47 protein-coding genes (2 of these 47 only partly in view) are annotated in these 57,671 nt (G+C 37.5%); 23 read left to right on the forward strand and 24 right to left on the reverse strand.

What is annotated here, in order from left to right; all coding sequences use genetic code 11:
• A protein-coding gene (locus tag RBH95_RS09230) for a DUF3037 domain-containing protein (RefSeq protein WP_307899299.1) crosses the window boundary here: on the forward strand, positions 1–334 show its 3' portion. The gene continues 50 nt to the left of window position 1, outside the view; 334 of the gene's 384 nt are visible here — the last part of the coding sequence; its start codon lies beyond the left edge, outside the window; it ends in the stop codon at positions 332–334.
• Positions 335–356: 22 nt separating this feature from the next.
• The gene (locus RBH95_RS09235) at positions 357–947 is read left to right on the forward strand and encodes a hypothetical protein (protein WP_307899300.1); all 591 of its coding nucleotides are present in this window, start codon (positions 357–359) and stop codon (positions 945–947) included.
• 97 nt (positions 948–1,044) lie between these two features.
• Here RBH95_RS09235 and RBH95_RS09240 read toward each other — a convergent pair whose 3' ends face one another.
• Entirely contained in the window at positions 1,045–2,100 is a 1,056-nt protein-coding gene (locus RBH95_RS09240) for an NAD(P)-dependent alcohol dehydrogenase (protein ID WP_307899301.1), read from the reverse strand.
• Between the two features lie 231 nt (positions 2,101–2,331).
• On the opposite strand from RBH95_RS09240, the gene RBH95_RS09245 reads away from it, so the two are divergent.
• Entirely contained in the window at positions 2,332–2,760 is a 429-nt protein-coding gene (locus RBH95_RS09245) for a peptidylprolyl isomerase (protein ID WP_307899302.1), read from the forward strand.
• Between the two features lie 96 nt (positions 2,761–2,856).
• Here RBH95_RS09245 and RBH95_RS09250 read toward each other — a convergent pair whose 3' ends face one another.
• The 3 genes from RBH95_RS09250 to RBH95_RS09260 all read right to left on the reverse strand — a co-directional run bounded on the left by RBH95_RS09250 (position 2,857) and on the right by RBH95_RS09260 (position 5,611).
• On the reverse strand, positions 2,857–3,480 hold the full coding sequence (locus RBH95_RS09250; protein ID WP_307899303.1) for a hypothetical protein: 624 nt from the start codon (positions 3,478–3,480) through the stop codon (positions 2,857–2,859).
• Between the two features lie 296 nt (positions 3,481–3,776).
• Positions 3,777–4,886 (reverse strand): alkene reductase, encoded by a 1,110-nt coding sequence (locus RBH95_RS09255; protein ID WP_307899304.1) that lies wholly within the window; start codon positions 4,884–4,886, stop codon positions 3,777–3,779.
• 92 nt (positions 4,887–4,978) lie between these two features.
• Positions 4,979–5,611: a nitroreductase family protein gene (locus RBH95_RS09260; protein WP_307899305.1), complete on the reverse strand. Its 633-nt coding sequence runs from the start codon at positions 5,609–5,611 to the stop codon at positions 4,979–4,981.
• A gap of 118 nt (positions 5,612–5,729) precedes the next feature.
• Here RBH95_RS09260 and RBH95_RS09265 point away from each other — a divergent pair, with 118 nt between their 5' ends.
• Entirely contained in the window at positions 5,730–6,122 is a 393-nt protein-coding gene (locus RBH95_RS09265; protein WP_307899306.1) for a helix-turn-helix domain-containing protein, read from the forward strand.
• 13 nt (positions 6,123–6,135) lie between these two features.
• Here the strand turns inward: RBH95_RS09265 and RBH95_RS09270 are convergent, their stop codons facing one another.
• Genes RBH95_RS09270 through RBH95_RS09280 form a run of 3 tightly spaced genes read right to left on the reverse strand, consistent with a single transcriptional unit; the run spans position 6,136 to position 8,934 of the window.
• A complete protein-coding gene (locus RBH95_RS09270; RefSeq protein WP_307899307.1) occupies positions 6,136–7,002 on the reverse strand; it encodes a DMT family transporter in 867 nt (288 codons plus the stop codon).
• Between the two features lie 16 nt (positions 7,003–7,018).
• Positions 7,019–8,047, reverse strand: a complete 1,029-nt coding sequence (locus RBH95_RS09275) for an agmatine/peptidylarginine deiminase (protein WP_307899308.1) — start codon at positions 8,045–8,047, stop codon at positions 7,019–7,021.
• Positions 8,047–8,934 carry a carbon-nitrogen hydrolase gene (locus RBH95_RS09280; RefSeq protein ID WP_307899309.1) on the reverse strand — a complete coding sequence of 296 codons (888 nt, stop codon included), beginning with the start codon at positions 8,932–8,934 and terminating at the stop codon, positions 8,047–8,049. Before RBH95_RS09280 ends, RBH95_RS09275 begins: the two co-directional genes overlap by 1 nt.
• A 313-nt stretch (positions 8,935–9,247) precedes the next feature.
• Between RBH95_RS09280 and RBH95_RS09285 the strand changes: the two genes are divergently transcribed.
• Positions 9,248–9,520 carry a hypothetical protein gene (locus RBH95_RS09285; RefSeq protein ID WP_307899310.1) on the forward strand — a complete coding sequence of 91 codons (273 nt, stop codon included), beginning with the start codon at positions 9,248–9,250 and terminating at the stop codon, positions 9,518–9,520.
• Between the two features lie 83 nt (positions 9,521–9,603).
• Here the strand turns inward: RBH95_RS09285 and RBH95_RS09290 are convergent, their stop codons facing one another.
• The 5 genes from RBH95_RS09290 to RBH95_RS09310 all read right to left on the reverse strand — a co-directional run bounded on the left by RBH95_RS09290 (position 9,604) and on the right by RBH95_RS09310 (position 16,585).
• Entirely contained in the window at positions 9,604–10,656 is a 1,053-nt protein-coding gene (locus RBH95_RS09290; RefSeq protein ID WP_307899311.1) for an NAD(P)-dependent alcohol dehydrogenase, read from the reverse strand.
• Positions 10,657–10,764: 108 nt separating this feature from the next.
• Entirely contained in the window at positions 10,765–11,280 is a 516-nt protein-coding gene (locus RBH95_RS09295; RefSeq protein ID WP_307899312.1) for a Pycsar system effector family protein, read from the reverse strand.
• A complete protein-coding gene (locus tag RBH95_RS09300) occupies positions 11,261–13,126 on the reverse strand; it encodes an adenylate/guanylate cyclase domain-containing protein (protein ID WP_307899313.1) in 1,866 nt (621 codons plus the stop codon). The genes RBH95_RS09295 and RBH95_RS09300 overlap by 20 nt, the downstream gene beginning before the upstream one ends.
• Positions 13,127–13,132: 6 nt before the next feature.
• Positions 13,133–13,594, reverse strand: coding sequence for a hypothetical protein (locus RBH95_RS09305; RefSeq protein ID WP_307899314.1), 462 nt, complete (start codon positions 13,592–13,594; stop codon positions 13,133–13,135).
• A 216-nt stretch (positions 13,595–13,810) separates the two neighbouring features.
• Entirely contained in the window at positions 13,811–16,585 is a 2,775-nt protein-coding gene (locus tag RBH95_RS09310) for a S9 family peptidase (protein ID WP_307899315.1), read from the reverse strand.
• A gap of 310 nt (positions 16,586–16,895) precedes the next feature.
• Here RBH95_RS09310 and RBH95_RS09315 point away from each other — a divergent pair, with 310 nt between their 5' ends.
• The 4 genes from RBH95_RS09315 (at position 16,896) to RBH95_RS09330 (ending at position 26,650) form a co-directional block, all read left to right on the forward strand.
• Positions 16,896–18,704 (forward strand): LysM peptidoglycan-binding domain-containing protein, encoded by a 1,809-nt coding sequence (locus RBH95_RS09315; RefSeq protein ID WP_307899316.1) that lies wholly within the window; start codon positions 16,896–16,898, stop codon positions 18,702–18,704.
• 114 nt (positions 18,705–18,818) lie between these two features.
• Entirely contained in the window at positions 18,819–23,816 is a 4,998-nt protein-coding gene (locus RBH95_RS09320) for a gliding motility-associated C-terminal domain-containing protein (protein ID WP_307899317.1), read from the forward strand.
• 18 nt (positions 23,817–23,834) lie between these two features.
• Positions 23,835–24,773, forward strand: coding sequence for a type IX secretion system membrane protein PorP/SprF (locus tag RBH95_RS09325; protein WP_307899318.1), 939 nt, complete (start codon positions 23,835–23,837; stop codon positions 24,771–24,773).
• Positions 24,774–24,784: 11 nt separating this feature from the next.
• Complete coding sequence (locus RBH95_RS09330) at positions 24,785–26,650, forward strand: OmpA family protein (RefSeq protein ID WP_307899319.1); 1,866 nt, start codon at positions 24,785–24,787, stop codon at positions 26,648–26,650.
• A 118-nt stretch (positions 26,651–26,768) separates the two neighbouring features.
• On the opposite strand, the gene RBH95_RS09335 is transcribed toward RBH95_RS09330, so the two are convergent.
• The 4 genes from RBH95_RS09335 to RBH95_RS09350 all read right to left on the reverse strand — a co-directional run bounded on the left by RBH95_RS09335 (position 26,769) and on the right by RBH95_RS09350 (position 32,227).
• Positions 26,769–27,686: an EamA family transporter gene (locus RBH95_RS09335; RefSeq protein WP_307899320.1), complete on the reverse strand. Its 918-nt coding sequence runs from the start codon at positions 27,684–27,686 to the stop codon at positions 26,769–26,771.
• Positions 27,687–27,760: 74 nt separating this feature from the next.
• Positions 27,761–29,143 (reverse strand): FAD-binding oxidoreductase, encoded by a 1,383-nt coding sequence (locus tag RBH95_RS09340; RefSeq protein WP_307899321.1) that lies wholly within the window; start codon positions 29,141–29,143, stop codon positions 27,761–27,763.
• 122 nt (positions 29,144–29,265) lie between these two features.
• Positions 29,266–30,345: a nickel-binding protein gene (locus tag RBH95_RS09345; RefSeq protein WP_307899322.1), complete on the reverse strand. Its 1,080-nt coding sequence runs from the start codon at positions 30,343–30,345 to the stop codon at positions 29,266–29,268.
• Between the two features lie 325 nt (positions 30,346–30,670).
• On the reverse strand, positions 30,671–32,227 hold the full coding sequence (locus RBH95_RS09350) for a DEAD/DEAH box helicase (protein WP_307899323.1): 1,557 nt from the start codon (positions 32,225–32,227) through the stop codon (positions 30,671–30,673).
• Between the two features lie 339 nt (positions 32,228–32,566).
• On the opposite strand from RBH95_RS09350, the gene RBH95_RS09355 reads away from it, so the two are divergent.
• The 4 genes from RBH95_RS09355 to RBH95_RS09370 all read left to right on the forward strand — a co-directional run bounded on the left by RBH95_RS09355 (position 32,567) and on the right by RBH95_RS09370 (position 38,526).
• Positions 32,567–33,376 carry a DUF1853 family protein gene (locus RBH95_RS09355; protein ID WP_307899324.1) on the forward strand — a complete coding sequence of 270 codons (810 nt, stop codon included), beginning with the start codon at positions 32,567–32,569 and terminating at the stop codon, positions 33,374–33,376.
• 85 nt (positions 33,377–33,461) lie between these two features.
• Positions 33,462–35,555: a DNA helicase RecQ gene (gene recQ, locus RBH95_RS09360; RefSeq protein ID WP_307899325.1), complete on the forward strand. Its 2,094-nt coding sequence runs from the start codon at positions 33,462–33,464 to the stop codon at positions 35,553–35,555.
• 105 nt (positions 35,556–35,660) lie between these two features.
• Positions 35,661–37,952: a type IA DNA topoisomerase gene (locus RBH95_RS09365; protein ID WP_307899326.1), complete on the forward strand. Its 2,292-nt coding sequence runs from the start codon at positions 35,661–35,663 to the stop codon at positions 37,950–37,952.
• Positions 37,939–38,526, forward strand: coding sequence for a pseudouridine synthase (locus RBH95_RS09370; RefSeq protein ID WP_307899327.1), 588 nt, complete (start codon positions 37,939–37,941; stop codon positions 38,524–38,526). The genes RBH95_RS09365 and RBH95_RS09370 overlap by 14 nt, the downstream gene beginning before the upstream one ends.
• Positions 38,527–38,536: 10 nt before the next feature.
• Here the strand turns inward: RBH95_RS09370 and RBH95_RS09375 are convergent, their stop codons facing one another.
• The 3 genes from RBH95_RS09375 to RBH95_RS09385 all read right to left on the reverse strand — a co-directional run bounded on the left by RBH95_RS09375 (position 38,537) and on the right by RBH95_RS09385 (position 41,454).
• The gene (locus RBH95_RS09375; protein ID WP_307899328.1) at positions 38,537–39,232 is read right to left on the reverse strand and encodes a hypothetical protein; all 696 of its coding nucleotides are present in this window, start codon (positions 39,230–39,232) and stop codon (positions 38,537–38,539) included.
• 95 nt (positions 39,233–39,327) lie between these two features.
• Entirely contained in the window at positions 39,328–40,851 is a 1,524-nt protein-coding gene (locus tag RBH95_RS09380; RefSeq protein WP_307899329.1) for a DEAD/DEAH box helicase, read from the reverse strand.
• A gap of 123 nt (positions 40,852–40,974) precedes the next feature.
• Entirely contained in the window at positions 40,975–41,454 is a 480-nt protein-coding gene (locus RBH95_RS09385) for an Hsp20/alpha crystallin family protein (RefSeq protein WP_307899330.1), read from the reverse strand.
• A gap of 627 nt (positions 41,455–42,081) precedes the next feature.
• Here RBH95_RS09385 and RBH95_RS09390 point away from each other — a divergent pair.
• Positions 42,082–42,642 carry a biopolymer transporter ExbD gene (locus RBH95_RS09390; protein ID WP_307899331.1) on the forward strand — a complete coding sequence of 187 codons (561 nt, stop codon included), beginning with the start codon at positions 42,082–42,084 and terminating at the stop codon, positions 42,640–42,642.
• On the opposite strand, the gene RBH95_RS09395 is transcribed toward RBH95_RS09390, so the two are convergent.
• A complete protein-coding gene (locus RBH95_RS09395; RefSeq protein WP_307899332.1) occupies positions 42,587–43,066 on the reverse strand; it encodes a 3D domain-containing protein in 480 nt (159 codons plus the stop codon). The two genes, RBH95_RS09390 and RBH95_RS09395, sit on opposite strands and share 56 nt — an antisense overlap.
• A 31-nt stretch (positions 43,067–43,097) precedes the next feature.
• A complete protein-coding gene (locus tag RBH95_RS09400) occupies positions 43,098–45,098 on the reverse strand; it encodes a dehydrogenase E1 component subunit alpha/beta (RefSeq protein ID WP_307899333.1) in 2,001 nt (666 codons plus the stop codon).
• A gap of 150 nt (positions 45,099–45,248) precedes the next feature.
• Between RBH95_RS09400 and RBH95_RS09405 the strand changes: the two genes are divergently transcribed.
• Genes RBH95_RS09405 through RBH95_RS09425 form a run of 5 tightly spaced genes read left to right on the forward strand, consistent with a single transcriptional unit; the run spans position 45,249 to position 49,201 of the window.
• A complete protein-coding gene (locus RBH95_RS09405; RefSeq protein WP_307899334.1) occupies positions 45,249–46,199 on the forward strand; it encodes an isopenicillin N synthase family oxygenase in 951 nt (316 codons plus the stop codon).
• Between the two features lie 7 nt (positions 46,200–46,206).
• Positions 46,207–46,536, forward strand: coding sequence for a translation initiation factor (locus RBH95_RS09410; protein WP_307899335.1), 330 nt, complete (start codon positions 46,207–46,209; stop codon positions 46,534–46,536).
• Positions 46,537–46,540: 4 nt separating this feature from the next.
• Positions 46,541–47,476, forward strand: coding sequence for a DUF1835 domain-containing protein (locus RBH95_RS09415; protein WP_307899336.1), 936 nt, complete (start codon positions 46,541–46,543; stop codon positions 47,474–47,476).
• Positions 47,466–48,341 (forward strand): nucleoside phosphorylase, encoded by an 876-nt coding sequence (locus RBH95_RS09420; RefSeq protein ID WP_307899337.1) that lies wholly within the window; start codon positions 47,466–47,468, stop codon positions 48,339–48,341. Before RBH95_RS09415 ends, RBH95_RS09420 begins: the two co-directional genes overlap by 11 nt.
• A 2-nt stretch (positions 48,342–48,343) precedes the next feature.
• Positions 48,344–49,201 (forward strand): substrate-binding domain-containing protein, encoded by an 858-nt coding sequence (locus RBH95_RS09425; RefSeq protein ID WP_307899338.1) that lies wholly within the window; start codon positions 48,344–48,346, stop codon positions 49,199–49,201.
• 222 nt (positions 49,202–49,423) lie between these two features.
• Here RBH95_RS09425 and ung read toward each other — a convergent pair whose 3' ends face one another.
• Positions 49,424–50,089: a uracil-DNA glycosylase gene (ung, locus tag RBH95_RS09430; protein WP_307899339.1), complete on the reverse strand. Its 666-nt coding sequence runs from the start codon at positions 50,087–50,089 to the stop codon at positions 49,424–49,426.
• 32 nt (positions 50,090–50,121) lie between these two features.
• Entirely contained in the window at positions 50,122–51,099 is a 978-nt protein-coding gene (locus tag RBH95_RS09435) for an alpha/beta fold hydrolase (RefSeq protein ID WP_307899340.1), read from the reverse strand.
• 158 nt (positions 51,100–51,257) lie between these two features.
• Between RBH95_RS09435 and RBH95_RS09440 the strand changes: the two genes are divergently transcribed.
• From RBH95_RS09440 to RBH95_RS09455, 4 genes are all read left to right on the forward strand, one after another.
• Positions 51,258–53,426 carry a DNA mismatch repair protein MutS gene (locus RBH95_RS09440; protein WP_307899341.1) on the forward strand — a complete coding sequence of 723 codons (2,169 nt, stop codon included), beginning with the start codon at positions 51,258–51,260 and terminating at the stop codon, positions 53,424–53,426.
• Complete coding sequence (locus RBH95_RS09445; RefSeq protein WP_307899342.1) at positions 53,423–53,839, forward strand: thiol-disulfide oxidoreductase DCC family protein; 417 nt, start codon at positions 53,423–53,425, stop codon at positions 53,837–53,839. The genes RBH95_RS09440 and RBH95_RS09445 overlap by 4 nt, the downstream gene beginning before the upstream one ends.
• A gap of 141 nt (positions 53,840–53,980) precedes the next feature.
• Positions 53,981–54,652, forward strand: coding sequence for a hypothetical protein (locus RBH95_RS09450; RefSeq protein WP_307899343.1), 672 nt, complete (start codon positions 53,981–53,983; stop codon positions 54,650–54,652).
• 402 nt (positions 54,653–55,054) lie between these two features.
• The gene (locus tag RBH95_RS09455) at positions 55,055–57,205 is read left to right on the forward strand and encodes a DUF4139 domain-containing protein (RefSeq protein ID WP_307899344.1); all 2,151 of its coding nucleotides are present in this window, start codon (positions 55,055–55,057) and stop codon (positions 57,203–57,205) included.
• Between the two features lie 180 nt (positions 57,206–57,385).
• Here RBH95_RS09455 and RBH95_RS09460 read toward each other — a convergent pair whose 3' ends face one another.
• A protein-coding gene (locus tag RBH95_RS09460) for a sulfurtransferase (protein ID WP_307899345.1) crosses the window boundary here: on the reverse strand, positions 57,386–57,671 show its 3' portion. Its footprint extends 548 nt past the window's final position; 286 of the gene's 834 nt are visible here — the last part of the coding sequence; its start codon lies off the right edge, out of view; its stop codon occupies positions 57,386–57,388.

Here is a 57,671-nt window from a genome sequence, read left to right on the forward strand (position 1 = left end):
AGTGGAACGTGAAGAATTTATAAATGTAGGCATTGTCTTGTATGCCAAACAACACAACAGTATTCACCTGCACTATCATGTAGACCAAGCTCGTATTGCAGCTTTTAGTCCAGAAGCGGATATAGAAGCTTTAAATGCGCATTTGGAATCATTTAAACGCATTGCAGCGGGCGACAAAACCTGTGGTTTGATAGCCCAAATGGATACCGCTTCCAGATTTAGATGGCTGACCGCTGTGCGCAGTTCAGTCATTCAAACCTCTAGACCTCACCCTGGTTTTAGTACGAACTTGGAAGCCACCGCGAAAAAATTGTTTGAAGAGGTGGTGCTATAATTAAAACACTAAACTGACACCAATGGCAAATTACTTTTCAATTCTAATCGTTGCTTTAACTTTTTTTAGTGTCCCTACTAAAAATGAAATTTCGGATTTTATTGAACAGTTGCCTCGCATTGCTCCACATGAAAAATATACGGATTTTGACGAATCTAAATTCATCAAAACCCAAGGTTATTCATTTCCAACGGCTATAATTCAAACTTGGGAAGAAACACCTATTAACAATATTTCTTTTGAAGAAAATCAAACCATTCCATTTTATACAAATCAAGTAACATGTATGGGGACTTACACCATTAAAGAAGGTGTAAAAACGGTCTTAATTAGAAAATCGAATGGTGACTTCCCCTATTTTTTCTACCTATTGAATCTTATTAAAAAAGAAGGCAAGCTGATTCCCGTATCACAATTGGAAGTTTACTCCGTTGAAAATGCTGGAGGAAACTTAAGTTTTGTAATAACAAAAGAACACCAAATAAAAGTATACCATATAGGTGAAGAATCTGCCTTAGGCACCACCGTTTTTATAGATGCAAATGGGCAGTTCCAGATAGAATCATCTAAATGGTTTCGAGGCAATGATTACAACAACATTACAAAATACTAATCTAAACAACTCACCTAAATTAGATCTTAACTAAAGTTCAATCATAAGCCATGTACTATCTTTTGATCTAAAGATGGCTATCCTTCACTAAAATCCTTCACTTCTTTAAAGAGGCCATATCAATCACAAAGCGGTAATGTACATCACTTTTGAGCATGCGTTCATAAGCGGTATTGATATCCTGTATGTTAATCACTTCAATATCTGAAGTGATGTTATGTTTGCCGCAAAAATCCAGAAGTTCTTGGGTTTCGGCAATCCCACCAATCAAGGAGCCTGCAACCTTTTTACGCCCCATAATCATAGGAACTGAATTTAGCATTGGGTCCAATGGCCCCAAATAGCCCACCAGCACCAAAGTACCATTGGTATTTAAAGTGCCAATATAAGGGTTCACATCATGCACATACGGCACCGTATCTATAATCACATCAAACTGTCCCTGTACGGCTGTCATTTCATCTTCATTCGTAGAGATGACTACAGCATCCGCTCCTAAATCCATGGCGTCTTGTATTTTGTTTTTAGATCGAGAAAATAAAGTTACATGTGCGCCAAGCGCATCCGCCAATTTAATGGCCATATGTCCCAATCCTCCAAGGCCCACAACCGCCACCTTACTATCTTTTCCAACATTCCAATGGCGCAATGGTGACCATGTGGTAATACCGGCACACAGTATGGGAGCCACGCCTGCCAAATCAAGATTTTCAGGTACGCTTAATACAAAATGTTCATCTACCACAATACTTTCAGAATAACCTCCATAGGTAGGCAAATTCAAATGTTTGTCATGGCCTCCATAGGTTCCAACCCATTCAGGACAATACTGCTCCAAGTCATTTTCACAATTGTTACAAGAACGGCACGAATCTACCAAACAACCTACAGCCACAATATCTCCTGCTTTATATTTGCTCACCCCTTCACCTACAGATTTTACCTTCCCAACTATTTCATGACCGGGAACCACGGGATATACACTAAAGCCCCAATCGTTGCGCGCAAAGTGTAAATCGGAATGGCAAACACCACAATACAAAATATCGATTTCTACATCCTTATCCGTAACTTTTCGTCTTTTAATATCCATTTCCCCTAGGGATGCATCCGCGGCTTCTGTGCCAAATGCTTTTATACTTGTTGTGTTCATGATTAATTTAATTTGCTTATTATGAATACTTTAAAGTTACGCAAATATTATGAGGCTTTAGAAGGTTTTTCACCTTATAACTCCAATTAAATACTTAGGTAGAAAATGAAACATGACAATATTTCAGATTTTGGCATTTGGCGTAATTTATGAGCCTCTGCCTCCATGAATATACATTGGTCAGGTATAAAAGTTATACTGCGCTTTTGTATACACATTAAAAACTATTTTATGAGTCAAGTTAAAGAGAATAACACTGTAAAGGTGCACTACACAGGAAAATTAGCAGATGGTCAAGTTTTTGATACATCTGAAGGACGTGAACCTTTAGAGTTTACTTTAGGACAAGGACTAATGATCCCTGGTTTTGAAAAGGGATTGATTGATATGAAATTGAATGAGAAGAAAACCATCTCACTAACTAAAGAAGAAGCTTTCGGTGATGCACGAGCTGAATTGATCCAAGAAGTTCAAAAAGATCAATTGCCTGAGGAATTGGTTCCAGAAGTAGGTATGCCATTAATTTCTACTGCTCCAGACGGAAGAGAGCACCAATTGCTTATTATTGAAGTAAAAGAAGATAGCATTGTAGTAGATGCCAACCACCCTCTTGCTGGAAAAGATGTTATTTTTGATTTGGAAGTAGTTGACATTAAATAGTCGTACTTTTAAATGGATAGATAAAAGCCTGATAAACTATAGAGTTATCAGGCTTTTTAATTCAGCATATAATGGTTGCTTAGTTAACCATGGGGCTTATAAACTGGTGGTTTGCTCTGGTAAAACCAGATCTCTATGTGCCACTAGCAGACTGCCTTCTTTTTGCAAATCAAGCATTCCTTGAAATCCATTTTTATCTAATTTTTTACGACAACGGTTTGTCAACAAGGGATCCTCACTAAAAATAAAGGCATCCAATTTTTGCTCTTCCTCACCCGGCGCCTTAATTACTGGGTGGATATGTTTTAGTCCTCTTCGTCTTGGAAAAGCATTAGCAGCATAACTGGCTCCTGGAACAAAGGTGTAAAAGGTATACTGTCCATTGGCATCGGTTTTTACCCAAGCACGATGATAAACGTATTTTTTGTCGTTAAAAGTTCTATTATCGTAATCTCCGTCCTCATTTGGTTGATAAATGAACATGATCACATCCTTAGCAGGCGTCACTCCATCACTTTTATAAATGGTTCCGGTAATTTTTAATTTGTCGGTTTGACCGGCATATCCAGGAATAGTATCTACAGCATTAAGAGATGTTTCTGAATAGTCGTAAATAGGACTTCTCTTTTTATATGCTTCTGAAGCCGTATCCAAATCATTTTGGGAAACCGCTGCAGCCATCATAAAAAATGTGCAGAAGAAGGCGAGTATAGTTTTCATAAGACATTCATTTTAAACACTTCAAAATTAGATAAGTATCTTTTTTTTGAACTAAAAATCTTATGAACGTAAAAATTTTACGATGTACGACCGTCCTTTCATACCAACGTAAAAAATCATCGGTAAATGGTAGAACTGTTCATCTTGTAAATGTGCACTTTAACCAAATTGATATCAATAGTGAGTCTTCAAAATTGAAACTTGAGCTCCAAAAATGATGCGTTATTGGAATAAAGTATATAAAACCTGTTAAAGCTTGCCTAAATTCAGCTCACTTCAACAGGCTTTATGAAACATTAAGAAGATTTTGCTATATCTGCCGTGGCGTAATCCGTATACCCTTTTTCTCCAGGGGTATAAAAAGTATCTTGGTCCCAATCAGCCCATTCAATATCCTGTTCGATACGTTCTACCAAATCAGGATTGGAAATAAACGGCTTTCCAAAAGCAACAAGATCTGCATCTCCGCTTGTAATTACTTCATGTCCTGTTTCCGCCGTAAATTGGTTGTTGATCATTAATGTACCTTGATATAGCGGTCTAAAGTGTTTGGCCACATTGGTAACGGCATAAGAAACTTCAGTCACATCTGTAAATGGCTCCGATAAATGGACATATGCCAAGCTGTAATCGTTTAGTTTCTTGATGATATATTCAAAAGTTGGGATGGTGTCTTTATCTAAGGTAATTCCAAACAAGTTATGCAAAGACGGATTGAAACGCACTCCTATTTTCTCTTGAGGAATCGCTTCGCTCATGGCATCGAGTACTTCAAAAAAGAATCGTGCTCTGTTTTCGATTGAACCTCCATATTCATCGGTTCTTGTATTGGAAGTCCCTGTGAAAAATTGATGAAATAAATAACCATTGGACGAATGGATTTCCACGCCGTCAAACCCAGCTTCCATAGCATTAGTGGCAGCATTCACAAAATCATTTATAGTATCCTCTATTTCAAATTTTGTCATGGCTTTAGGAGTTACTGTATCCTTAAAGCCGTCAGGTGTAAAGGACTGCCCATTAGGGTTAATGGCCGAAGGCGCCAAAGGCAATTCCCCGTGATGAAAATCGGGATGCGACATGCGGCCTACATGCCATAATTGGATAAAGATTTTCCCTCCTTTATCATGAACCCGTTTGGTTACCAATTTCCAACCTTCTACCTGAGCTTTGGAATAAATTCCTGGCGTATTGACATAGCCTACAGCGGCTTCAGACACCTGAGATCCTTCCGTTATAATAAGCCCTGCCGAAGCGCGTTGCTCATAATAAAGTCCTTGAAGTTCATCTGTAGGTACTCGCTCTTCATTTATAGCTCTACTTCTTGTCATAGGAGCCATAACAATGCGGTTTTTGAGGCTTAAGTTTTTGGATTGATAAGGTTGTAACAATGCGTTATGTTTCATAGTAATTAGGTGTTATGTTAAACAATTAGCCCTCTAAAATCATTTGTTAGGATTAAAGAGGGCTTTTTCAAAACTTAAAATAATTTTATAGGTTATGCCAATTCTGTAATGAATTCTTCTTTTGGTGTTCTCACTTTTTTCATATCAACCAACCAATCCTTATCTGTATCTCTATATCCTAAAGCCAAGATTAAGTTACTCTTGAGCCCTTGTGATTTCAAATCCAATAATTCGTCCAACTGCTCAGGGATGAATCCTTCCATTGGTGTGGCATCTACTTTTTGTTCGGCAGCTGCGGCAATAGCCATAGCAAATGCAATGTATGCTTGCTTGGCAGCGTGATTGGCATGCCACTCATCACCTAATGGCTCATACATTCCCCATAAACGGGTTTTATAATCATCCATAGTCTCTAGCGGCAAATTGCGCTCATTCATAGTTTTGTTGAATACCTCTTCTATTCGTTCCAAACGATAATTGTCCCAAGCAGCAAACACCAATAAATGAGAAGCATCGGTAATTTGAGGTTGGTCAAAAGCGATTGGCCTGATTTTTTCCTTTAATTCTTGATTGCTAATTACAAACACTTTATAAGGCTGTAATCCTGAAGATGATGGGGACAATCTTGTTGCCTCCAATATATAATCGATTTTTTCCTGCGGTACGGCAGTACCATTCATTGCCTTGGCTGCATAGCGCCAATTTAAACTATCTACTAAACTCATAATCTTATACTTATTTTACTTCCCGGCAAATTTACATATATTTGCTAAACTAAAGTAAGTACTTAACAAAAGTATAGTACTATACAAGAGTATAGTAACTTAACATTAATGACATACTATGGGCCTACAGGAACAATTGGAACTTATAGATAAAGCAAAAACTTGCGAAAAAGCACACAGCACCTGCGTTGGTATTATCCAACCAGTTCAGGATGCACTTTATGTTTTAAGTGGTAAATGGAAATTACCTATTATTATTTCTTTGACGTTTGGAAACAAGCGGTTTAGTGAAATTGCAAAAGAAATTCCCAAAATTAGCGACCGCATGCTATCTAAAGAACTTCGGGAACTGGAAATGAATCACCTTGTGAAGCGAACCGTTTATGACAGTATTCCTGTGGTGGTAGAATATACCTTAACAGACTACGGAAAGACTTTAGATACCGCTATCGAGGAACTCTACAAATGGGGAAAAAACCATAGGAAAAGGATAACTGGCAAGATGGAATAACAAAGCACTTTTATTATTTACTATCTTTAGCAGTAGTTCGCTTTTGGCGCTCCTTGAAGGAAATGTTTAAAATTAGTCCGCCTACAATTAGCAATATCCCTAAAAAGCTCCAAAAGGAATACACATCCTTAAACCATAAAATCCCTATGATAAGAGTGAAAATCACTTCTATATATTTCATAGGGGCCACCAACCCTGTGGCAGCCGACTGAAAAGCCTTAGTCATATACACTTGACCAAAATATCCAAAAACTCCTAGCAAACCCAATAAGGGCCATTCCATACCATGTGGTGTTGTCCAATGATTTATTGATAACAATCCTCCGGTGAGGGTCGCAATCACCATAAAATAATTCACTACCACTACGGGATGATCCTTGGTCCCAATTTTATTGATAACGGTATACACCAAGCCACTAAATACAGCTGCCAATAATACCAAAACCAGTCCATAGGTCTGTAATTCCGTATCAAACCCCTTTAAAACCACCACACCTGAAAAAGCCATCATAAAGAAAAGCCATTGTACAGGCTTGATCTGTTCCTTTAAAAACAAAACGGCAAAAATAGCCGCAAATATGGGGGCAATATATCTTAGGGATACAGCAGTAGCTACCGGTAAATATTTCATAGACATAAAGAAAAGTGTCATCGAGGTCACCCCTACAATGCCTCTTAACACCAGAAGTTTCCTTTGGTTTCCCATAATAGGAATCTTATGTCTTAATAAATAGCCAAATGTAAACACCAGAGAGCCCAAAGACCTAAAAAACACCAGTTGAAAAGCATGAATATTGGAAAGGTATTTAACCGTCACATTCATAAGCGCAAAGGAAAATGTACTCAGGATCATGAATGTAATGGTCTTTTTTAAAGTCATAGGCAAGTACTACCGCTTATTTGGGAATTTGTTGGCTTAAACAATGAAGCGTTCCAAAGCCCCATATCAAGTCTATTGCGCTTATTCCAATCACCTCGCGTCCCGGAAAACAGTCGGCAATAATGTTAAGCGCCTCTCTATCCTTGGCATCATTGAATGTAGGCACCAAAACGCAGTTGTTCAAAATTAAGAAATTAGCATAACTGGCAGGCAGGGTCAGGTCTTCAAATGCAATTGGGCTAGGCATTGGTAATGTAACAATATTGGGAGACTTTCCGTTTTCCAAAACGGCATTCTGCAAACGCTTTAAATTATCTTGTAAGGCATGAAAATTAGGCGCTCCCGGGTTAGTTTCAACAACCGTAATAATAGTGTCTTCGTTTACGAACCTACAGAGATCATCAATATGTCCGTGAGTATCATCTCCAACAATGCCATCTCCCAACCAAATAACGTTAGTAATTCCTAAATACTCTTTAAAAATAGCTTCATAATCGCTTTTTGTAAAACCAGGATTACGCACTTGAATCTTAGGGTCCATCAAACATTCCTCTGATGTCAACAAAGTTCCCTTACCGTTTACATCAATGGCCCCACCTTCCAAGATCACTGGTTTTCCATTATGGGTAACTTGACTAAGCGGCATGTTAAGTGTTTCACTTACTTTTTGAGGTACCTGCCTATCCAAAAGGTAATTTTTGTATTTAGCCCAACCATTAAAATTAAAGTTAAGTGCCTCTCGTTGCCCCTTGTTATAAACGACGATAGGTCCCGAATCGCGCATCCAACTTCTATTGGTTTTATGGATGATAAAGGTAATTTGCTCTAGATTGACATGTGCCATGGCCAGCATTGCTCCCACCCTTTCCTTTAAAGGTTCATCTGCCACCACCAAAAAGACTTCTTCATAGGTTGCCACTTTCTTAATGAACTCTACAAAGGCCCATTGTATGGCTTGATATTTTCCAGGCCAATCATTCCCATTGTGCGGGAAACACAACAAAACGCCTTGTTGTAGCTCCCATTCTGCAGGAAACCGTCTCATTAATCTATAGCTCTTTTAGTAATATCCTCAAAAGCATCAATACGGCGATCTCTGAAGAATGGCCAATTTTGACGCACATTTTCCTGGTGCTCCAAATCAACTTGGGCCATTAAAATTTCCTCTTGATCATGGGATGCTTGTGCCAATATTTCACCCTGCGGCCCTGCAATAAACGAAGCGCCCCAAAATTCAATGCCAGCTGTGTCAGGTATGTATTGCTCTAACCCTATTCTATTGGCCGCTGCAACATATACGCCATTCGCTACGGCATGACCTTTCATAACATTCATCCAAGCACCATATTGATTCTCGCCATATTCGGTTTTTTCATGCGGGTGCCATCCAATAGCAGTTGGATAAAATAAGACCTCAGATCCTTTAAGGGCTGTAAGACGGGCAGCTTCAGGGTACCATTGATCCCAACAAATAAGCGTTCCAATATTTCCTTTTTTGGTTGGATTGTTTTTAAATCCAAGATCTCCCGGAGTAAAATAGAATTTTTCATAAAAATGGGGGTCATCCGGAATATGCATTTTACGATATAAACCGGCTTCGGTACCATCTGTATCGATAATGTATGCACTGTTGTGATAAATCCCTGCCATGCGTTTTTCAAAAAACGGAACAACAATTACAACACCTAATTTTTTAGCCAATTCACTAAAAGCCGTAAACGATGTGCTGTAAAGTGGTTCTGCCAAGGCAAAATTATCCGTATCCTCACTTTGGCAAAAATAATGACTACTGTAAAGCTCTGGTAAACAAATAACTTCCGCTCCTTGCTTAGCGGCTTTTTCTACCCATTTAAGGCATTTTTTAAGGTTGTTTTCAGCAACATCATTCAAGTTCAGCTGAATGACCGCTATGGTATATTTTTTCTTAGACATATTACAACAATTAAACAGTGTAAAATTACTTATTTTTTGGAATAAAGCTTAAAAATTTCTTTCTCATCATATCCGTTTTAAAATGAAAAGACCAAAAAGAAAATCACGATACGTTATTGGTTTTCAATATATTACACAAAACACTAAAATGTATATCCATAAACGTTTTACTATTTCCGATTAACGGCAAAGCACAAACCTTTTAACTAATAAAAATGAAACTACAACAAACAATTTTGCGGTTAGAGAATTCATTTACTACCTTTTTTATACAAAATTTAAGGTTTATTCAAATCTTATAAAACCTAAAAATATGGATACAAATCTTTCTTTGTTCAATCAAATTAACAGTATATCCTATTGGTTACTTATAGAAAGTAACTTTAAGAGCTCCATTATTTTAGACGCTGAAAAGGACACTTACTATGTTACAATAAAAAAAGGCAAGCAGCCTTTGTACACTTATTGCATTAATAACTTTAGTAAAAAGAATAAAAACTTTTTAAAATTTGAACTTATCGGCATTGTAAACAGTTTGTTGCACATTAAACAAACTATTACCGAAAAACAGCGCTACAGTGCCTAGGTCAACCAAAATTCATGAAAAACAGCCTCCTAAATTACGGAATTAGGAGGCTGTTTATTTATGACTAACACTTTCCTGGAAACCTATTTTAAAGAGGCCATGTCTATTACAAAACGATATTTCACGTCTGCAGAAATAACCCGTTCATATGCCTTGTTTATATCCTGCATATTAATGACCTCGATATCCGAAACAATATTGTGTTCTCCACAAAAATCCAGCATTTCCTGTGTTTCCTTTAGTCCACCAATCAAAGACCCTGCAATGCGCTTACGGCCCATTATAAGCCCTCCTCCATGAAATGGTTTTAATGGTTCTACCGCTCCAACAAGAACCATTGTAGCATCTCGTTTCAACAATGCTATATAAGGGTCCATTTCATGTCCAACGGGAATGGTATTCAAAATAAAATCAAAACTTCCCATGTGTTGTTGCATTTGCTCGGGGTCTTTAGAAATCAATACTTCATGAGCCCCTAAATCCTTGGCATCAGCAGCCTTTGAAGGTGATGTTGTTATCATAACTACATGAGCCCCTAAGGCATTTGCAAACTTCACTCCCATGTGTCCCAATCCCCCAAGACCAACAATTCCAACCTTGTCTCCTTTTTTTACATTCCAATGTCTAAGCGGGGACCAAGTGGTAATTCCTGCACAAAGTAATGGTGCTGCACCTTTAGGATCAATAGTATCTGGAACCTTCAAAACGAAAGATTCATCAACAACTATTCCTGTAGAATATCCTCCATAAGTTTGGAGCCCTTCAAAATATTTATTAGGACTATTGTAGGTAAAAGTGGCTCCGTTTTCGCAAAATTGTTCCAAATCATCTTTACAAGACGAACAGGTTTGACAGGAATCCACCAAACAACCTACTCCAACAAGATCTCCTACCTTAAATTTACTAACCCCACTTCCCACATCCGTTACTTTTCCAATAATTTCATGACCTGGGATTACTGGGTATTGCGACCCTCCCCAATCATTTCTAACCGTGTGTATATCACTATGGCAAACCCCGCAATACAAAATGTCTATTTGCACATCCTTTTCGGTAACTGCTCGCCGTTCTATTTGCATCAATTCTAAATCTGCATCGGAAGCTTTAGCCCCAAATGCTTTAGCTGTACTACTCATAAATTCTAATTTAGGTGTTATTTTCTATAAAATTAAGAAGTGACTTTTTACTTCTACAATTTGAATATTTAATATAATGTTAAAACTTGACAATACCCAAGATTTGACTTAGGCAAACATGGTAAGAATCCAATATAAAATGATAAGCACAACGAAGACAAAACTAATGGCGAAATATTTTATGGAATTGTGCACACATTTAAACTTATTATCTATAATCTTGCTTTCGGCATGAATTTGTTGCCCCAATTGCTCATAAAGTTTTTGTTGACTTCCGCAGATTTCAATTAAATGCTCCGTATACTCTTCAATAGAACCAAACTTATAGACGGCATCACTAAAGAAAAATACATTCTTTTCATAGTTACGCTCTATTTGAGGCTTGAAACATTTAAAACAATAAAATATGGATAAGAGCACAAAAAATATCCAACAAATAATGCCTATCATGGGGATAATACCATCTTCAAATAAATGCGATAGGGTTTTAAGCCTATCTACAAATATTCCCAAAATCAAACTATGGAATGAAAACACCACTCCTGCCTTTAATTCGGAAGCGCGTATAAGCTTTTCCAAACGTTCCAACTGTTCCCAGTAATTATTAGGATCCTGTATTGTCATATGCTTTTGATTTAAATGGTTCTTTAACCTTTATGGTGTGTTGATTCTTTACAAAATACATTTTCATCATCCCCTTATTTTTCACATCAATTTCCCCTCTGTATTCGCACTCAAATTCATCTTGAATCAGGTTATGGGTAGATGCTGAAATATTGATTTTTCCTTCTTCTGAATTGGTTTCCATTCTTGCGGCAATATTTACAGTGTCTCCCCAGACATCATAGGCAAATTTCTTACTCCCTACCACTCCTGCCACTACAGAACCCGTATGGATCCCCACGCGTATACTGAAATTCCTTTCTGTTTGTTGATTGTCACTAATTTCCTCAACAAAAGTTACAATTTCAATGGCAGCTTTCACAATTTTTTTAGCATGGTCCTCAATTTCAAAGGGAAGCCCACCAACACACATATAAGCATCACCTATGGTTTTTATCTTTTCCAAACCATATTGTTCAATAATTTCGTCGAATTTAGAGAAATAGAAATCTACAGTTTCCACCAAGGCTTCGGGAGACAATCCTTCCGAATATTTTGTAAAACCAACAAAATCCGTAAATAATACCGTAACCGAATCGAATCTATGCGAGGTTACTTTACCGTGCTCTTTGAGTTCCTTTGCAGTTTCTTCTGGCAATATATTACGTAACAACTGGTCCGATCGTAGTTTTTCCTGCTCAATGATCCGCTTTGTTTTTTGAATGAATGCATTTCTTCTAAAAAGCCCCAAAGCCAAAAGTCCTATCAAAAATAACGCTATGGTTGTGGCAATAGCAATAATTTTTTGAGTCCGCTTTTGTTGATTGAGCAAATCAACTTCCAGCTGCTTCTGGGAAACTTCAAAATTGGTACGGATATCAGCCATCTCCTGTACTTTACGCACATTACTTACACTATCACGATAAACTATATGAGATTTATAATATTGGTAAGCTTCATTCGTGTTTCCTTTCTGTTCATTCAATTGCGCCAACAAGAGGTTTGCTACGCTAATCTGCTCCTTTAAACCATGTCGCTGGGCAATTTCCAAAGCCTGATTGGCAAACTCTAAGGCTTTAGGGATATCATTTTGTTTCGAATAGATATCAGACATACAATTGAGGAACTCTGAAATGCCCGAGTAGTCCTCAAGGGGTTCCAAGATTGAAATGGCTTGATTGATATTTCTTTTGGCTAATTCATCATTCCCTTTTTCAGCATAGATTCTACCTAAATTTCCCAGTATATATGCCTTTCCGATGGTGTAATTTGTCCTTTCAAAAATCTCTCCTGCCTCTTCAAAATACTCACCTGCCCTATTATATTGCTCAAATTTCAAAAAATGATCACCAACATTATACAGGGCGTTTGCTAGAGTTACAGAATCATTGGATGTCCTTAAAAGATTTATGGCCTTGCCGTAATAAAGCTCCGCATTACTTGAATTTTCCATCATAGAATAGACGTCTGCTGCAGCCATATAGGCCGCACCTTCTCCAGTAATATAGCCACCTTCAATAGCTGATTCTGCACTTAAAACAAATGCCGAAAGCGCTTCTTCCAAATTGCCCAATAAACGTTCCTTGTTTCCTTTCTGCAAGTAGCCCCTGGACAAATATTCAAGATTGTTAAACTGCTTGGATAATTGTATCAATTCTTCCGAATAGTCTAATGCCAAGTTGATGTCATTACTTTCATTAAAAGACAGCTCACGAAGTAACTCCATACGCTCCAACCCCTTGGCGCCATCAAGCAGTTTGGCTAAACTATCGGCTACTTTTTGGTCCTGGGCATTAAGCGACAATGGGATAAAACACAACAGTGAAATCCACCCTAGATAACGGAATAAAGAACTGAAAATTTTCAAATTATATTATTTTGGATTGGCCTGTAGTTTAGGATCTACTGAGAAAGCCTTATAATCATCGGCTGTTTTAAAGATTCTAAAGTTAATCGTGTAATCATCTATTTTGTTTACCAAACTAGAATCATCCTTAACTTTTTTCTTAACCGTTGCATTACGGCTATTACCTCCAGAAATGATAGACTCATCAAAAAAATTAACATTATTATTCACATTTGAATTATAGTCTATACTGTAAATGGCAATAGAATAGTCTTTATCCACTCCGTCAGGATATTTAACTTCGCCCTCCCATTTTACATCATGGTCAACATATACTTGTGAAGTGAAGTCCTCAATTCCGTTGGAAGAGGTGCCGGAATTATCATCAGTCAATTCACATTTGCTTTCTACCTCAGTTTTTGTGGGGTCATCTAGTCCATAAAGCGCACTAGCTTGAACAGTTAAAGTGATGGTTACCTTTTTACTCATGATTTCTATATTTAAATGGTTATTATCTAATTGTATAACAATACATAACCATCGCAACCTATGTTATGAGTAAAATGAGGCTCTGAGAAATTTTTAACGTAATATGTTTTTAGGGGAATAGTTTAAATATACTACAATTGACCGAATTACACTAATTTATTCCTTAATCCAATTAAAAAAGAAAGCCTCCTATTTGGAGGCTTTCTTTTTCTTGCTTTATTTTTCTAAGAGTTCATATCCTTGGTCAATCCCTTTTTCAATAGCAGGTACTCCTTTTTCCATCCAAAGTGGCTTTGGAGCTCCCTTCAGAAAATAATCGAAATATTGCGCTAATCTAATATTGAAATCTCTTTTGTTTTGATATTTCTGGGGCCAATGCGGTTCTCCTTCATAATTTAAAAACCATGACGGTTTCCCTAATCTTCTCAAACTTACAAACAATTCTATCCCTTGGTACCATGGCACGTGACCATCGGCATCATTATGCATAATCAAAAGAGGCGTATGGACTTTATCAATATTAAAAATAGGAGAGTTTTCAATGTATCGAGCAGGATATTGCCAAGGAGTTCCACCAATCCTACTTTGACCGTGCTCGTATTGAAACTGTCTGCTTAACCCAGTCCACCATCTAATACCTCCATAAGCACTAATCATATTTGGAACCGGAGCCCCAGCTTCCGCAGCCTTGAAAATATTGGTTTTGGTGACCAGATAGGCTATTTGGTAACCGCCCCAACTATGGCCTTGAACCCCAATATTATTACTGTCCACAAAGCCCTTTTCAATTAAATTGGTTACTCCCGGAAGTACACAATTAAAGGCACTTTCACCGGGATATCCTTCTCGATAGGTTACATCAGGATTAAAAATCAAATAACCTCTACTGGCATAAAAACTATAATTAATTGTAGATCTACCAAAAGATGGTGTACGGTGCTTATGTAAATTATCTGAACTTCGCTCATAAAAATTGACCACCATAGGGTAAGTTTTATTCGGATCGAAATTTTCTGGTTTTACAAGCATCCCTGTCATAGGGATACCATCCAATGAATTCCAATGCACCAATTCTATTGTTCCCCAATTAAACTGTGATTGCTGAGGATTGGCATTACTTAAACGGGTGTTTGTTTTAAAATAATCTTCAGTAATTCTAATGTCTGGGAACTCTTGAAAAGATTCTCTTGTAAAAACCATTTCACTACTTTGTAGTGCTTTAATAGGTTTACCAAAATGATACGGACCATAAACTATTTCCTCAAGAACTTTAGACTTTGCATTTAATTGAGCGTAACCAGATTCTTTAGTTTCGTCATTAAAAACAGATAAGAGCCAATTTTGCTTTGTATCCAAAGCTTCTTCTTCCTTGTTCAAACGAATATATCTATATACCTTTTTTAAATTTCTACCTTCCGTTAGTTTTGTTCCTTTTCCTGTTTCTGGATCAAAACTCCAAATATCATAGCGATCGTAAAGTAACAGGGACTTGTCATTATTTGTCCATCCAGCACTACCATAAGCGTATGCCGGAGCAGGCACGTCATTCAATTCGTCTGCAAAAGCGATACCCTCTGTTAAATTGACTTTGGTTCCCTTTTTGATATTGTATACAAACCAAGTGCTGTCTATATCATGATAACCATATACGTAATTCCCTTTGGGACTTAATTTGGCTTCGGGAACCGCTTTTAAAATTGGCTCAACTTCTCCATTTTCTGTATTTACCAAAGCAAAATCCATTAAACTCATCCCAGTCCATTGACTTTCTAAAGTATAGGGTTGTGGATTATTTACCAAAGCCCATTTTGCATCCCCATGATTTGTAATTGAAACGTTAGGGTAAGCTTTGGTAGCCAACGGCACTAACTTATTTTTTTTCAAATCGTACACAGTAGTAAAGGATTTAATACTATCCTTTTTAAGATCTAATTCCTGAACGGTATAGAGTCTTGGCTCGTCATAAGTCCAAACCTCCACGTTTACCACTTCCTCATCCAAGAGTGTTGTATCTTTAACCACTGGAGGTTTTCTCAACCCAAAATATAATTTGGATTCATCCCGAGAAAACGTCAAAGTTTCATAAGGAGAAACCAAATACCCCTTAGGCGAGGTGTTATTGTCAACAACTTTTTGGGCTACAGAATCGCCTTCACCCCAAACAAATAATTCATTAGGCCTTACTTGAACCTTTGTAGTATCTTGATCTGCTATAAAGCCTAACTGTTTTCCTGATTCACTAAACTTTAAATGAACATATGTTGCCGATGTAGCCCCATGGATTTGATTGGTCTCATTGTTTTCAAAATTTATAACATAAACCCCGGCACCGCTATTTTTTTCATCCCCTGTTGTTGAATAAGCCAATCGATTTCCAAATTTTGAAAAAGTATAATTGGTGACATATTTAAGCGTGTCCCGTTGGTTTGTATTTAAGCTGACCACTACCAAATGGTATCCATTCTTTTTACTAACCTTTTTTTTCCGTTTGTCTGAAGGTATTTTTGACTCTTCACTTTCCTTAGATTTTTCTTTAATAGCAAGTAACTCTAGAGCCACAAAACCAGACCACTTTTCAGGTATTTTATACGATTTTAAATTGGCAAGTTTCATCAAGTTACCTGATTGCAAATTGTAAATACCCAAGGAGTCTTTAGGCAATTCATTTGCTTCTATTTTTTGCCGTTTCATAGCCAATATAGAATCCTTTACGGGATTGATTTCAAATAACAAGAACTTGGAATCATAGGTGAAACGTCCTCCTTTGGCGTGCTCATGTTCAAAAATCAAGTTTCCTGACTTTTCTTTAAGCTCTAAAGAAGAATCTGAGTTTTCAACAGTAATGTCATATACTACATATTGACCGTTAGGAGCAATTTGTGTATTGTTTATCGTCTTCCAATTTGCTACATCGGAATGGTCCATGATTTTTTTTTGAGAAAACATGGAAATTGCCAACAAACTAAGTAGGCCTGAAATGTAAATTTTCATTGGGCATATTTTTTAAAGGTTACAAAGATACTCAATTGCAGAAAAACAGACTTAAAACCAATCCTCTAAGAATCAATACAAAAACAAAAAATCACAAAAATATCGTGTAAACAATTCCATTTTAAGTTTACTGAAAATTTAGTTTATAACATGAGTAGTAATTTGATCCAGAAGATCAAGATGGCGCGTTTTGATGCGGAAACATCTGATTGTTAATAAATTGTTGACAAGAACCCATAAAATGTCACGGTGTAAGCCATTTTTTATTAATTTTATTTTTTAATAAAAGCCACAAATAATAGACCTTTTCATGAAGATATTTTATAATGTTTTTATCTTTTTTTTATGTTGTTTCCAACTGGCAACCGCACAGCAAAACACTATAAAACACAAAGTTAAAAAAGGTGAAAACGTTTATCGTATTGGATTAAAGTATGGCGTGAGCCCCGAAGAAATTTACCAGCTTAACCCTGGAAGTTCGGAAAGTATTTATATAGGACAAGTGTTAATTATTCCTTCTTCGAAAGAAAATTCTTCCACAAATAGCGTTGCAACACAAACCAATAAAAGCAGTTTCACCCATATTGTACGTCAAGGGGAAACTAAATTTGGCCTAGCTAAACAATTTGGTATTTCTATCGCACAGCTTGAGCAGGACAATCCCCATATTAAAGGAGGGCTACAAGTAGGCCATGAATTAACCATAAATAAAGGCAATCGACCTGTTAGCACTCCTAGCAAACCGTCCTACACAACATCGAATCCTTCAACAGTAACCGAAGCCGTTGAGACCATAAAAAAATCGAATGACAAAATTCAATATTATAGCTATACGGTTAAACCTAAAGAAACCCTTTACAGCTTATCGGTTCAAGCGGAAATGAAACCTTCGGAATTTCTAATTTTAAATCCCGACCTTATAAATGGAGTTAAAGTTGGTCAAACGGTAAAAATGCCTAAAAAGGGAAGTGCTACCGTGAATTCCAAGAGTACAGCAACGGATAAAGCTACATCAACAATAGCAGCAACTTCTTCCAGATATGATAATTTGGCTAAGACTGTAGACTTTTCAAAGAATACAGAATTAATGTTCTTATTTCCTTATTCTGAAAAGGAGTTAAGCGACCGCCTTCGATCCATAAATACATTTTCTGAAGTACAAGATTCTGTTTTTCGTCAAAACCTTGAATTTTATAGAGGCGCTCAATTAGCGATTGATTCCCTAAAAAAAATGGGATTCAAATTTAACTTGGACATTGTAAAAATGGAGAACGAGAAGCTCTTGTTAAAGCCTAACCCTGACAAGAATTCCCGAGCAGTAATCTGGCCTTTTAAAAACACCAAAACCGAAGAAGCTGCTCTAATGTTTGCAACGCAAAATATCCCTGTGATCACTTTAGAAAATACTTCAACAAAACCTGGTTTGGCAAACATATATGAAGCAGTGCCTTCCCAAACTACCCAGCGTGAAGCCATTTTAAATTACATTAAACGCAACCCCAATAACAACGTTATTGTTATCAACGATAAATACAGAAGAGAAAGCAAAAGCTTCATCTCAAATTGGTTACCGGAAGCGCAATTTTTAGATCTTAAAAACAATGGTACTTTTAAAGACGATGACCTATTAAATTTATTACAAAAAGGGAAAAACAACATTGTAATTTTTGATACCGATAAAAACAGCACATATCTTAGTTCAACAACACTATTGTTGAGCCAAGTAAGTAAATACGACATCCAATTGGCGGTTATTGACCCTGAATTAATACCCGATGATGCCGAAGTGTCTTCAAAAAGATTCCGAATCTTACAATTGATGTACCCTTCAGCAACAGCTTTAAAACAATCCAACGCCACCAATTTATTCATCAAAAAATACACCTATTTATATAAGAGTACTCCACCTCAAAACGTCATTTATGGATTCGACATTACATTTGATACTTTGCTGAGAATGGCGCAACCGGAGTCTTTTGAAAATGCAGTAAAAAATAATGTTACGGAATATGTAAATATCAAGTTTGACTATAGACCAAATGCCAAGGGAAGTTACGACAACAAAGGGGTTTATATCATCCAATATGATGCAGAAAGCTTTTTAAAAGAAGTGAACTGATACGGAAGCGTAACATGCAATAAGCCATCAAATATGTAGGAAATTGTAATATTTTTTTACATTTGATAGCACAAATTTGTTACCTAACACTAATGACCAACAACTACCCTATTTATGAGAGAAGGTAAAATCTATGCTATTAGTAAGTACCTTTTAGGCATTTACATAGTTTTATTTGGCGGCCTTTTTTACTCATCTGCGCAATGTCCAACAGTAAACGATCCTGTTCAAACATTTTGTGACATTGAATCTGTCCTTGTATCCGATTTGGTTGCCCAAGATAATGGTAGTGGTGTCGTATGGTATGATACACCTACTTCAACCACACCTTTGGCCAGTACAGAAGGCCTTGTTAATGGAGAAGATTATTATGCCGATGACAATTCAGGATCCTGTGGTTCACGCCAACAAGTTACCGTAGTTATCTATGGTGCACCAATAGGATTTAATTTCCAAGGTGTTTGTGTAGAAACTCCGGATGATGCAACCATAGCCGATTTAATTGCTATAGGAAATGATGTACAATGGTATCTTTCTTTTTCTGGAGGTACTCCACTACCGGATACAACACTCTTAAGTGACAATACAATTTATTATGCAGACCAAGCTAACCCTGATACTGGCTGTAGAACATCAAGGCTGTCTGTTCTAGTGAATGTAGGATTAGTTCCCATTCCAACAGGAGATGCGGTTCAAGAATTTTGTATTGAATCAGACCCCACTGTAGCCGATTTAAATGCCACAGGGACCAACAACTGGTACGCAACAGCATTTTCCTTCCTCCCACTCGACCCCACAACTCCCTTAATAGATGGAGAAAATTATTATGCCACAACAATTGATCCCCCATGTGAAAGCTTGGGAAGATTTGAAGTTACAGTAGTTATAACACAAGCAAATGAAGCTGGTACGGATGGTCTATTAGAATTATGTGAAGGAGCGTTAGCAACAACCCCTTCCATTAATTTATTTGATTATTTGGAAGGCACACCCTCCAACAATGGTACCTGGGCAGGGCCTTTCCCTACTTCAAACGGAAGTACAGGCACAATTGACACTATAAATTTTACAGTAGCCAACAGCCCTTATGAATTTACTTATTCGGTGGATGAAACGGCAAATTGTCCTACAGCTACTGCCACTGTAACCATAACCATTACGGAGAATTCCAATGCCGGAATTAATGGAACCGTTGACCTTTGTAGTAACGGAAATACTGTAGATTTATTCAACAGTTTAGGCGGTACACCAGACACGGGAGGAACTTGGTCCCCCGCACTTGCTAGCGGAACTGGAATATTTGATCCAACTTTAGATTCAGCTGGTGTCTATACCTATACCGTACCCGGAATTCCTCCATGTGGAGATGCTGTTGCCACCGTAGACGTAAGTATAATTCCGGAGCCAAATGCTGGAAACGATAGTACTTTAGATATCTGCTCTAATGATGCTCCCCAAAATTTATTTGATAGTCTTGGAGGTACGCCTGATATCGGCGGAACCTGGTCCCCTGCACTTGCTAGTGGATCTGACCTTTTCGACCCACTTATAGACACAGCTGGCACCTATACTTATACGGTAGCCGGTATAGCTCCATGCCAATCAGTTAGTGCAACACTAATAGTGACAATTATTTCTGCACCAAATGGAGGAATCAACGCTAATTTGGAATTATGTGAGGAAGATACCAATACCTATAACTTATTCGACACTCTAGAGGGAACTCCAGATTTAGGCGGTAGCTGGTCCCCTGCACTTGCTAGTGGTTCGGGTATTTTTGATCCTGCGATAGATCCTGCAGGGACTTACACCTATACGGTTACAGGAACAGCACCTTGTGCAGACAGTTCAGCAACTGTGACCGTTACACTCATTCCAAATGTCAATGCAGGAACCGATGGTACTCTACAAATTTGTACTTCGGACACTTCTACATACAATTTATTTGATAGTCTTGGTGGAACTCCTGATGCGGGTGGAACTTGGACCCCGGCACTTACAAGTGGTTCAGGCATTTTTGATCCTTCGGTAGACACAGAAGGCACCTATACCTATACTGTTCTGGGAACAGCACCTTGTGGCGATGCTTCCGCTACGGTAACCGTTAGTATTATTGAGGAACCCAATGCTGGAACCGATGGTACTCTAGAAGTTTGTGAGAATGACACCCCTCAAGATTTGTTCAACAGTTTGGAAGGCACTCCAAATTTAGGCGGTAGCTGGTTCCCTGCACTTGCTAGTGGTTCGGGTATTTTTGATCCTGCGATAGATCCTGCTGGAACTTATACCTATACGGTTATAGGAACAGCACCTTGCGCAGACAGTTCAGCAACTGTGACCGTTACAATCATTCCAAATGTCAATGCAGGAACCGATGGTACTCTACAAATTTGTACTTCGGACACTTCTACATACAATTTATTTGATAGTCTTGGTGGCACTCCTGATACAGGTGGAACATGGACCCCGGCACTTACAAGTGGTTCAGGCATTTTTGATCCTTCGGTAGACACAGAAGGCACCTATACCTATACGGTTATAGGAACAGCACCGTGTGGAGATGCTTCCGCTACGGTAACTGTTAGTATTATTGAGGAACCCAACGCAGGAACCGATGGTACTCTGGAAGTTTGTGAGAATGACATCCCTCAAGATTTGTTCAACAGTTTGGAAGGCACTCCAGATTTAGGCGGTAGCTGGTCCCCTGCACTTGCTAGTGGTTCGGGTATTTTTGATCCCGCTTTGGATTCTGCTGGAACTTATACCTATACGGTTACAGGAACAGCACCTTGTGCAGACAGTTCAGCAACTGTGACGGTTACTATTGTTCCTAATGCCGATGCAGGAACCGATGGTACTCTACAAATTTGTACTTCGGACACTTCTACATACAATTTATTTGATAGTCTTGGTGGAACTCCTGATGCGGGTGGAACTTGGACCCCAGCACTTACAAGTGGTTCAGGCATTTTTGATCCTTCGGTAGACACAGAAGGCACCTATACCTATACTGTTCTGGGAACAGCACCTTGTGGCGATGCTTCCGCTACGGTAACCGTTAGTATTATTGAGGAACCCAATGCTGGAACCGATGGTACTCTAGAAGTTTGTGAGAATGACACCCCTCAAGATTTGTTCAACAGTTTGGAAGGCACTCCAAATTTAGGCGGTAGCTGGTCCCCTGCACTTGCTAGTGGTTCGGGTATTTTTGATCCCGCTTTGGATCCTGCTGGAACTTATACCTATACGGTTACAGGAACAGCACCTTGTGCAGACAGTTCAGCAACTGTGACCGTTACAATCATTCCAAATGTCAATGCTGGAACCGATGGTACTCTACAAATTTGTACTTCGGACACTTCTACATACAATTTATTTGATAGTCTTGGTGGCACTCCTGATGCGGGAGGAACCTGGACCCCGGCACTTACAAGTGGTTCAGGCATTTTTGATCCTTCGGTAGACACAGAAGGCACCTATACCTATACGGTTACAGGAACAGCACCGTGTGGAGATGCTTCCGCTACGGTAACTGTTAGTATTATTGAGGAACCCAACGCAGGAACCGATGGTACTCTAGAAGTTTGTGAGAATGACACCCCTCAAGATTTGTCCAACAGTTTGGAAGGCTCTCCAGATTTAGGCGGTAGCTGGTCCCCTGCACTTGCTAGTGGTTCGGGTATTTTTGATCCTGCGATAGACCCTTCTGGAACTTATACCTATACGGTTACAGGAACAGCACCTTGTGTAGACAGTTCAGCAACTGTGACCGTTACTATCATTCCAAATGTCAATGCTGGAACCGATGGTACTCTACAAATTTGTACTTCGGACACTTCTACATACAATTTATTTGATAGTCTTAGCAACACTCCGGATACAAATGGAACTTGGACCCCAGCACTTACAAGTGGTTCAGGCATTTTTGATCCTTCGGTAGACACAGAAGGAACCTATACCTATACGGTTACAGGAACAGCACCTTGTGGCGATGCTTCCGCTACGGTAACCGTTAGTATTATTGAGGAACCCAACGCAGGAACCGATGGTACTCTAGAAGTTTGTGAAAACGATACAGCCACATATGATTTATTCGACAGCCTAGGCGACACTCCTAATATGGGCGGAACCTGGTCTCCCTCACTTGCCAGTGGCACGGGTATTTTCGATCCAGCCACGGACGCTACTGGAGACTACACATACACCGTTATTAATCCTGGATGTAACACGGAAGCAACTGCAACCGTAAGCGTTACGGTTGTTGACAGCCCTGTTATTTCAGATGCCCGTATTCAAGTTGGCATGGTTTGTCTAGGGTATTCAAATGATGTAACCATTACATTGGCTCTTCAAGTGGAAGATGGTTTTTACGATTTAAGCTATGAGCTTTCTGGGGCTAATACAATTTCAAATTCCGCTTCGACCGAATTTATAGGCGGTGATGCTGTTTTCACAATTCCGGCTGAGGAATTACAAAATACAGGAGAGACCACTATTACGATTACAGGAATTTCTTCTCCAGATATCTCCTGTAGTGAACAAGGTTCTTTATTAGTAGCTACATTTACTGTACTCGATAATCCTACTCCCGAATTATCAGACAATGGAGATTTATTCTGTGGGGAATTTGAACCTACAATAGCAGAGCTTTCTGCCAACATTATAGATTCTAATATCATTATTTGGTACGATGCTCCTATTGATGGCAATGTATTAGATGAAACGCAACTCCTTGAAGATGGTGGTACTTATTATGGTGCGATGATTTCAGATGATGGTTGTGAAAGCGTTATCCGATTGGATGTAACTGTAACTTTAGACCAATGTTTTATCATTCCTGATGGTTTTTCACCCAATGATGATGGCATCAACGATACGTTTACGATACCAAATTTAAGGGATCTATATCCTGATTTCACATTGGAAATTTACAATAGATATGGCAACGTATTATATAAAGGAGATACCAATAAACCTGATTGGAATGGTGAATCCCACAAAGGAGTTACCCTAGGAAACGGTATCTGTCCTGTGGGAGTATATTTTTACATTTTGAATTTTAATGATGGGGAGAGAAAACCTATTCAAGGACGTGTTTATCTAAGCAGATAGGTCTTATAAAAGTAATATATGACACTTAAAAATATAACATATCGCATCACTGTTTTGATGTTTTTACTTGGATTGGCAGCCCAATCCCAACAGGATCCACAGTACACGCAATACATGTTTAACATGAGCGTGATTAATCCCGCCTATGCTACAGATGATCCAAACACCATCAATCTTGGTGGATTTTATCGCGCACAGTGGGTAGGTTCCGAAGGAGGCCCAACAACAGGCACTTTTTTTGCACATACTCCCATTGCCAATCGTTTAGAAGGAGGTATATCTGTAGTGCATGATCAAATTGGAGATGTGGTTAAAGAAACTAATGCTTATGTGGATGTAGCCTACGTAATTCCTATGAGTGAACGCACAAAACTGTCTCTGGGAATTAAAGCGGGAGCAACCTTTTTTAGTACCAATTTTAACGGCTTTATTTATTCCGATCCTCTTCCCGACCCTGCCTTTGCCTCAAATATTAGTGAAACATTTCCTAACATTGGAGCCGGAGCTTTCTATTTTGGTGACAACTTTTACGCTGGTTTTTCCGTTCCTAATATTTTAAAATCTGAACACCTAAAAAACGATAGTGGTATTGTAACCAGTGGTGCAGAGGAAATTCATTTCTTTTTAACAGGGGGCTATGTCTTTCAATTGAATGACCATTTAAAATTAAAACCAGCCTTTATGACAAAGGCCGTTTCCGGAGCTCCAATGTCTTTAGACTTAACAGCCAATGTTCTTATCAATGAAATTGTAGAATTGGGTGCTGGGTATCGCTTCGATGATTCGGTAAGCGGTTTGATTAATTTCAGAATTACTAAATCCTTAAGATTTGGATATGCCTACGATTACACGCTTTCAAATTTGGGACGATTCAACTCCGGAACTCATGAGGTAATGCTGTTGTTTGACATCAGTAAATTTGGTGTGGGATATGATAAATCACCAAGATTTTTCTAATAGCTTTTAATATGAAAAACATCGTTTTACTTATATCACTTCTTTTTACGGTATTCTTTGGATATGGCCAAAAGGCCAGTGCTTCCAAAGCCAAAAAGTTGTTTGAAAACAGAGCATATTCAGAAGCCGCTAAAATGTATCAGTCCCTGCCCAAAACACCTGAAAACCTACAGAATTTAGGAGACTCTTACTTTTACAATGCCCAAATGACCAATGCCAAGGCTGCCTATGCCCAATTATTCGCGAGCAGCGATAGTTTACCAAAAGTATATTATTTCCGATATGGACAGTCTCTAAAAGCTGCAGGGGACTTTAAAACTGCAGATAGCATTTTGAGCATATATACTGGTGAGGTAATGGATACACCAAAATTGAAACGCACCTTAAGCAGAATCGTGCCTTACCTGTATGAGTTACAACCTTTAAAAAACAGTGCCTCTGGAGATTTTGGCATTAGTTGGTATGGTGACAACGTTGTGTTTTCTTCCTATAGAAATAAGGACAATCCCACTTACGAATGGAACAACAAACCTTATCTAGATTTATATGAAGCCACGCTTTCCGAAGAAAAGGATGCCTTAGAGCAAGTAACCCCCTTCTCTGAAGACATAAATTCCAAAACGCACGAAAGTAACGCTACATTTACTGCAGACGGAAAGACCATGTACTTTTCTAGGACCAATGATAAACGCGTAAAAATTGGGGACGATAAAATTGCAACTATAAAATTGTACAAAGCAGAATTGATAGATGGAAAATGGACCAATGTTGAAGAATTGCCTTTTTCAAGCGACACCTACTCTACTCAACATCCATTTTTAAACCCCAGCAATACCAAATTATTCTTTTCAAGTGATATGCCTGGGTCATTGGGATCTTTTGATATTTATTCTGTTGATATTACAGAAGATGGTTTTGGCACTCCCGTTAACCTAGGCGAGGTAATCAATACAGAGCATAGAGAGCAATTTCCATTTATGGACCAAAGCGAAACTCTATATTTTGCCTCCGATGGCCACCAAGGATTAGGAAATCTAGACATTTTTATGAGTAATGGTTATGCCGGATTTTACTCAAAGCCCATTAATTTGGGAGAAACCATTAATTCTGGAATGGATGATTTTGGATACGTCCTTAATGAAGATGTTCAAAAAGGCTTTATTTCATCCAACCGCAGCGGGGAGGATCTTATTTATGCATTTTTAAGGATTCCAAACAAGAAACGTTACATTGTAGAAGGTACCGTAATTGATAAAAACACCAAAGAAATCCTACCAGGAACTACAGTTACGCTTTATGATGACAAAGGAGAAGTTGTTGGACAAACCGTTGTGGGCGATGATGCCAAGTATGCCTTCAACACCAAACCTAATCAATTATACAGAATTGAAGGATATCGGGACTTTTACGCTCCTGGAGAACAAGAATTCACCACGAATGATGATGGTAGATTTGAATTTAACATAGAATTAGAGATTGAATCTTATGACGATGCCGAAGATATTGTTGTTACCAAAGATGATGGCTATATCTACATTGAATTGGAGAATATTTATTTTGATTTTGGTAAGTGGGATATAAAACCACAAGCCGCGAGTATTTTGGATATCATGGTAGGTTTGCTAAAAAAATACCCGAGAATGGAGGTACAATTAGGAGCGCATACCGATTCTAGAAGTAGTGAAGAATACAACTTGAATTTATCATTGAATAGAGCAAAATCTACACTTGAATACCTTGTTGCCAATGGTATTGAGCGTTCCCGATTAAGATCTAAAGGATATGGCGAAAGTCAACCTTTGGTAGATTGTAAAGACGATTGTACGGAAGAAGAGCATTCTATCAATAGACGCTGTGAGTTTTTAATTTTGAAATAAATTTGGACTATCTAGAACTAATTCAATAGCAATCAAAAAAAAGCTGTTTCGTCCATGAAACAGCTTTTTTTAATTTATAAATCTTCTTTCTACTCCTATTTGATCTTGCAGAAGCATATCATCTTTTAAACCTGGAAAATATTTCCAACGTCTTTTTAGTATTGATAAAATACACTCCCGTAAGTAATACTACTGCAGCTACAATAGACTGAGCAGTGATATGTTCGTTTAAAAAATACCACCCTAAAACCAAGGCCACTATAGGATTGACATAAGTGGACGTAGCTACCTTTTCTGGAGACACGGTTTTTAGCAAATAATTAAAGGATGTAAACGCCACAATACTTCCCAATAAAATTAAAAGTACCATAGAAACTGTCACAGAACTCTCCCATTGTGCTGGCATTACCCATTGCTCCTGAAAAATCAAACTGGCCAATAGCAACATAATCCCTCCCGTAAACATTTGGTAGCCCGTGTTTACAAAATAGTTTTTTGGCAAATCTGCCTTTCCAACAAATAAACTACCATAAGCCCAACTCAGCATACAACATAAAATCATAAGCATTCCTAAAACCGAACCTTCCTGACTAATTATTTCATTTTGGCTTACCAACAAATAAATTCCCACCACACCAAGAATCACTCCAACTACAGACATTGGCTGTATTTTTTTTCCTTGTAAAATGCGCATTAAAATCAGAACTATTAAGGGCTGCGCCGAAATTTCCAAAGCCGCAAAACCACTATCTACGTATTTCAAGGCCCACACCACAACACCATTTCCAAAGGTCAAAAAAAGAAAACCAGCAAAAATGGTATTCATTAGTTGCCGGGAGGAAATCTTTAATGAAATCCCCATAATTTTTGAGATGATAAAAATCAATATTCCCGCCGATATAAATCTTACAGAGGCCAACATAAAAGGAGGCAATTGCGCCACAGCAATTTTATTCAACAGATACGTGGAGCCCCAAATGACATATATTGCAAAGAAAGCGAGAATAATTAAGGTAGTATTACGCGATGTGCTCATTGTGATAATTTGAAACCGCAATATTACGCATAATCTACTATAAATCTGCCCTTAAACTTATTTATCAAATCGCCTTAGGGGACAATATTTTGATTTACATGAAACAGATTGTTTGGATCGTATTTTTGTTTTATTTCAGTTAACCTAGTATAGTTATGTTTATAACTAGCTTTCACCCGTTCCTGCCCTTCATCCATCATGAAATTTGAATAAGCTCCACCAGATGAATATGGATGAAGTGCACCCCAGTAGGCCTTACACCAATCTGTAATTTTCGATGCATTGGATGGACTTGGATCTACCCCCACAATTACCCCCGCATATTTCGCATCTCTATAAGCCCAAGGTGTATCTTCTTTACCCGGTTTTGAAGCCGCACCACTTATGGGGTACATATGCATTTGTGACAAGGGAGTTGGGATTTCAGAACCAAACTTTTTATGTTGACTTGCTGCTTCAGGTTGTATTTCATTATAAAAATCGGCTCTCCAGTACCACTGTAGTCCCGGAGGCATCATGCCATCAAAAAGTGTCTGTATGGAAGGATAAGGCATTTCGCCTACATGTTCAAAAAAAGGCTGCTGTTCCCTTACAGGAGCAAACACTTCTTCAAATTTATCAGGATCACCTGTATAGCACCAAACAATACCGCAAAACTGTTTATTGTGTAAATGCTCAGGAAAAGGAGGCCCAGGTACAACCAAGGTGGCAATAAACCCATTTAAATCTTCTGGAGCTTTATGAATAAAGCTATCGTACCAAGCCATTATGGTTTCCGTTTCCTCGATAGGCCAAAATGTAGGTCCTCCAATGACCGTTTTAAGCGGGTGAGCCTGAAATTTAAAGGCTGTAACAATACCATAATTTCCACCTCCACCTCTAATTGCCCAAAATAAATCAGGGTGCTGTGTTGCATTTACCGTTACAAAACTCCCATCTGCCAAAACCATATCAGCTTCCAATAAGTTATCTATAGTCAAGCCGAATTTTCTGGACAAATATCCGACTCCTCCTCCCAATGTCAATCCACCAACACCAGTAGTAGAAATTATTCCAGCAGGAATAACCAAGCCAAAAGGGTGCGTTGCGTGGTCCACCTCTCCCCAAAGATTGCCGCCGCCAACCCTAACCGTATTGTTGGAAGTATCCACCCTTACAAATTTAATTCCGGAGAGATCAATCACTAGACCATCATTGCAAAGCCCTAATCCTCCTCCATTATGGCCTCCTCCTCTAACGGCAATTTCTAACCTATTGGCTCTACCAAAATTTACAGCAGCCATAACATCAGCAACATCTACACACATCACAAAAAGACCCGGTTTTTTATCTATCATACCGTTGTACACCTTCCTAATTTCATCATAATTGGAACTATAAGGAAGCACGACATTCCCTCTAAGCTGCGACTTTAAATCCTCAATTAAAGACAGATCTAAATCCTTGATTGTTTTCATAATAAATTAAAATTGATTAACACCTTTAAAATTAACACTATACAATTCAATTAAGCATAAGGAATCTGCCTAAAATTTTCAATTTTGGGTCATATAGAAAATTTAATAGGATTGGATTTAGGCTATTTGTTGTAAGCTGAAGGTAGGATACCGTAGGCTTCTTGAAAACATTTAGTGAAGTACGCTGGACTATTAAATCCTGTTTCAAAAGCAATTTCAGAAATATTGCCCGTTTTCTTTTCTAAAAATTCGCAAGCTTTCTTTAACCTGTAATCCTTGATAAAAACATTCAATGATTTATTGGTTAACCTTTGCATTTTACGATATAGCTGAGATTTACTAAAGCCCAATTGTTTACTAAACGACTCTACCGTTAAGTTGGTATCATTCCATGTTTTCTCTGTCAAATCCATTAAAACAGACAGAAATTTCTCCTCAGAAGGGGTCAAACTATGTGTTTGCTCATCCATTACAATTACATTCAAATTTTCACCTTCAAATAAATTCCTTACTTCGGAGGACAGCACAATTGGCCCTTTTACAAACTCACACATCCATTCAGCAAACTTGACTGTCTCATCGAAAATACCCCCTTTGTCATTAAAAGGAACTCCTGTGCACAGGCCGATATTCAATTTTAAATTATTGGCGTTATTGTGTTCTAAAATATATGTTTTGAATTTGTTCTGTAACTCAATAGCACACATTACAGCATTAGTTACAGAAGAGAATGATACTAACGCACAATTTTTATTTTGCTTTACAATGCTACCATCAAAACGTAAAATAAGTTCTTTAAAATACTTTTGAAGTGCTATTGTCATTGAATTGTCTAGAGAGTGTTTGTGGTCAATTCCACTTACCATTATTACGCGATATGCTGATTCTGAAATCACATGTAATTCTCCTTCTTGACCAGTAAATTCAGGATCTTTAATACGTCCTAAAAAGGCTTCTACTATTTTAGGATCCACCTCTATTATAGCATGCGGTAATGCGCCATGCGCATGATCGTGCATTTTTTTTAAGGCTTCTTTATTAGGAGCTTCAATAAGGCAAAATGCTGTAGTTTCATCACACCAATAAGTCATTCCCTTACAGCCATACAAATGCTGAACCTTAAGGTCTTCTTGATGCATCCTTGCCACGTGTTGCGAAGTTAACTCTGCAGGAATGTTATGACGGTCCATATAAATGGGCATAACGGATGGTTTTTATGCAATTTAATGATTTTACAACAATTTAACAATAAACATAAATTATATACACTTAAAGTCCGTTTGAATGATTAATTTTAAGTGATGTGAATAAAATTAAAACATAAGGAATGAAAAATCTTCTAAGAGCTCTACTTGCTGGTTTTGGCGCGAAAAAGATAGGAGGAGGCAAATGTGGTTGTATCGGCGTTATTATTGTATTCGTCATCTTATATTGGCTATTGGGTTATGTTATTAAGTAACCCTTAAACACAAAGAAAGGGCTAACACACTGTTGCCCTTTCCATCTTTTGTATAAGTTTACTATAAATTAATCTTCTGGTGGATAACCATGAATATCTTCAAAAACTTCATCGAAATTCTTTCTTAAATAGGTTTTTAACCTCATGCGATAATCTTCATGTAACCATTTTACAAAATTATGGGTACTATTGCTTATGCACTGCGTATAGCGTTCCAATCTATGATTGATATCTCCATCCAACAGCTTTACCAAAGCCAAAGCATCATAAACATCTTCACTGTTTTCAATACAAATTTTAGCATGGTGCTCTATAGAGCGCTCTAATAGCACTTTAGAAGATTCCCCATTGTTTACAGAGTCTATATAGGCCTGTTTTACATCAAAATATACATCTTCAGACTTTGCAAACTCTGCTCTGATATCATCTGGCATTTCATACCTGAAATTGCTTTCAATATCTTCATCATTCACAATATTATCCAAGTAGTATCCAGGCGAACTAAATATTTTTTGCCAATCTATGTCTGCTCCCCAAGGTCCAAAACGATGTAGGTTGTTCCCCAAATCGATAATGCTAAATTTGCTCTTGTTTTTATAAATCCTAGAGCCACGCCCTACCATTTGGTAATACAACGCCAACGATTTGGTTGCTCGGTTCAAAATAATAGTCTCTACAGATGGTTCATCAAAACCAGTGGTCAAGATACTTACCGAGGTTAGAATGGCATCTGGGGTTTCCTTAAACCACTTCAATATTTTCTTACGGTCTTTTTTTGAAGCCGTGTTATCTAGGTGAGCAATAGGATATCCCGCCCTTTTAAACGTATCGTATACATACAAAGACGTGTTGATACCATTGTTAAAAATCAAGGTTTTCTTTCCTTTGGAGTGCGCCTCATAAGCATACAACAGCTTTTTAAGCATGTCTGTATTGGTATATAAATCTTCTGACGATTTAACGGTATAATCGCCGTTAGAACCAATTTCCAAAGTAGTTAACCCAACATTGTAAGCATATGTTTCTGCACGGGCCAAGAATTCATTTTCAACAAGCGATTCAATGGTTTCCCCAGTAATCAGCTCATTATAGTTCTTCTTCATTGGAAAATCCTTATTGGAACTAAGTGGTGTAGCCGTTACCCCTAAAATGAAAGACTTCTCAAAATATTTAAACAACTTAGTAAACGAGTTGTAATGCGCCTCATCAATAATCACCAAACCAACGTCAGAAATATCAAGCATATCTTCCTGTAAACGGTTGTTTAAGGTTTCTACCATGGCCACAAAACAACTATACTCTTGTTGGTCATCAAGATTCGCCTTACTATGTATCACCTTGTTGGTAACCTTAAACTCTGTTAACATTTTAGAAGTTTGCTTACACAACTCTATACGGTGGGTTAACACCAATACTTTTTTGTCATGGTTTTTAAGATATTGGCGAACCAATTCCGAGAAAATTACAGTCTTCCCACCACCCGTAGGCAACTGGTACAAAAGGTGGTAATCATCTGGTGCTTCATCAAATCGCTTGAATACTTTTTCAATCGCTTTTTTCTGGTAACTGTATAAGTCTTTCTCAACGGTATTCTCCTTCACTTCTAAAACGTTAGTATCAGACATTGATATCAATTTATTGTTTAAATATTACACATTAACATATTGAAAAATAATAAATTACAAAGAAATAATCTATTAAAAAGGGCTGTAAGATGTTTTGCTATAAACAAATGCCAAACGGCTCTGCTTATGAAACATAAATGGAATTGTCACTTCTTCAGTTTGGGCTAAATAATAAGCCTGTAACGACTTGAAGAACTTTTTGAAAAGTGGATTACGGATTCCTAGATCTAAAAATGCAAACATCATTTACGCAATTGGTTTGCAAAGGTAAAGTTATTATGGATGTTTTTAGAATTAAAACTCTAAAAGTTATCGTAAATTCGAATTTTAACACTTGTAATGGACTACAAAAAGTTGAAATTACGCTATATCGGTTATTGGAATACACCATTGCTTTGGCAGGGCAACCTTATATATGGTTTACAACAATTGGAACTTCCCAATCTCTCCTTACAACCATTCAATGAAACTATTGAGGGTCATTTGCGATTAGGAAAACTTGTCGAACGCTTTGTTTTGTATAGTTTTAAGGCAAATGAGAATATTCAAATAATTGCTTCTGGCGCCCAAATCCAAAAAGACCAAAGAACCCTTGGAGAACTGGATGCAATCATCAACTTCAATAGCACTCCTATCCACCTTGAAATTATTTACAAGTTCTATTTATATAATGAACACACAGGAAGCGGAGACCTTGAGCATTGGATTGGCCCCAATAAAAAGGACAGTCTTGTTCAAAAACTCAAAAAACTGAAAGAGAAGCAGCTTCCTTTATTACATCGTCCCGAAACTCAAAATTTCCTGAAACAGTTATCTATCAATCCAAAACGCATTAAGCAGCATGTTTTATTCAAAGCACAGCTATTCATACCTTGGACTAGAGAAGCTAGTGGGTTTACCAAAATCAATCAAGATTGTATTCAAGGGTTTTATATCAAGGAAAAGGAATTTTCCAATTTTAAACATTGTAAGTTTTACATACCCTCCAAGTTAGATTGGCTCATTATCCCTCATTCTAATGTCGACTGGCACACCTATGCCGATATTCAGCCAATACTTTTAAACCTATTACACCAACAAACCTCCCCTCTTATTTGGATCAAACATCCCAACGGAATGATTTCAAAATGCTTTGTCGTTTGGTGGTGAGTGTTTATTAAATTTGATAACTCTTACCTATTTCGTTTCAATTGCAATCACGATTTATCTAATTTGCGCAACTCTTATCCATACTATGCAAAGCACCTTAATTTCCACACTAAAAACCTATTTTGGCTATGATTCATTCAGAAGTGAACAACAGCAAATCATAGAAACTGTTGTTGCAGGAGAAGACTGTTTGGTTATTATGCCAACTGGAGGCGGAAAATCTATCTGTTACCAGCTGCCGGCCTTACTTTTTGAGGGAATAACTTTAGTGGTTTCTCCCTTAATTGCATTAATGAAGGATCAAGTGGACGGTTTATTAGCCAATGGTATTTCTGCAGCTTATTTTAACAGTAGCCAAAGCAGCGAGGAACAGCAGCAAATTCTTGAAAAGGTCTATACAAAGGAGCTCAAATTATTATATGTAGCTCCGGAAAGCCTTGCTGGAATACAACCTATTTTAAGCAAGAACCATTTAAGTTGTATTGCCATTGATGAAGCCCACTGTATCTCAAGTTGGGGACATGACTTTAGACCTTCCTATCAAGCGTTGGGATTTTTAAAAACCTCTTTGCCCAAAATCCCAATCATAGCTCTTACAGCAACAGCAGATAAGGCCACGCGAGAAGACATTATAACGCAACTAAACATTCCCTCTGCAAAACAATTTATATCCTCCTTTGACCGCAAAAATATAGCGTTGGATGTGAGACCTGCCAACAACAGAATAAATCAGATTGTCAAATACGTTACCGATAGACCTAATCAATCTGGAATTATTTATTGTTTAAGCCGAAAAACAACCGAAAGCATATCCAAAAAACTAAATGACTTCGGCTTTTCATCCTGCGCCTATCATGCAGGCTTGAGCCACGAGGAGCGAGAGAGGGTTCAAGAGGATTTCATTTACGATAACATTAAAATAGTTTGTGCCACCATAGCTTTTGGAATGGGAATTGACAAATCCAATGTCCGCTTTGTCATCCATTATAATATGCCTAAAAACATAGAAGGCTATTATCAGGAAATTGGTCGTGCAGGACGTGACGGACTGGAATCCAACGCCATTTTATTCCACAGTTATGCAGATGTGATCCAATTGCGAAATTTTGCTCAAGGCGCCAGCAATGAAGAGGTGCAAATTGCAAAATTGGAGCGTATGAAACAGTTTTCCGAAGCTACTAGTTGCCGCCGAAAAATTTTGTTAAGTTACTTTGGAGAACTGCTTTCTGAAAATTGCAATAATTGCGATGTCTGCAATAATCCACCACAGTTTTTTGACGGAACCATCATTGCCCAAAAAGCATTGTCAACCATTGCAAGGTTGAAAGAAACTGAAGCTATTGGAACCGTAATCGACGTTTTAAGAGGTGCCCAAAACGCCACTGTTATAGACAAAGGCTACCACCAACAGAAAACCTATGGTATTGGAAAAGACATCCCTTGGAACCATTGGCAAAGCTACATCATCCAACTCATTAACCAAGGGTATTGTGAAATTGCTTTTCATGAATTTAACGCCCTTAAACTTACGGCGTTTTCAAAAAACGTCCTATTCCAAAACGAAACGGTACTGCTAACAAAAGTTCAAGAAATCACTTCGAAAAAAACGGCTAAAAAAGTTACTTCTCAAACTGGTCCCACAAATAGTGCCCTATTTGAGCATTTACGCCAATTACGTCATCAAATTTCCAAAACCAAAGGCATTCCTCCTTATCAAGTATTTAGTGATGCTGCTTTAAAAGACATGGTGAGACTCGAACCAACTACAGAAACCGATTTTCTGGAGGTCAGTGGCGTTGGACAATACAAACTAAATGCCTATGGTGAAGATTTTATAAATGGCATCATCACATTTAAAAATCAGAAAAAGAACAATAAAAAGGACACATACTTAGCTACTTTCAACCTATATAAGCAAGGAAAATCAGTTGAGGAAATAGCCGAAGAACGGCAATTGCATCGCAACACCATCTTTTCTCATTTGGCAAAATTGTATCAAGAAGGCAAGGAAATAAACATGTATGATTTTGTGTCCAAAAGTGAAGTGAAAGATGTCAAAAACGCAAAGGAGCAACTCAATGCCCCCAAAGCCTTAAAGCCCTATTTCGAGCATTTTAATGAACAAATGGACTATTTTAAAATTAGAATAGCATTAAGTATATTGGAGAAGGAGGCGTAACAATGTTACGTTTCTTCAATTCTGTTTTTCCTTTATAAATAAGAATGAAAAGCTCATAAAATATTACCTTGCGCCTATATAATTACAAAGCATAAAATTTAGCCCGTGAAAGTCTGTATTGCCGAGAAACCTAGTGTAGCCCGTGAAATTGCTTCTGTTTTAGGAGCCAATACAAAGCATGATGGTTATTTTGAAGGCAACGGCTATGCTGTTACCTACACGTTTGGGCATTTATGCACTTTAATGGAACCCAATGACTACAAACCTCATTGGAAAAGCTGGGACCTGAATAACCTTCCTATGCTGCCGGAGAAGTTTAAAACTAAAGTGGTTTCCAATTCCGGGATTCAAAAACAATTCAAAATTGTAAAAAAACTGTTCGACCAAGCCGATGTAGTCATAAATTGTGGCGATGCCGGCCAAGAGGGAGAATTGATACAGCGTTGGGTGTTGGACCAAGCTAACTACAAAGGTGAAGTACAACGCTTATGGATTTCGTCTTTGACCACGGAAGCAATCAAAGAAGGTTTTGACAACTTAAAACCTTCTACGCTATATGACAACCTATATTACGCAGGCTTTTCTAGGGCTATTGGAGATTGGCTTTTAGGAATGAATGCCACAAGACTCTACACCCTAAAACACGGGGGCTACAAACAAGTGCTTTCTATTGGGCGGGTGCAAACCCCTACCCTTGCCATGGTAGTAAACCGCTTCAAGGAAATTGAAAACTTCAAACCACAACCTTATTGGGAATTACAAACCCTTTATAGGGAAACGCTCTTTAGTTATGAAGAGGGCCGGTTCCTTAAGATGGAAGAGGGAGAAGCTTTAGCCAACAAGGTGAAAGAGGATGAATTTGAAATAGAATCCATCACTAAAAAGAAGGGAAAGGAATATGCCCCCAAACTTTTCGATTTAACAGGGCTCCAGGTTTATTGCAACACCAAATTTGGTTTTTCGGCAGAAGAAACGCTTAAAATTGTTCAGCGTTTATATGAAATGAAAGTCGTTACCTACCCAAGGGTAGACACCACCTTCTTACCAACAGATATTTACCCAAAGGTGCCCGGCATCCTTCAAAAACTGACTAATTACAGCTCTTTGGTTCAACCCCTGCTGGGTAAGAAAATAAAGAAATCCAGCAAGGTGTTTAACGATAAAAAAGTTACCGATCACCATGCAATTATCCCCACAGGGATACAAAGCCAATTGCAATATAACCAACAACAGGTATATGACATTATAACAAGACGCTTTATCGCGGTTTTTTATGATGAATGTGAGGTTTCCAATACCACAGTAATAGGGAAAGCCGCTGAAGTAAACTTTAAAACCACTGGAAAGGAGATTTTAAAAAAAGGGTGGCGTGTTGTTTTTGAAAATCCGGATAAACCAGAAAAAGAATCAGGGATTCTTCCAGTATTTACCAAAGGCGAAAAAGGACCACATGAACCTTCTTTTTTAGAAAAGCAAACCAAGCCACCTAACCAATACACGGAAGCAACATTGCTTCGAGCTATGGAAACTGCCGGCAAACAGGTAGATGATGATGAGATGCGGGAATTAATGAAAGAAAATGGTATTGGACGTCCGTCTACCCGGGCAAACATCATTGAAACCTTATTTAAAAGGCAGTACATTAAAAGAAACAAGAAACAGATATTACCTACGGTAACGGGAATTGCACTGATAGATATTATTCAAAATGAATTATTAAAATCGGCAGAACTTACGGGTCTATGGGAAAGACAGCTGAAAGACATTGAAAAGGGAAGCTATAGCGCCAGCCTATTCATTAAAAACATGAAGCGCATGGTTGATGAATTGGTTTATGAAGTTAGAAGCGAAACCAGGCGTGCCAATCTGTCTCAAGCTGCAGTTGCCAAACAACGCGAGGTAAAAGCCGTCAACAAAAAAAAGGCTGGCATTACAGCTGAATCTTGCCCTAAATGTGAAAAAGGACAACTTATCAAAGGAAAATCAGCCTATGGTTGCAGCAATTACAAATCTGGCTGTAAGCTTGTATTGCCATTTAAAGTTCACGGAAAAACTATCTCGGAAAAGCAGTTTATCAGATTACTTAAAAAAGGGTCGACTGTCAATTTAAAAGGCTTTAAAACCGATGCCGGAACCGTAGAAGGATTACTACGTTTTGACGATAACTTCAATTTGATATTGGAACCCAAAAAGACAAAGAAAAAGGAAGTTCCCGAAGTTCTAACTTGCCCAAAATGTAAAAAAGGCACAATCCTAAAAGGTAAAACGGCTTACGGATGTAGTGCTCACAAAGAAGGATGTGATTTTAGGATTTCCTACGAAGATATTAGAAATAAAGCTAAGGGACAGCAGCTTACCAAAGAGTTGGTTTTTAAAATTATAAATGAGTCAGTCTAAAGAAAAACATAAACACTTCAAAATCTATAAACCCTTTGGATATCTAAGTCAGTTCATGAGTAATGCCAAGCATGAACAAAAGAAAAAATTCCTTGGGGAACTATATGAATTTCCTGAAGACATAATGGCTATTGGACGCTTAGACAAAAACTCAGAAGGATTACTGCTTTTAACTACAGACGGCCAATTGAGTTACGATATTTGCAGTTCAAAAATTGATAAGGAGTATTACGTGCAGGTTGATGGATTGATTAATCAAGAAGCCATTAACAAGCTACAAAAGGGTGTTGAAATTGGTTTTAAAGGCATTAAATATATTACCAAACCTTGTGATGTAACTTTATTGCAGACGCCTCCAAATTTACCAGACCCTATACAAAAAATAAGAGATGACAGGCACGGCCCTACTTCTTGGATTTCTGTAATAATTAATGAAGGAAAGTATCGTCAAGTGAGAAAAATGACTTCTGCAGTTGGTTTCCCTACGCTGCGCTTGGTAAGAGTTCGTGTTGGGAATTATACTATTGACAACATGCAACCAGGCGACGTAGTTCCCACGGAAGTATCTGTTTAAAAAGAGGGTATTAAGGAGTTTCTTTTATTACAATAATACTGGCTTTTACCCCTGTTAGCAAATTCCACTCTTTTGCAGATACCAAAGTTCCATTATCATCGAACACTTTGAACTCGGCTGTATTTGGACCAGATTGCCCTTGATTTAAGGCCAAAAACACTATTCTATTAAAGCCTTCTACCAAAGGGATGTCAAAGGACTTATAATTAGAGGTCAATACTAATCTAGGCACTACAATTTCATCATTTACAAACACGCGCACCATATCTCCGTCCGGATACTCATGGTCCCGACACATGATATTTACAAATTTTCCGTTGCTCTTATAATCTCCCAAAAATTGGTCGGACATCGCTTCAGGCTTAATACCCGTATCTGCCGCAGCTTTATTCCAACGTTGTTCATAAATGGTTCCTGGATTGATAAGGGTACTATTGTCAATCATAGAAAATTCATTCTTCATTTCCCTAATTTCAACCTTACTTTTCAAAGGAATACCATTGATATTATCATCTGTTTTGGTAAGTGACGGACTATCGGAACTTGGTTTAATTTTTAATTCTGAAGGTATCGTATCCTTTTCCTTGGTTTCTTTAGCAGGAATCTTAATGGATCTATTCTCCTTTTTATCCCCTACTTGCGCATAGGTTTGAGAATAGGCCACAAACAGAAAAGCAATTAAAAACAGAATTCTTGGATTGATCATAAATCTAAATATTTCTTTATCTCTTGACAGAAATCAAAGACTATACCTTTTTGCCGAAATTAAGATGTTTTCGTTTAAAAAAAATTAAACTTTAGTTAAAACTTTCCATTAAAACTCAGTCGTAGCTTTCGGTTATACTCCTCGTGCAACCAATCTTTATAATTATCGGTACAATTCATAATACAGTAGGAATATTGCTTAATACGATAGGCAATATCGTCCTGAAGGTGCTTTATGAGAGAACGAGCTTCATAAACATCTTTACTGCTATTTATACACATTTGTGAATGTTGCTGGATGGAACGCTCAATGGCCACAATCGACTTCTGCCCTTCTTTTACCGCCTTTTGGTATTCAGCTTTCATATCAAAATCAAAGCTTTTAACACCCTTAAATTTTTGTTTGATGAGTTCTGGCATGGTATACACAAAGTCCCGCTCTATATCTTCATCATTTCTAATATTCTCCAAATACAAATCTGGATACTTAAAAATATGTTGCCAATCTACCCGCTGGTCCCAAGGGCCAAACCTGATGATATTGTTCCCTAGATCCAATACTAAGAAATCCTTTTTATTGCCAAGTACCCTTGATCCCCTTCCTATCATCTGAAAGTATAACGTCAATGATCGCGTAGCTCGATTCAAAATAACCGATTCTACAGTAGGCTCATCAAATCCGGTCGTTAAAATACTTACTGAGGTTAAAATACCATCTGGTGTATTTTTAAACCATTTTAAGATATCCTTTCGTTCTTGCTTTGAAGCCGTATTGTCCAGGTGTCTTATATTTTGATACCCTGCCCGTTTAAAAGAATAATATACTTCTTTTGAAGTATTGATACCATTGTTAAAAATCAAGGTCTTTTTTCCTTTAGACATTTCTTCGTAGGCATACAACAGCTTACTCTGCATTATTGAATTGGTATACAGTGCTTCGGAAGATTTAACGGTATAGTCGCCATTTACACCTATTTTAAGCGTGCTCAGCTCTACATCGTAATTATAAATTTCAGCCTTGGCCAAAAACCCATTTTTTATTAATGTTGAAATATCATCCCCTACAATAAGTTCATCATAATTATCCTTCATAGGAAGTTTAATATTGGAACTCAATGGTGTTGCCGTTACCCCAAGGATAAAACAATCCTTGAAAAACTTAAATAATTTTCGAAATGAATTGTAATGCGCCTCATCTATAATGACCAATCCAATATCCTCCAACTTCAGTTTTTCGTCATTTAGTCTATTATTAAGGGTCTCAACCATCGCCACAAAACAGCTAAATTCATCTTGGTCATGAAGCTCCTTAACCTTACTGTTAATCACCTTATTATGAACACCAAATCCAGAGAGCATTCTAGAGGTTTGCTTACACAACTCAATGCGGTGTGTTAAAATAACCACCTTCTTTTGATGGTGCTGTATATAGCGTCTCACTATTTCAGAAAAAATAACCGTCTTCCCTCCTCCTGTTGGCAGTTGATACAACAAGTTATAATTATCAGACTGGGTTTCAATCACATCAAAAATCCGATTGAGATCTGCCAATTGATAATCGTATAAACGTTTCTTGTTTCTCTGTTCCTGGGTGAGTTGTAGAGTTTGAGACATAGACATAATTCCTAGAAAAAATTCTAGTAAAGTTAAGATTTTACATGATTTAAAGGAATAGTTGTTAAAAACATTTGAAAAAAATAGGGAGGCTTTAAAACCTCCCTTAAAATTTGTTGTAATCCAAAATTAAGAAACCTCAATGCGTTTCGCAGGCTTCTGTTTTGCTTCATCCCGTTTAGGCAAGTTAACTTCCAAAATACCATCTTGATAAGTAGCCTTTATATTTTCTGGCTCTACAGCATCTGGCAGAGTAAATGTTCTTTTAAAGGAAGAATACCCAAATTCACGTCTTGTATAATGGTCATTTTTTTCTTCATCCAGAGTTTTGACTTCAGAGGAAATAGTTAGAATTTTATTTTCCACATTTATATCAAAATCAGATTTCTTCATTCCCGGAATCGCCAATTCCAAATGGAAAGCTTCATTAGTTTCCTTTATGTTTACTGCTGGTGCCGTAATACCTGTATTAAAATTAGACAAAAATTCTGTACCAAAATTATGGTCAAATAGATTGTCAACCCAAGATGAAAAACTTGGCAATGTTGCAACGCTTCTTTTGTTGGAAGTTGTTTTACCTGGTTTAGGCATTGTTACTAAAGTACTCATGTTGTTCATATTTTAAGTTAAACAAAAATTCATTTAATAATAAACAAAACAAGTACCAAAGCAGCTTTTATGTTAAAAAACTGACATTTCTACATTTGAAAAAGTCAATTTGTCGCCTTTAAGCCACATAAACGACTCCAAAACAACACTTTGACTGTTAAAATCTGTTAAAAACCATAACTTCAACACTTTTAGCGTAACAAATTTAAATTGTGGGCGTCTATTAAGTAAATCATCAATCATTAAAAACGAACAATCATGAGAACTTTAAACACAAATCAATTATCGGAAACCTTAAACGGAAGTAAAAGCAATTCTTGGCACAACAAGAGACGATTTAGAATAACATTCTAAAAGCGAAAAGAAAAATTACCAATTACATCATCAATCATCAACCAACAGATATCAATCATTAAAAATTAAAGCTATGAAAGCGTTATCTAAAATTATTGACAGTACTCACAGTCGAGAAGATGATTTGGAAACGTTGAAGTGACAACAAAATTTTCATCAATCAATCATCAGGAAAATCAGCATAAATCTATTATTTATGCTGATTTTCTTTTTTAACAAAATTTTGTGGTATCGTTTTTGTGAAGGGTTCATTAAACCATAAATCCTTGACACATGAAAACTTCACGACACGTCGCACCCCAAGTAAATGCTGGCTCCATGGCCGACATAGCGTTTTTATTGCTTATCTTCTTTTTGGTTACTACCACCATTTCTATGGATTCAGGTTTAAGTAGAAAACTTCCGCCACATTGCCCTCCAAATACGGATTGCAATGCAGATATTAAGGAAAGGAACCTTCTTAGAATAATGATAAACGCAAACAATGAAATTCTGGTGAACGAGAAATTAGTTGCCATTCAAGACTTAAAGCAGGTTGCCACCAACTTTATAGATAACAATGGCGCAAACACTTGCGACTACTGCCATGGAAAATCCGAAAATACATCTTCAGAAACCCCACAAAAAGCAGTTATTTCCTTACAAACAGCAGCTAAAACAAATTATGAATTTTACATTGAAGTTCAGGATGAAATCACAAAAGCTTATTATGATTTAAGACAAACCTACGCACGGGAAATTCTAAAAAAGCCCAGTAATAATTTATCAGAAAAAGACCTCAAGGAAGTAAAAGCGGCCTATCCGTTTTTTTTATCTGAAGCTCAGACGGAATAGAATCTTGCTTAACCTCTACCTGATATTTGATTTTCACCTTTTTTCGCCCCCAATTTCTAGCAGAATCCACATCCACCCCCATATAGATATCAATTCTGTTGGACCAACGGGTGTGCATTTTGTCCTTTACCAAAAACAAATCATCAAACCCTTCAATCATTACTGGGGTATTGTGTTTAAGCCCCTTTTTCAGTAAATCTCTGGACACTGCTATATATTTTAATCCAGGCTTTAAACTATCACCAAAAGCTGTAATATGCGGATTGGAATTGGTCTGACTTTCCAGAGAATTGTATGCTGTCGCCGTAACCTTCAACGTTTTCCACTCATGTGTTTTGGGTGGATCAACTTCCTTTTTACAAGATATTGCAAACACCAAAAACAGAGCACCCAAAACTTTTATAATACTAGTGTTGGATAGCATAATTTAAATTTTCAACAATGAACTTTTCAACTTAATAAGCAATCAATTCCTTTAGAGCCTCTTCAAACCTAGCTTTAGCCAAATATTGATTTTCCAATTGGGAAATAAATGGAATTGGGGTTTCCAAACTAGCCACACGCTTTACAGGCGCATCCAAAGCCTCAAAACACGCCTCCATAATCATTGCCGATAAATCGCTGGCAATTCCTCCAAACAAGGAATCTTCCTGCAAAATAATCACTCGCCCTGTTTTTTTCACCGAAGCAAACACAGTCTCTATATCTAAAGGTTGTAACGTTCTTAAGTCTATTAAATCAGCCTTAATATTCGGGTTGCTTTCTAAAGTCTCCAAGGCCCAATGTACCGCCGCTCCATAACTAATGATAGTAACATCCAATCCTTCTTTCAGCACAGCAGCCTTCCCTAATGGCAATGTAAAATAATTAGTAGGAACGTCCTGTTTCACGCTTCTATACAAAGCTTTGTGCTCAAAAAACAGAACCGGATTGGGATCGTTTATCGCTGTTGCCAATAAGCCTTTGGCATCATACGGAAACGCTGGATACACCACTTTTAACCCTGGTGTTTTAGTAAACCATGCCTCATTGGTTTGCGAGTGAAATGGACCTGCTGCAACCCCCGCTCCACAAGGCATTCTCACAACAACATCGGCCTGTTGTCCCCAACGGTAATGCGATTTGGCCAAATAATTGACAATTGGATTGAAACCGGAACTCACAAAATCAGCAAACTGCATTTCTACAACAGCCTTCATTCCTGCTATTGATAACCCCATCCCTACTTCCACAATGGCCGATTCGCAAATCGGTGTATTTCTAACACGCTCCTTTCCAAACGCTTCCACAAAGCCTTCCGTGATTTTAAACACACCTCCATACTCCGCAATGTCCTGGCCCATAATCACCAAATCATTATGGCGTTCCATAGATTGTTTTAAGCCTTCAGCAACCGCATCGACAAAACGAATTTCAGCAACCTCTAAACCGGCTGCAACATCTTCATATTTAAAATCTTTATAGACATCTCCTAATTCTTTTTGAACATTAGGTTCTATAGGCAATTCGTCATATGCCTTTTGCAAATGTTCATTGATTTCTTCTATAATACTTTCTCTAGCAGCAGTAATTTGCTTTTCGGTAATGACATTGGTTTCCTTTAAGTATATTTCAAAATTGCTCAAAGGGTCTTTTGCGGCCCATTCATCCATTAATTTTTGTGGAACATATTTGGTTCCACTAGCCTCCTCATGACCACGCATTCTAAAGGTTTTGAACTCAATAAGAATTGGACGCGGGCGTTTACGGATACTTTCAGCCAATTTGGAAACTTTGGTATACACCTCAAGAATATTGTTTCCATCTATAATGAAAGATTCCATACCATAGCCTTTTCCCCTATCAGCAATATCCTTGCAGTTATACTGCTCATTCGTAGGTGTTGAAAGGCCATAACCATTGTTCTCTACACAAAAAATAACAGGCAGTTGCCACACCGAAGCCACATTAAGGGCTTCGTGAAAATCTCCTTCACTGGTCCCTCCTTCTCCTGTAAATACGGCAGTAACCTGTTTTTTCTTTTTCAGTAAACTTGACAACGCAATACCATCGGCCACTCCCAATTGAGGTCCCAAATGAGAAATCATCCCCACTATATTATACTCTTGTGTACCAAAATGAAAAGAGCGATCTCGACCATTGGTAAAGCCGCTGGCTTTTCCTTGCCATTGATTAAATAAACGATGTAACGGAATATCTCTAGACGTAAACACCCCTAGATTTCTATGCATTGGCAATATATATTCATCCTTTTGCAACGCCATAGTAACACCCACAGAAATAGCTTCCTGACCAATGCCCGAAAACCATTTTGAAATTTTACCCTGACGCAATAAAATCAGCATTTTTTCCTCTATCAAACGCGGTTTAAGCATCTGCTTGTAGAGTTGGATTAATTTTTTAGAATCCAAATTCTTTTTATCGTAAATAATGTTGCTTTTTATGGATGTTAGCATATTGATGTTGTTTCTTCTCTCAGCCAAATTTAATCAAAAAAAATATCCACCTTTCTGAAACCTATTTTTTTTTACTCGTGGCCATTTCCTCTAATTTTTAGCGAGGTTTTCGTTATTTTTGTATTATTACAATACGAAAAAACCTTAATAATGAACGCAATACCAAGTGTTGACCTTCAGGATTTTATTTCAGAAGACCCAATTAGAAAACAAAAATTCGTGGATGAAATAGGAAAAGCTTATGAAAATATAGGATTTGTTGCCCTTAAAGGTCATTTCTTGGACGATAAGTTAGTGGAGTCTCTTTATTCCGAAGTAAAACTTTTTTTCGAGTTGCCTTTGGATATAAAGCAGAAATATGAAATTCCTGGAATTGGAGGACAACGTGGCTATGTTTCCTTTGGAAAAGAAAGTGCCAAAGGCAGAAAAGAAGGCGATTTGAAAGAGTTTTGGCATTTTGGTCAATATGTGGAAGACAACCCCAAATTGGCCGAAACATACCCCAACAATGTTACCGTTGAGGAAGTTCCTGAATTCAATGTAGTTGGAAAAGAAGCTTACAAGATGCTGGAGAAAACCGCCAAATACGTATTGCGAGCACTAGCCCTTAGATTAGGGCTTGAGGAAACCTATTTTGACGATTATATCCACAATGGCAATTCCATTTTAAGACCTATCCACTACCCGCCCATAGTAGAAGAACCAAAGGACGCCGTGAGAGCTGCTGCGCATGGGGACATCAATTTAATTACATTGTTAATGGGCGCCCAAGGTCGAGGCCTTCAGGTACAAAATCATAAAGGCGAATGGATTGATGCCATAGCCCAACCTGACGAACTAATGATCAATGTGGGAGACATGCTATCAAGACATACCAATAATAAACTAAAATCTACTATTCACCGTGTGGTGAATCCTCCAAAAGAACTTTGGGGAACGTCTCGTTATTCCATTCCATTTTTTATGCATCCCGTTTCCGAAATGAAATTGGATGTTTTGGATACTTGTGTGGACGAAGAACACCCTAAATTATATGAAGATACCACTGCTGGAGAATTCCTTCACGAACGTCTAGTAGAATTAGGACTCATTAAACAATAATTACTTTATGGATTTACAGGATCAATTAAAAAACCTTTTCCCAGATCACACACCTGAACCTGAAACCGAAACTGCCTCCCCAGAAAATGATATCTGGATGCAGGACGACCCCATTATTTGCAAATACGAAAAGCGTAAAGGAAAACCTATTACTATCCTTGAAGGCTATACGGGTGCTACCGAAGATTTTAAACTCTTGGCCAAAGAACTCAAAACCAAACTTAGTGTTGGAGGCAGTTTTAAAGACGATAAAATTATCATTCAAGGAGATTACAGAGATAAAATCATGCAAATCCTAAAAGAAAAAGGGTTTGCCGTAAAACGTGTAGGAGGATAATATTATGGAGACGCTTCACATTACAAATGGTGGACAACTCACCAAAAAACTGCTCGAGCACGACATTACTGGCGATATCCTCACTTGGGACGAAATGCTTTGTGAAGGTCCTACCACCCAAGATATAGACTCTAAGGAATTTGTTCAATTACGAAAAGAATTCTTTAGAGACATATACGACTTGGAATTTGATGAAAAGAAATTCTATATAGACATCAACAAACTTAACCAGCCGGAAAACTATTCGGAAATCATCTTGTGGTTTGAATACGATTTGTTTTGCCACATCAATCTTATTGCGGTACTGAGTCTTATTCTTCAAAAAAAAATGAACCTTCCGCTCTACCTTGTATGTAGTGGCCGCGTAGAAGGTGAAAAAAATCTTAAGGGATTGTCTGAACTTACTCAAGACCAACTTTTTGAACATTATGACTCAAGAGTCAAACTTAAAGATTTCGATATTAATCTAGGAGATACTTTATGGAGCATCTATTGTGGAAAAGACCACAATCTGCTAAAACCATTTATCACCACCAATTCTTCATTTGAATATTTGAGTAATTGCCTCAAAGCTCATTTGGAGCGTTTTCCCGATTCTAAAAGTGGGTTAAGTGTACTAGAACAAAATATCTTGATTATTGTTCGGGATAACACTATCAAGTCTAGACATCATCTTTTAGGCTATATTTTGAATTACCAAGGGTATTATGGATTTGGAGACATTCAAATTAACCGATTGATCGAACATTTATCAATGTTTTTTGATGAAAAGGAAAGCGGTATTTCCCTTAACCGCAAAGGCCATGAAGCTATTTTGAACCAATATAATTTTGCTATGGACATTAACAACAATATTTGGTATGGCGGAGTAAATAGATTGGATTTTCAATTTAGTAAACAGGAGAACAAACTCATCAAAACTCCCATAAATGCCCTTTAAAGCTTCTGAACTTATTTTAAACCCTGATGGTTCCGTTTACCATTTAAATTTATTGCCAGAAAACGTCGCCACAACCATAATACTTGTGGGTGACCCAGATCGCGTTGACCAGGTAACACAACAGTTTGATGTCATTGAATTCAAAAAAAGAAAGCGGGAATTTCATACGCAAACCGGCACATATAAAAACAAGCGTATCACGGTTATCTCCACAGGTATTGGCACCGATAATATTGATATTGTTCTTAATGAACTGGATGCTTTGGTTAACATTGATTTTTCCAAAAAAGATATCAAAGAAAACCTTACTTCATTAGAAATCGTTAGAATTGGGACTTCGGGATCCATACAAAAACATATTCCTGTAGACAGTTTTGTTATCAGCAAACAAGCCATAGGTTTTGATAATCTTTTGACGTTTTATAATACAACGGGAATAAGCCTTTTGGATGATGTTTCTGAAAGCTTTGTCAAACACAGCAATTGGTCTAAAGACAAATCAAAACCCTATGTTATAGAATGCAGCAACTCTTTGTATGAACGCTTACAATCAGGCACAACCATTGATGGTTTTACAGGCACAAATGTTGGCTTTTATGGCCCACAGGGAAGAATATTACGATTAAGCATTGAAGATCGAGATTTGAACAGTAAATTAGCAACCTTTAAGCATGATGGATTATCGATTACCAATTTAGAAATGGAAACTTCTGCTATCTATGGGTTATCGAGCTTATTGAATCACAAGGCAGTTTCTATGAACGCCATTATTGCAAATAGAGCAACGGGTGAATTCAGTAACAATCCTAAAGAAACTATAAAACGCTTAATACGTTATACTTTAGATAAATTAACGGAGAATTAAAGATGAAAACCGTAAAAATAGGAGGCGTACCAGAACATTTCAATTTGGCATGGTACCTAACTTTAAAAAAAGGAGAATATAAAGATGTTGGCATCAACCTAAGATGGAAAGATTATTTTGGTGGTACTGGCGAAATGTGCAATGCCTTGCGGGAAGGAGAAATTGATTTGGCCGTTATTTTAACCGAAGGCATCATAAAGGATATCATTGAAGGAAACCCCAGCAAAATAGTGCAAACCTTTGTAGCCTCTCCCCTAATTTGGGGTATTCATGTAGCCCAAAATTCAAAATATAAAACTATTGAAGACCTCAAAGGCTCCAAAGCAGCCATTAGCCGTTTTGGTTCAGGCTCCCACTTAATGGCCTATATCAACGCTCAGGACAATGGCTGGGACACCGCAAAGGATCTAGATTTTGAAGTAATTGACAACTTGGATGGCGCCATCAAAGGACTTACCAACGGGGCTGCTGACTACTTTATGTGGGAGAAATTTACCACAAAACCCATTGTAGACAACGGTACTTTTAGACGTGTGGGTAATTGCCCAACCCCTTGGCCTTGTTTTGTAATTGCGGTAAGAAATGAATTTTTGGAAGCAAACCAAGAAACGGTTAAAACTATTTTGGACATCATCAATAATACCACTAAAGACTTCAAAGACATTCCAAATATAGACCAAACTATTTCCAAACGATATGATCAAAAATTAGAAGATGTTCAGGAATGGCTAAGCTTAACCGAATGGTCTCAAAGCAATTTGGATAAGAATACCGTTGAAGTGGTTCAAAATAAATTATTGGATCTTAATATCATTGATTCCAAATTGGATTATGATGCGCTTGTAGAAAATGTTAATTAAAAGTTAACAGTATTTTCTTTATTAAACATTAGGTGCTTTCTCAGATTAATGTGTTAATTTTACGTAACCAAAAATCACCCAACCAACCTATGTTTTTTACCATTGTTTATATTTTAGCGTTTTTAGTGGCCGTAAATTTTGCCTTGCTTTTCTTCAGCTGTAATAAAACCACAAAAAAAGAACCAACTCAAAAGCACAAACCTGTACAATTAAAAAAAGAACCTACCACTCAATCGGTTCCTTCCCATTTGTCTCGAGCAGCAAGTTAGTTTTACTGAAGTGTTTATTACCAAACCAATACCCTCTATTGGCGCTTAAAGGAGATGGATGCCCCGATGTTAATACGTGATGTTTGGATTGGTCTATAAGCTTGACTTTCTTTTTGGCATAGCCTCCCCAAAGTAAAAACACGACCCCCTCTCTTTCCTCACTGATATGTTTTATAATTTGGTCTGTAAAAGTTTCCCAACCTTTATTTTGATGACTTCCTGCTTGATGGGCTCTCACCGTTAATGTAGCGTTTAGAAGCAAAACCCCTTGTTGGGCCCAACGTTCCAAATTACCAGAAACGGGATAAGGTTTTCCCAAATCACTTTCAATCTCTTTAAAAATATTGATCAAGGATGGTGGATGAGCTACCCCATCTGTAACCGAAAAACACAAACCATTGGCTTGTTTTGGCCCGTGATATGGATCTTGACCTATAATTACAACTTTGGTCTTGTCCAAAGGGCACCATTCAAAAGCAGAGAAAATCTTATTTTCAGGAGGATAGCAAGTATGTTTATTATATTCATCTTTAACAAACTCGCTTAGATTTTCAAAATAAGATTTATTAAACTCATCCTTTAAAGATGCTTTCCAAGTAGGTTCTAATTGTAAGTCCATTTGTATTTTGTTGAATTTAGGGGAGCATTCTCCTATTTTTCCTTTGGTTCCAAATCTAAAAACTCCACTATTTTACGGTTGACCGTCTCTGCTTGATCGATAGATAAAAAATGGCCTGCATTCGGAATGATTTCAGCAGCAATATTAGAAATATTTTCTTTAGCAACCTCCAAACTCTTTTCATTATTTATTAAATCATCGTCACCAATTAATACCAAAACAGGCATGCCTAAAGTATTGAGTTCGGTTTTGGAATAAGGTTTCATTTCGACCATAAATTTATTGATGGTATCCATTTGACTTCCCAAAAGATATTGATCTTTGTACTTTCTATCGATCTTCTTCACATTTGCTGACATAGATTCCAAAACATCCTCTAAACGCTTTTGGTCTGGAGATAAGGCATAAATGATATTTTTCAACAAACCTGTACTTGGCGATATCCACTTAAAGGTTTGAGCAGGGCTCAACAATACCATTTTCTTTATCCTTGTATTATCATGTAGAGCTATTGCTACCGATAGCCAACCACCTCTTGAAGCTCCAATTATACTAAACTGATCAAGTTTTAACTTTTCAAATATTTCAAAATACCAAGACACCACAGCCTCAATATTTTCCACTTCTCCAACCAAATCAGACTTTCCTGGTTCTATCAACAAATCAATAGCAAACACCCGATGTTTTCTAGACAAGGCCTTAGCATTGGGATACCAACTGGTGGAACTAGCATTCATGCCATGCAATAAAATAATAGGCTCTCCATTTTCAGGACCACTTACAAGCACATGAGCCGTACCAAAAGTAGTAGGAATGTAAAGTTCCTCGTAGTCTGTTCCCCATAAACTTAACGTTTTATCATAAGCTTCAAAATAAGGACGCTGTACATCGCTTACATCCAACACATATGGCGGTATTTTTGCAAACTCATCGTAGTCATTTATACTGCTTCGGCATTGCATAAACAACAGCGCTACCAAGAGTCCCCAATAAAACGTTTTAACTTTCATTATTTCAATTGTTATTCTCAAATCTAAACATTTAAAATTCAATTATGGCGAAAATAAATCACGATCAGGCATACGGTTGCTTTTAAAACATAATACGTAACTTTGCATTCTTATAAAATTTAGATAGTTTCGTCTGCCCTTAATATTGCAGAAGCTCCATGATAAGCATTCATAAAAAAACATTACAGGACATAGAGTTTAATGTTGTACTCTCTCAGGTATCTGAACATTGCATTACAGAATTAGGTAAAGCTGACGCCTTACAAATTGTGCCGTCTCCAGATCGAGAAACCTTACTATTAGAATTAGGCTTTACAAACGAATACCTTTCATCTTTTTATAATGAAAATAGAATTCCAAATCATGGTTTCGACTCCATTGCAAAAGAATTAAAGTTTTTAAATTTAGAAGGCGCATTTTTGGATCCTTATGGTTTCAAAAAAATTGTGAATATCTCTGTAACCACAAACGAAATCTTGACCTTCCTGAAAAAGTTTGAAGAGTATTACCCGAGCCTTAGTAAAAATGCAGCCTCTATTGAAATCACTAAAATCCTAATTGATAAAATAAATACAATTATTGATCGATTTGGTGACATTAAGGACAGTGCCAGTGACCAGCTTCACGCAATCAGACAAGCTATTAATTTGGTTAGGGGAAAGATAAACCAAAGTTTTGTTACCGCTCTAAACGCCTATTCCAGCCAAGATTACTTGGATGACATTAGAGAAAGCGTTATTGAAAACAAGCGTGTTTTAGCGGTTAAGGCTATGTACCGCAGAAAGGTTAAAGGCAGTATTTTAGGTACCAGCAAAACAGGAAGTATTATCTACATCCAACCTGAGGCCACATTTCAACATGTTAGAGAACTTAACAATCTTGAGTTTGATGAAAAAGAGGAAATAGAACGCATTTTAAAATCGCTTACAGAATTTACCAGACCCTTTGCCAATCTATTAAGCCAATACCAAACATTTCTTGTAAAAATGGACGTTGTGTATGCAAAAGCAAAATACGCCCAATCCATGAACGCCGTTTTACCAGAAATTAACGATACAAAAGTCTACAATGTCAAAGATGCCTTTCACCCTTTATTACTGCTATCTAATAACAAAAAAGGCTTAAAAACATTTCCGCAAAGTATTGAATTGAATCCAGAAAACAGGATTATTGTGATTTCTGGGCCAAATGCCGGGGGTAAAAGTATTACGCTTAAAACCATTGGTATCCTTCAAGCAATGCTACAAAGCGGAATGCTTATTCCTGTACACGAGCGTAGCTCCGTTTGCCTGTTTGACAGAATACTAACGGATATTGGAGACAACCAATCCATAGAAAACCATTTAAGCACTTACAGCTACCGCTTAAAACAAATGAATTACTTCCTCAAAAAATGCAACAAAAACACCTTGTTTTTGATTGATGAATTTGGAACCGGAAGTGATCCAGAATTGGGAGGAGCATTAGCCGAAACCTTCTTGGAGGAATTCTACCACCGGGAAGCTTATGGTATCATAACTACCCACTACTCCAACTTAAAAATATTGGCCAATGAATTGCCATACATGCAAAACGCCAATATGATGTTTGATGAAAGAAGTTTGGAACCCATGTTTAAACTGGTTTTAGGGCAAGCAGGTAGCTCCTTTACTTTTGAAGTAGCTCAAAAAAATGGCATTCCCTACAGTTTAATCAACAGAGCAAAGAAAAAAATTGAACGTGGCAAAGTAAGATTCGACCAAACTATAGCCAAACTTCAAAAAGAGCGGTCAAAGCTAGAAAAAACAGAACGATCCCTAAAAGTCAATGAACAGAAAAAGCTGAATGAAGCTGAAAGACTTGAGGAAATCAATACCAGAATTCAGAAAAAACTAGAAAGTTATCAAGAACTTTACGATAGCAACCAACGACTAATCTACTTGGGCCAAAAGGTAAACGAATTGTCTGAAGCCTATTTTGAAAACAAAAAGAAGCGTGTTCTTATGGACGAATTGTTTAAATTGGTTCAAATAGAAAACTCGAAGCGCAAAAAGGTTTCTGCCAAAAAGAAAAAGGCCATAAAAGCAAAAGAGCAAAAAGTTAATCAAGAGGTCGAAAAGAAGGTGGAAGAAATCCGACAAAAGAAAAAAGAAGAAAAACAAAAGGCTGCCAAACAACCAGCCAAGCCAAAAGTGATTTTAAAAGTTGGTGACCGTGTTAGAATGGAAGATGGTAAAGCTGTTGGCAGTATTGATAAGATCGAAAAAAACAAGGCTACCGTTAATTATGGCATTTTTACAACAAGTGTAAATATTGACCAGCTAGAACTTGTTCAAAGAAAAAAATGACAACACTGCCCAAAAATAAAGAATTGATTTTGTTTGATGGTGTCTGCAATTTATGCAATACCTCCATCCAATACGTGATTAAACATGATAAACAGAATCGGTTTATGTTTGCGGCCTTACAAAGCGATATTGGTAAATCCATAATAGAAAAACACGGTATTGACACCGCTAAAATAGACTCTATTTTACTGCACACTCCTAGTCAAAAAATATATTACAAATCTACAGCTGCTCTTAAAATTGCTTCAAAGCTGGGCTTTCCAACAACCCTATTGGCTGTCTTTTTAATTGTTCCTTCCTTTATAAGAAATTGGGTTTACGATATCATAGCTAAAAACCGCTACAAATGGTTTGGCAAACAAGACTCCTGCATGATTCCTACACCAGAACTCACTTCAAAGTTTCTCAGTTAGAAAATAACGAGGTTAATAAAATTCGGACATTAAGCCTTTACACACCTGATTATTAAAATTTTATTGTAATTTTAATACACCGTGTAATTTGAATTACGGCGAAACCTAAACCACATTATTAATCCATTATTTTAGTCTCTTATGAAAAATACCTTAAAAATTTCTTACGTATTAATGCTGTTAATTGTAGTTACAAGTTGCTCCAGCAGTATCAAAGTATTGGATTCTTGGAAATCTGACAGCGTAACACAAATTAAGGACAACAATATTTTGGTTATTGCCAGAACAGCCAACAATCAGGCGCGTATAGCTTTTGAACGTGATATCGCAGATAAATTAATTAGTAATGGCACAAAGGCCACCCCAAGCTATTCCGTACTGCCCACCTCCTTTAAAGTGGAAGAAAAGCACACGGAAGAGGAACTTGAAAATTTTAAAAATTTCCTGAAAAATGAAGGCTACAATGGGGTTGTTTTAACAGTTATTAAAGACTTTCAAGAGTCCTCAAAAACCTATACCGATGGCGGCTACTATGCGGGCGCTGCTTACCCAAATTACTACCCAGGGTATTACGGAGGTTTTTACGGCTACTACATGCACCCTATGTCTTACTCCACCTATGGCAGCTATGTCCCAATGACTTCGACTACAGTTACTCAAAAAACATTCATTTTGGAAACCGTTGCCTATGATTTAGATCAACCAGATGGCAAACAATTGGTAGCTGTAGTAACCACCAAAATAGAAGATCCCCAAAGCGTCACTAAGAACGCCGAACAGTACACGGAAGAAATAGCCAAAGCACTTAAATAAAGTAGAGGTTATAGTCACTCCAATTAATAAAAAAGGTCTTGATGTTTATCAAGACCTTTTTTAACAATTAACAACTAATTAAAAACTAATTTAACTCTATAAATTACTTTATAAATAATGCTTAAAACCAACCTCTTGAGAAATAAGGCATTACTTTTTAACCATTTTAAAATTACACAATCATCCTCTTTTTGGTTAAAAATATCGTTTAGTGGCAAAAAAAATTGTTTAACACATTAAAACTGCAAATATCCTCTATGAATAACCATTTATAGTTCTTTAGTAAAGGTATTTGCCTAACCAAGAACATCATTTCACAGCTCCAAACACCTCCTTAACTCATTTACCTTTTCCCACATTCCCCATCCGTGATAGTTTTATAATACTTTAAAAACCACTATCATGAAAACATATCTTATACTTTGCCTGTTCTTATCTTCTATTTGCTTTGCAAACACAAACGAAACAGAGTCTTCATTAAAGGAAGTCACCGTCTACCTTGATGGTGCCCAAATAACCAGAACTGCCACTATACAATTGCCTGTTGGCACTTCGGAATATACCTTTCACAAACTGTCTCCTTATATTCAAGAAAGTAGCATTCAAGTCTCAGGCTTGCAAAATGCTTCTATTCTCTCAATCAACTATGGTATTAACTACCTTTCCAAACAGCCAAAAACCAAAGAGATAGAAACCCTTCAAGAACAAATTAAATCCATCAATGACCAAATTCAATTTGAAGATGATTTAATTGCTGGGTATAAAGAAGAATTGTCCATCATTCAACAAAATCGCCACTTGGGCAGCGACACGCAAGTGGTTTCTTTGGAAAAACTAAAGCAATTTGCCGCCTATTACAGGCAGCGAATTACCGAAGTGAATACATTGATCTATGAATCCTACAAAAAGAAAAGAGATTACGAAGACGAAATCAATGACATTAGAAAACAACTCCAAGAATACAATGTTGAAGAAAAAGTTCAGACTGGGGAAATCAAAGTGAAATTCAACACCGCTAAACCAACCTCCCTTAATATTACCTTGAAATACAATGTCAGCAATGCAGGATGGTTCCCTACTTACGATTTAAAAGCGAACAGTATCAATACTCCCATCGACATGCAATATAAAGCACATGTATACCAAAACACGGGTGTAGATTGGAACGATATAAAAGTGACGCTTTCCACAAGTGACCCCAACACCAACAACGAAAAACCAGATCTAGATCCTAAGTACCTAAACTTTATTTCCAGAAACAGTCATTACGAAAGAACACGGGCCACAAAAAGCTATAATTACAAATACAACCCAATGGTACAAACTGTATCTGGTATTGTAACTTCAGCTGCTGATGGATTACCTCTACCAGGCGTAAATGTTGTAGAAAAAGGAACCAACAATGGTGTCCAAACCGATTTTGATGGTAAATATACCCTGCGAACCACTGGAGGCAAAGAGCTTGTATATTCCTTTGTGAGTATGATGATAGAAGAACTCCCGATTCATTCCAGCATTATGAATGTAGCCTTGAAAGAAGATGTTGCAGCCCTTGAGGAAGTCGTGGTGGTTGGTTATGGAGTTCAGCCAAAATCTGATAATACTCCTGGTTATCAAAACAAAGTACAGGCCATGATGGATGCCGAAAATTTTGATGATGCTGCATACACGGGAGCAGTTAGTACCCTAGAAGGCAAAGTTGCCGGCCTAAATGTAAACATCAGAGGTATTAATTCAATCTCAAATTATAGTGAACCGTTATATGTACTTGACGGAGTCCCTGTCTCCAAAAAGGAATTTGAAAATATTTCACCAAATAGTATTGGTTCTGTTGAAATCTTAAAGGGCAATGAGGCTTCAGGACTCTATGGAAGCAGAGCTTCAGATGGTGTCATTTTGATTTCAACAAAAAACCTTACCGCTACAGGAGAAGTCATTGAAGAAGGCGTTACCAACAAACGTTTCGAAATACAAAAGGCCTACAGCATGCCTTCCAACGGAGACATCACAGTAATTGAAATTGATAAATTCTCGATTCCTGCAAGCTATTCCTATTATGCGGCACCTATTTTAAACGAAAATGTTTTTCTAACCGCCAAAATTGGGAATTGGGAACAGTACAACTTACTGCCCGCCGAAGCGAATATCTATTTTGAAGGCAGTTACTCAGGGAAAACCAATATCAACCCACAAACTACTACAGATACCTTAACCGTATCCCTGGGGGTTGATCCTAACGTGGTGGTGAAACGAAATCAAGTGAATGATTTTAAAAAGACTAATTTTATAGGGAACAATAGAATTATCAATAAAATGTATGAATTGGAACTAAAAAACAACAAACAGACGCCTATCGATATTGTAATTATGGACCGTATTCCAATCAGTCAAAACAAGGACATTAAAGTTGAGGACATCGAAACCGGAACCTCTCAGTACAATGATGACAAAGGATTGATGGAATGGAAAACGGTTCTTTCCCCTGGCGCTTCAGATACTTTCAAATTTTCATACTCGGTAAAATATCCTAAGTACAGGCAAGTCAACCTATAAAGGCCCCCAAAATCCCAGCACGATTACATCAACTTAAGCCTGTCTTCCGTTAGGCAGGAGCCTCTTAAGTTCCCAAGTGAGACATGTCTAATCTCCCTTGGGTAGCAAAAAAAATGCTAGAAGCCTCGTGTTGGGATTTCTTTTTTATCAAAATTCAGACTGGATTTTGAAAGCTGGAAATTAAGCTTCCGTTAACGAACCCCATTCCGTCCAAGAGCCATCATATACCGAAATATTATCATATCCAGACAGTTCCGCGCCCAAAGCCAAAATACAGGCCGTAATGCCTGATCCACAGGAAAACGTAATGCCATCTTCAGGTTTAGCTAAAGTAGAAAATAGATTTTTCAAGGATTCTACATCTTTAAAAACTCCATTTTCTAGCAAGTCTGTATATGGTAAATTCACAGAATTAGGAATAGAACCACTTCGTAAACCTGCTCTTGGCTCCACTTCCAAGCCTTTG

It is taken from the genome of Mangrovimonas sp. YM274 (assembly GCF_030908385.1).
Classification (GTDB): domain Bacteria; phylum Bacteroidota; class Bacteroidia; order Flavobacteriales; family Flavobacteriaceae; genus Mangrovimonas_A.

Coding starts and splice junctions, on each gene's coding strand:
- RBH95_RS09275 (WP_307899308.1), bottom strand. CDS start 8,047: ATGAGACGGTTTCCTGCAGAATGGGAGCTACAACAAGGCGTTTTGTTG.
- RBH95_RS09235 (WP_307899300.1), top strand. CDS start 357: ATGGCAAATTACTTTTCAATTCTAATCGTTGCTTTAACTTTTTTTAGT.
- RBH95_RS09250 (WP_307899303.1), bottom strand. CDS start 3,480: ATGAAAACTATACTCGCCTTCTTCTGCACATTTTTTATGATGGCTGCA.
- RBH95_RS09415 (WP_307899336.1), top strand. CDS start 46,541: ATGGAGACGCTTCACATTACAAATGGTGGACAACTCACCAAAAAACTG.
- RBH95_RS09350 (WP_307899323.1), bottom strand. CDS start 32,227: ATGTCTGATACTAACGTTTTAGAAGTGAAGGAGAATACCGTTGAGAAA.
- RBH95_RS09245 (WP_307899302.1), top strand. CDS start 2,332: ATGAGTCAAGTTAAAGAGAATAACACTGTAAAGGTGCACTACACAGGA.
- RBH95_RS09410 (WP_307899335.1), top strand. CDS start 46,207: ATGGATTTACAGGATCAATTAAAAAACCTTTTCCCAGATCACACACCT.
- RBH95_RS09340 (WP_307899321.1), bottom strand. CDS start 29,143: ATGAAAACAATCAAGGATTTAGATCTGTCTTTAATTGAGGATTTAAAG.
- RBH95_RS09435 (WP_307899340.1), bottom strand. CDS start 51,099: ATGAAAGTTAAAACGTTTTATTGGGGACTCTTGGTAGCGCTGTTGTTT.
- RBH95_RS09255 (WP_307899304.1), bottom strand. CDS start 4,886: ATGAAACATAACGCATTGTTACAACCTTATCAATCCAAAAACTTAAGC.
- RBH95_RS09445 (WP_307899342.1), top strand. CDS start 53,423: ATGACAACACTGCCCAAAAATAAAGAATTGATTTTGTTTGATGGTGTC.
- RBH95_RS09285 (WP_307899310.1), top strand. CDS start 9,248: ATGGATACAAATCTTTCTTTGTTCAATCAAATTAACAGTATATCCTAT.
- RBH95_RS09295 (WP_307899312.1), bottom strand. CDS start 11,280: ATGACAATACAGGATCCTAATAATTACTGGGAACAGTTGGAACGTTTG.
- RBH95_RS09280 (WP_307899309.1), bottom strand. CDS start 8,934: ATGTCTAAGAAAAAATATACCATAGCGGTCATTCAGCTGAACTTGAAT.
- RBH95_RS09270 (WP_307899307.1), bottom strand. CDS start 7,002: ATGACTTTAAAAAAGACCATTACATTCATGATCCTGAGTACATTTTCC.
- RBH95_RS09265 (WP_307899306.1), top strand. CDS start 5,730: ATGGGCCTACAGGAACAATTGGAACTTATAGATAAAGCAAAAACTTGC.
- RBH95_RS09355 (WP_307899324.1), top strand. CDS start 32,567: ATGGACTACAAAAAGTTGAAATTACGCTATATCGGTTATTGGAATACA.
- RBH95_RS09450 (WP_307899343.1), top strand. CDS start 53,981: ATGAAAAATACCTTAAAAATTTCTTACGTATTAATGCTGTTAATTGTA.
- RBH95_RS09425 (WP_307899338.1), top strand. CDS start 48,344: ATGAAAACCGTAAAAATAGGAGGCGTACCAGAACATTTCAATTTGGCA.
- RBH95_RS09400 (WP_307899333.1), bottom strand. CDS start 45,098: ATGCTAACATCCATAAAAAGCAACATTATTTACGATAAAAAGAATTTG.
- RBH95_RS09290 (WP_307899311.1), bottom strand. CDS start 10,656: ATGAGTAGTACAGCTAAAGCATTTGGGGCTAAAGCTTCCGATGCAGAT.
- RBH95_RS09260 (WP_307899305.1), bottom strand. CDS start 5,611: ATGAGTTTAGTAGATAGTTTAAATTGGCGCTATGCAGCCAAGGCAATG.
- RBH95_RS09240 (WP_307899301.1), bottom strand. CDS start 2,100: ATGAACACAACAAGTATAAAAGCATTTGGCACAGAAGCCGCGGATGCA.
- RBH95_RS09325 (WP_307899318.1), top strand. CDS start 23,835: ATGACACTTAAAAATATAACATATCGCATCACTGTTTTGATGTTTTTA.
- RBH95_RS09315 (WP_307899316.1), top strand. CDS start 16,896: ATGAAGATATTTTATAATGTTTTTATCTTTTTTTTATGTTGTTTCCAA.
- RBH95_RS09370 (WP_307899327.1), top strand. CDS start 37,939: ATGAGTCAGTCTAAAGAAAAACATAAACACTTCAAAATCTATAAACCC.
- RBH95_RS09395 (WP_307899332.1), bottom strand. CDS start 43,066: ATGCTATCCAACACTAGTATTATAAAAGTTTTGGGTGCTCTGTTTTTG.
- RBH95_RS09330 (WP_307899319.1), top strand. CDS start 24,785: ATGAAAAACATCGTTTTACTTATATCACTTCTTTTTACGGTATTCTTT.
- ung (WP_307899339.1), bottom strand. CDS start 50,089: ATGGACTTACAATTAGAACCTACTTGGAAAGCATCTTTAAAGGATGAG.
- RBH95_RS09390 (WP_307899331.1), top strand. CDS start 42,082: ATGAAAACTTCACGACACGTCGCACCCCAAGTAAATGCTGGCTCCATG.
- RBH95_RS09405 (WP_307899334.1), top strand. CDS start 45,249: ATGAACGCAATACCAAGTGTTGACCTTCAGGATTTTATTTCAGAAGAC.
- RBH95_RS09380 (WP_307899329.1), bottom strand. CDS start 40,851: ATGTCTATGTCTCAAACTCTACAACTCACCCAGGAACAGAGAAACAAG.
- RBH95_RS09420 (WP_307899337.1), top strand. CDS start 47,466: ATGCCCTTTAAAGCTTCTGAACTTATTTTAAACCCTGATGGTTCCGTT.
- RBH95_RS09320 (WP_307899317.1), top strand. CDS start 18,819: ATGAGAGAAGGTAAAATCTATGCTATTAGTAAGTACCTTTTAGGCATT.
- RBH95_RS09385 (WP_307899330.1), bottom strand. CDS start 41,454: ATGAGTACTTTAGTAACAATGCCTAAACCAGGTAAAACAACTTCCAAC.
- recQ (WP_307899325.1), top strand. CDS start 33,462: ATGCAAAGCACCTTAATTTCCACACTAAAAACCTATTTTGGCTATGAT.
- RBH95_RS09345 (WP_307899322.1), bottom strand. CDS start 30,345: ATGCCCATTTATATGGACCGTCATAACATTCCTGCAGAGTTAACTTCG.
- RBH95_RS09375 (WP_307899328.1), bottom strand. CDS start 39,232: ATGATCAATCCAAGAATTCTGTTTTTAATTGCTTTTCTGTTTGTGGCC.
- RBH95_RS09455 (WP_307899344.1), top strand. CDS start 55,055: ATGAAAACATATCTTATACTTTGCCTGTTCTTATCTTCTATTTGCTTT.
- RBH95_RS09310 (WP_307899315.1), bottom strand. CDS start 16,585: ATGAAAATTTACATTTCAGGCCTACTTAGTTTGTTGGCAATTTCCATG.
- RBH95_RS09305 (WP_307899314.1), bottom strand. CDS start 13,594: ATGAGTAAAAAGGTAACCATCACTTTAACTGTTCAAGCTAGTGCGCTT.
- RBH95_RS09335 (WP_307899320.1), bottom strand. CDS start 27,686: ATGAGCACATCGCGTAATACTACCTTAATTATTCTCGCTTTCTTTGCA.
- RBH95_RS09440 (WP_307899341.1), top strand. CDS start 51,258: ATGATAAGCATTCATAAAAAAACATTACAGGACATAGAGTTTAATGTT.